Source organism: Streptomyces sp. NPDC051662 (genome assembly GCF_040681655.1).
In the GTDB taxonomy this organism is placed as follows: domain Bacteria; phylum Actinomycetota; class Actinomycetes; order Streptomycetales; family Streptomycetaceae; genus Streptomyces.
Map to the genome: position 1 here is coordinate 345,268 of NZ_JBFAZD010000006.1, position 56,562 is coordinate 401,829.

The following is a 56,562-nucleotide window of genomic DNA, read 5'->3' on the forward strand; positions in this document are numbered from 1 at the left end:
GGATGCCCGGCTGTCCGCCGTACGGCTGCGGGGTCTGCGGCCTCGGGGCGCCGATGAGAGCGGCCTTCAGGGCCGGGACGACCGGCGTGGCGACCGCGGCGCCCGCCATGATCAGCGCGGCGATGAAGCCGAGGATCAGACCGCCGCCCGCGCTGCCGTCACCGAGCAGGTACCAGAGGCCCGTCCACGCCGCGAAGACCGACAGGGCGACACCGAACTGACCGAGGTCGAGTCCCACGACCTTCCGCGGCTGGGGCAGCGCGCGGGCGGTGACGATCAGTGCCGCGGCGATGACTCCGGCCAGATGGATGCTCATCACGACGCCCAGCAAGTCCCAGGCATTCACGCCAGTGCTGAAGCTGGACTCGTAGAAATTGAGGAACGAGGCGATGAAGAGCAACACCGCTGCTCCGATCACCACGCCGTCGCCTCGTGTGAGGGAGCGGATGTTCACGTGAGAAGTCCTTCGTCTGTCGGCTGAGTCGGGGCGGTCGTCGTGGCCGCCGGTGAGGCGGTATACGGGGCGAAGCTCGGGGGCGGCTCCCTGTCGTACGGATGAATGTATCGTCTCCCCGTTCCGGGCGTCTGCCGGGTATCGGGGGCCGGTACACGCCCGTTACGCGGGTCCGCGGGCGGAGTTCACCACTCCCGCCCGCCCTTTACCGTGCCTGTTCGCCGCTCTCGCTCACCCCTTCTGTTCTCACTTCTCACGCTGTTCTCACTTCTTCAGGAATCCGCGGATCCCGTCCGCCAGCCCCTGTGCCGCCTTCTGCCGCCATTCCGCGTCGGTGAGCAGTTCGGCATCCGACGAATCGCGCATATTGCCGCATTCGATGAAGACTTTGGGCACGGTCGACAGATTCAGCCCACCGAGGTCCTCGCGTACGTCGAGCCCCGTGCCCTCGCCCAGATAGTTGGCGGGGGCGCTGCCGGTCTCCCGGACGAAATTGCCCACGATGTGTTCGCCGAGCTCGCGCGAGGGGCCGACGATGGCCGTGGTGTCCGCGCCGCCGCCCTTGACCAGGGCGGGGAGGATGACATGGAATCCGCGGTTGCCGGGAGCCGAGCCGTCGGCGTGGACGGAGATCGCGGCGTCGGCCTTCGCCTTGTTCCCGATACGGGCGCGCTCATCGACGCACGGACCGTAAGGGCGTTCGTCGTCATGGGTGAACGTGACCGTCGCCCCCTCTTTCCTGAGCAGATCGCGCAGGCGGTGGGAGACATCGAGGGTGAACTCGGCTTCGGGGTAACCGGCCTCGGTGGAGGTGCCGGTGGTGTCGCATTCCTTGCTGGTTGTCCCGATATCCACCGGCTCATTGATCTCGGCGGTGTGGTCGCGATTGCGTGGATTGTGACCGGGATCGATGACCACGACCTTCCCCGCGAGCGGTCCGGCCGGGGCGGTGCCACCGGGGACGTCGTCGTCCCGTCGGTCATCGGTGCGCGGCCGGGCGGTGGCGGCGGCGGACGGCGTGGTGGCCGGGGCGGCGGAGGGGATGACGCCGGCCGCTGACGCCGGTGTCGGACCGCCGTCCGGGCCGCTCATCCCCTGCCAGACGAGCCATCCGGCCGCGGCGGTCGGCACCAGTGCGGCGACCGCGACGGTGAGTTTGCTTCGGCCGAAACGGCCGCGGGCGGGCTGCTGACTCTCGTCGTACGACACCGTCGCGATGGTAGACCGTCGGGCGATCGGGACGCGGCAGAAGACACGGGACTGTGCGGACACGCCCTGGGGCGTGGCGGTCAGCCGCCCGGTGCCGTACGGCGCAGGACGCGCAGCGAGTCGGTCACCGACACCTCGGTGAAGGCGCCGGAGGCCAGGGCCCGGAGAAAGACGCGGTACGGGGCCTGCCCGCCGGCCGCCGGGTCGGGGAACACGTCGTGGATGACGAGCAGCCCGCCCTCGGCGAGATGCGGGACCCACCCCTCGTAGTCTCCGTTGGCGTGCTCGTCGGTGTGGCCGCCGTCGATGAAGACGAGGCCGAGCGGGCGGCCCCAGACGCTCGCGACCCGTGGCGAACGGCCGACGACCGCGATCACCGAGTCCTCCAGGTCCGCCGCCAGGAGCGTGCGGCGGAAGGCCGGGAGCGTGTCCATCAGCCCGGTGTCGGGATCGACCACGGACGGGTCGTGGTACTCCCAGCCGACCTGCTGCTCCTCGCTGCCGCGATGGTGGTCGACGGTGACGGCGACCGTACCGGCCTCGCGTGCGGCGGCGGCCAGCAGGAGCGTGGAGCGCCCGCAGTACGTCCCGATCTCCAGGAGCGGCAGCCCGAGCGCGCCCGCCTCGGTGGCCGCCGCGTACAGGGCGAGCCCCTCGTGGACGGGCATGAACCCCTTGGCGGCCTCGAAGGCGGCGAGGATCTTCGGCGCGGGTGCCGGGGGCATCGGCTCTCCTGGTGCTGGTGCGGTGAGCGGTGGGGGGTACGGACCGTGGTACGGGGCGTGATCGCCCATGCTGCCGTACGCCCCCGGCCCGGCGGTTTCGGGGGGTGAGGGCGGGTCAGGAGGCGACGGTGGTACGGCGCTCCCGCGTGCCCTGCGCGAGGACCAGATCGACATCGACCGGCACGCCGCCGCCGGGGTACTCCGCGGGGAGCGCGAGCGGCGCGTACCCCGTGGCCGTCCCGGCCAGTACGTACGGTCCGCCGGACGGCGGCAGCAGTGCGTAGCGGCCGTCCTCGTCGGCGGTGGTGCGGCCCGCCTGCCGGCCCCGGGGGTCGATGAGCGTGACGTTCGCCCGCGCGATCGGCGTACCGTCCGAGTCCACGACCCGCCCGCGGAACCCGCCGGACCCGGCGACCAGCGTCGGCCGGCTCACATCGGCGTCACCGGCCAGGGACTTCCGCCCCGGCGCGGAGCGCGGTGACGGCAGGAACGAGGCCAGCACCAGGCCGACGATCACCGCGCCTGTCGCGATGAGGAACGAGATACGGAATCCGTCCATGCTGGGCACCGCCACGCCCCCCGTCCGGATGGAGGTGTGCGCGAGCACCATGCCGATCACCGCGCTCGACACCGAGGTGCCGATGGAGCGCATCAGGGTGTTCAGACCGTTGGCCGCGCCGGTCTCCGACGGGTCGACGGCGCCGATGATCAGGGCGGGGAGCGAGGAGTACGCGAGTCCGATACCGGCGCCCACGACGACGGAGATGACGATGGTCTGCCAGGCCGCGTTCATCAGGCCGAGGCCCGCTCCGTACCCGATCCCGATGATCAGCATGCCGAGCATCAGGGAGACCTTGGGGCCGCGCCGGGCGGAGATCCGGGCGTAGACGGGCGCGGTGAACATCATCGTCAGCCCGAGCGGTGCCACGCACAGACCCGCCACCACCATCGACTGGCCCAGGCCGTATCCGGTCGCGGCGGGCAGCTGGAGCAGTTGGGGGAGGACGAGCGAGATCGCGTAGAAGGCGACACCGACCATGATCGAGGCGAGGTTGGTGAGCAGTACCTCACGCCGGGCGGTGGTGCGCAGATCGACCAGCGGGGCGGCGCTCCGCAGCTCCATCACGCCCCACAGCAGCAGGATGGCCACCGCCAGGCCGAACAGCCCGAGCGTGGTCGGGGAACCCCAGCCCCAGTCGCTGCCCTTGGTGATCGGCAGCAGGAGCGCGACGAGTCCGGCGGACAGCCCGATCGCGCCGAGCCAGTCGAAGGTGCCCTGGGCCCGTACCGAGGACTCCGGTACATACCGGACGGTCAGCAGCATCGACACCACGCCGAGCCCGGCCGCGCCGAAGAACAGCGCGTGCCAGTCGGCGTTCTGGGCGACCAGGGCCGCGGCGGGCAGCGCGAGCCCGCCGCCGACACCGATGGACGAGCTCATCAGCGCCATCGCCGAGCCGAGCTTCTCGCGCGGCAGCTCGTCGCGCATGATGCCGATGCCGAGGGGTATCGCGCCCATCGCGAAGCCCTGGAGCGCTCTGCCGACGATCATGATCACCAGGTCGTCGGTGAATCCGCAGATCAGCGAGCCGACCACCATGACGGCGAGGCTGGTGAGCAGCATCCGCCGCTTGCCGAAGAGATCACCGAGCCGCCCCATGATCGGGGTGGAGACGGCGCCCGCGAGCAGGGTCGCGGTCATGACCCAGGTGGCGTCGGCGGGCGACGTGCGGAGCAGGGCGGGCAGGTCCTTGATGACGGGAACGAGCAAGGTCTGCATCACCGCGACGGTGATGCCCGCGAAGGCGAGGACGGGAACGATCCCGCCAGCTTGACGGGTCGACGGATCCGGGAGCTCCCCGGCGTGCTGATCGGTCGTCGTCTGTGGCATACGTGCGTCCTCCGGGCAGGAAGTAAGGGCAGCTGAGGGTGCGCGAGGGCAGGTGGATGCAGTGTGCAACCTTCCAGTCGGCCGCGATATTCCGGCGAACGCGACGCGAACGGCATCGGAAGAGGACGCCGGTCCTTACCGCCATTTCTCTGACGCCCCGTCAGAGCTGGGACGCGCGCCCCCCCGGGGCCCCCGTGGCCGAGTCCGCCCCGGACCGTGCCGGTCCCCGGGCCTACGCCGAAATCCCGATGTACGGACCGCGTGACGCCTGCGACCATGACCGGCATGGTCCGAGCCCCCGTGGAAACCGACACCGTCCACCTGTCCGCGCCCTCGGGGTCACCCCGTACCTGGGCGGTGCTCCTCGCCGCCTGCGCCGGGCAGTTCCTCGTCGTCCTCGATGTCTCCGTGGTGAATGTCGCCCTGCCGTCGATGCGCGCGGACCTCGGACTCTCCGGCGCCGGTCTGCAGTGGGTGCTCAACGCCTACTCGATCGCGTTCGCCGGTTTCATGCTGCTCGGCGGGCGGGCCGCCGATCTCTTCGGCCGCAAGGCGATGTTCCTCACCGGGCTCGCCGTGTTCACCCTGGCGTCCCTCGCGGGCGGACTCGCCCAGGAGGGCTGGCAGCTGCTCGCCGCCCGCGCCGTCCAGGGGCTCGGCGCGGCCGTGCTCGCGCCCGCGACACTCACCATCCTGACGTCCGCCGTACCGGAAGGCGTCGCCAGGACCCGGGCCATAGGGACCTGGTCGGCGGTCGGCGCGGGCGGTGGCGCGGCCGGTGGGCTCGTCGGCGGTGCACTCACCGATCTGCTGTCCTGGCGCTGGGTCCTGTTGATCAATGTGCCGGTCGGGGTGCTGGTCCTGGCCGGCGCGGCGGTATGGCTGACCGAGTCCCGTACGGAGCGGGTACGGCGCCTCGATCTCCCCGGCGCGGTACTGGTCACGGCGGGTCTCGCCATGGTCGCGTACGGGATCGTGCAGACCGAGGAGCAGGGCTGGGGAGCGGCGGCGACGCTGCTGCCGCTGCTCGGCGGAGCCCTGCTGCTCGGCGCGTTCGTGGCGGTGGAGGCACGGGCGAAGGCACCGCTGATGCCGCTCGGGCTGTTCCGGGTACGGGCCGTGTCCGCGGCCAACGCGGCGATGTTCGTCTGTGGCGCGGCGTCGTTCGCGATGTGGTTCTTCATGACGGTCTACGCCCAGAACGTGCTGGGATACACACCGTTGGACGCCGGACTCGCGCTCATCCCCAGCTCGCTGTCCATCGTGCTCGGCTCGAAGTTGGCGCCCCGGCTGATGCCACGGGTCGGCGCCCGTAATCTGGCGGTGCTCGGGACGCTGATGGCGGTGGCCGGGTTCGGCTGGCAGTCCACGATGACCGCTGACGGAACGTATCTCTCGTCGATCCTCGGCCCCGGCCTCCTGATGATGACCGGCCTGGGTCTGGCCGCGACCCCGCTGGCGGCGCTGGCCACGGCGGGCGCCGCCGCCGATGACGCGGGTCTGGTCTCCGGCCTGATCAACACCTCACGGACGATGGGCGGCGCGCTCGGTCTGGCGGTCCTCTCCACGGTGGCCGCGTCCCGTACGGCGGGCGGCACGAGCCCCCAGGCGCTGACCGAGGGGTACGCGCTGGCGTTCAGGACGGGCGGCGGGGTGCTGCTCGCGGGGGTCGTCCTGATGCTGCTGTGGCTGCCGCGCGGCTCCTCGAACACGTAACGGCCCCCGGCCGGGCGGGCGGGACTTTCAGGACCCGCCCTACAGCCAGCCCTGCCCGCGGGCCGTGCGTACGGCCTCCATGCGATTGCGGGTGCCGGTCTTGCCGATGGCCGAGGAGAGGTAGTTGCGTACGGTCGACTCGGACAGCCGCAGCCGGTCCGCGATATCGGCGACCGTCGCCCCGTCCACGGCCGCGTTCAGCACATCACGCTCCCGCGCCGTGAGCGGGCTCGGCCCCGCGCTCAGCGCGGCGGCGGCGAGGGCGGGATCGACGACGGTCTCACCGGTCAGCACCCGCCGGATCGCGGCGGCCAGCTCCTCCACCGGATCGTCCTTGACGAGAAAGCCCGCGGCCCCCGCCTCCATCGCCCGCCGCAGATAGCCCGGCCTGCCGAAGGTGGTCAGGATCAGGACCCGGCAGTCGGGCACCTCGTCGCGCAGCTTCAAGGCCGCGTCGAGACCGCTGAGTCCGGGCAGTTCGATGTCCAGCAGCGCCACATCGGGCCGCGAGGCGAGCGCGGCGTCCACGATGGCGTCGCCGCGCCCCACCTGCGCGACCACTTCGAGGTCCGCCTCCATACCGAGCAGCAGGGCGAGGGCGCCGCGCATCATGCCCTGGTCCTCGGCGAGGAGGACCCGTACGCACCTGGCCGGTCTGTGGTCCCGCGGCATCTCCGTCACCAGCACAGCGTAGGGCGGCGAGGACGTCAGCTGCCGTGTCCGTCCGGCCCGGCCAGTGCGTTGAGTGCGGTGACGATCCGTTTCTCCTCGTAGGTGAAGTGCGACTCCAGCAGGGCCGACAGGCCGTCCAGCTCGCCCAGTACCCTGGGCGCGTTGTCCGTGCCGTCGGCGGCGGCGTCGGCCGCGCCCTGAAGGAGTTCCTCCACACTCCGCAGGATTCCGCTCACCACCTGGTGGTCCTGGTGCAACAGCTCAAGGACCGGGCGGAGTTCGGGATGGCGCGCGGCCAGCGCGGGGAACGTCACGTCGTCCTCGTCGGTGTGGTGCCGGCTCAGGGCCGAGCAGAAGGCCAGACAGTGGGCGCGCAGCTGCCGGGTGGTGCCCGGGCCCGGGGGCCTCGCGGCGGCGAGATCCGCGCGGATCCCGGCCAGCTCCTCACGGAGCCACATATGCGTTTCGATCAGCTGATTCCCGAGCGCCGTCAGACGGCCGTCCGGTTCGAGAGAGTTGAGGTGTTCGAGGTGTTCACGGGGTATGTCCATGGTTGTCCCATGATTCGGCGCCTCCATGCCCACGGCGGTCTCTTCGCCGGACGCACCGCGACGCTGAGCCGGGATTTCACCACCCCGGGTAGGCCGCGTCAAGCGGGTGGCCCGCGGCGGACGCGGCGTCGGCCGGGAGTACGGCGGTCACGCGGAAGCCCTGCCCCGGCGCGTCCGGCGTCGCCCCCGTCACCTGGCCCGCTTCGAGTGAGCCGCCGGCCGCCGCGAGCCGTTCCGTCAGCCCCTTCAGACCCGTACCGCCGTACGGTACGGAGCCCCCGGACCCTCCGGCAGGACCGGTCCGTACGGCCGCCCCCGCGCCGTCGTCCGTGACCGTCAGCCGTACCCGCTCCGGTGAGCCGTCGATCGTGATCAGGCACCGGGTCGCGGCGCTGTGCCGTACGACGTTCGTGACGGCCTCCCGTACGACCCAGCCGAGCAGCACCTCGGCCCGCGGCTCCAGCGGGGGCCCCGATTGCCGTACGACCGGCTCGATCCCGGCGGCGGCCAGCGCCGAGCGCGCCCGGTCCAGATCCGTGGCGAGGCTGCCCTCGCGATAGCCGGTGACGGCCTCCCTGACCTCGGTCAGCGCCTGCCGGCCGACGGACTCGATGTCGCAGACCTGCTCCAGGGCCGCGTCCAGATCGCGTGGTGCCACCCGACGCGCGGCCTCCGCCTTGACCACGATCACGGACAGGGTGTGGCCGAGCAGATCGTGCAGATCGCGCGAGAAGCGCAGCCGCTCCCGCTCCACCGCCGAACGGGCCAGTTCCTGGCGGGTGTCGCGCAGTTGGACGACGGTCTCGGAGAGGGTGAGGATCGCGGCCGTCACCATCATCGAGAGGAACGTCCCGTACGCGACGCCGATCGCGTCCCAGCCGTCGTGGTACGCGGCGACGCCCGCCGCCGCGACGGTCAGCGGGACCCCCACCAGAGCGAGGGCCCGGCCGCGCAGCACACTGCCGCAGGAGAGTCCGAACAGCGGCAGGAAGAGCAGCCAGCTGCCGCCGTACGCGGCGCCGAGACCGAAGGTCATCAGCCCCATCACCACGAGCGTCCAGCGGGTGGCGCGGCTGTCCCGCGCCTTCTGGTCGAAGGACCGGAACACCACCGAGACATAGAGGGAGTTGAAGACCAGCAGACCGATGCCGCCGAACCAGGGGTTGGGCGTCTCGCCCTGGACGAGATTGGAGAAGGAGCCCAGACCCAGCAGCAGCCACGGCAGCATCGCGTAGCCACTGGGTGGTCCTGGCCGCCCGCCCGTGGCCCGCGCCGACTTCACCGCGTCCTCGCACGCCTCACGTGGTCCCGCCCTCACGCGGTCCTCGCCGACCTGCGGTACGAGAACACCGCGTACGAGCCGAAGACGAGAAGCCAGCCCGCCAGCACCGCGATCGTCGTCACGCCCGGGGCCGCGCCCTGTGTGGTGGACCAGCCCAGGTCGGCGAAGCGGTTGGCCGGGGTGTACTCCGAGATCGTCCGCAGCCAGCCGGGGAACGCGTCGATCGGGAACCAGAGCCCGCCGACCACGGACAGGACCATCAGACAGCCCACGTTCACCACACCGGTCGTCTGCGCGGAGAGCCGGTAGCCGTTGCCTATGCCGAGCAGGGTGAAGGGGAGCGCGCCCGCCCACAACAGCACGATCAGGGCCGCCCACTGCCACAGCGCGAGCCGTACGCCGTTGACCAGACCGCCCGCGGCCAGTACGGAGAGCAGCGCGGGCAGGACGGTCACCGAACCGGCCATCGCCCGGCCCAGCACCACCTGGCGGGGCGGCATCGGAGTGATCCGCAACTGCCGCAGCCAGCCGAGCGACTTGTCCTCGGCGATCCCGGTGCCCGTACCGACGGCCGCGCCGAGTGCGCCGTACGCGGCCATGCCCACCATGGAGGCGATCTTCCACTCCATGTAGTCCGCGCCGGCGCCACCGCCGACATTGGTGAAGAGCAGATACATCAGCACCGGCATGCCGGTGCCGAAGATGAGGAAGCCGGGATCGCGCAGCGTACGGCGGACTTCGAGCTTGATGTACTCCAGCATGGCGGGCATTACCGGCCGTCCCTCGTGTCGTGCTTCACGGCGTACCTCGTGTCGTACTTCGTGGCGTCCCGGGGCTCGTTTCCGGGCTCGTCCTCGGGATCGCCCGTCGTGCGCGTCAGGGCGAGGAAGGCGTCTTCCAGCGTCGCCGGGGCGACTTCGAGACGGCGGATCGCGTCGAGTCCGGCGAGGGCGACGACGGTCGCGTCCGAGTCGTCCGTACGGAGCCGGGCGCGGCCCGCGCGTACCTCGGCCGAGACGACGCCGGGCAGCCGCGTCAGCTCCGCCGTGAAACCCTCCGGCAGGTCGAAGCAGACGAGATGGCCGCCGACCGAGCCCTTGATCAGTTCGCTGGTGCCGTCCGCGACGATCCGGCCGTGGTCGATCACGATGATCCGGTCGGCGTTGTCGTCGGCCTCCTCCAGATAGTGGGTGGAGAAGAGCACGGTGTTGCCGCGGTCCGCGTAGGCCCGCATCGACGCCCAGAAGGCGCGGCGGGCCTCCACATCGAGGGCGGCGGTGGGCTCGTCGAGTACGAGCAGTTCGGGGCCGCCGGCCAGGGCGACCGCGAATCTGACCCGTTGCAGCTGACCGCCGGAGAGCTTGTCGACGCGACGGCCGGCCAGTTCCGTGAGCCCGGCGAGACCGAGCGACTCCGCGAGGGGCAGCGGGCGCGGGTAGGTGCTGGCGACGAAGGTGAGCAGCTCCCGTACGGTCACCCGACGGATCGGCCGGCCGTCCTGGAGCATCGCCCCGACCCGCCCGGCCGTGACAGCGTGCGCGGGCGGCCCGCCGAAGAGCCGCACCGTCCCGGTGTCCGGCTCGTCGAGGCCGAGGAGCAGCCCGATGGCGGTCGACTTGCCGGCGCCGTTGCGGCCGAGCAGCGCGACGGCCTCACCTCGCGGAACACCGAGATCGATGCCGTCCACGGCCCGGACCGCGCCGAAGGTCTTGACGACACCGGTGAAGCTCACGGCGTCCGCCGGGGCACCGTCCGTCGGGGCATCGGGCCGGGTGCTCGCGGTGTGCGTGCTCGCGCTGTGCGCGCCCGTGTCCGGGGTGTCTGTCGCCGGCGTACCGGCTGTCTGCGTCATGCCCACGACGCTACGGAACCGACCCACCGTCCCGACAGACTCGTGTGTACGAACTCACGCGGTACAAATGTCCTGTCCGGATGCCCCGCCGCCCCGGGGCCGGCCACCCCGCCGTCGCATGGCGAGAGGCCGCCACGGACGTGCCGTGGCGGCCTCTCCTCAGATGTGCGGACGCGTTCGGACCATGCGGAGCGTCCGGATCGTCAGGCCGCGTAGCCGCTCTGCTCCGGGCGCCGGTGCCGGCCGTGGGCGGGGGACGCCGAGTCCTCCGTCGATGCCGCACCTCCCCGGTGCTTTCCGTGCGTTCCGATACCGCCGCTGTCGTCCCGGTCGGTGGCCGCCGCTCCCCGCGGGCGATCCTGGGTCGTGTCGGTTCGGGCTTCAGACATGTGGGAAGTCACCCCGTCGTGATCGCATCTTGTTGTGGCGCAGGGACTCCGGCCGCCCCGTACCGCCACGACAGCGTTACGGTCACGCGTCCGCATCACCGTCACCGACACAACCGGTCGGTACGGCCGCGAAGCCCCCGGCCGGAAGTCTATCCAGGTGCCACACGGCCGGTGAGGGGAGCCTGCTGGAGCGGCACCGGCCTGCACATCACAGGAGTACGGGGGCCGTTGGGCGGTTCCCCGACCGGCGATTCCGCTTGTGCCGGTTCTGTGATCGTTCCAGGATCCGGGTCCCGGTCGGAGAGCCGACCCGGGTCCTGAGGGCCGTCCGGCACCCGAAGCAGCACATCGGCGGGGGCGTCGAGACGTGCCACTCCACAGGGCACCGCCCTTGTGGCGTACGGCAGTTGCAGCACGGCATCCCTGGTCCACACGCCGGATCCGGCCAGCCACCCCTCGGGAGCCCGGCGTTGATGCAGCCGCCGGCCCGCCGGTCGCCACACACCGAGCCAGCTGCCCGCCGCGCCGTCGATCCGCAGCGCCACCGCGCAGCTCTCCGGCGTCAGCACCTGGCCCGGCTGTACGGCGAACGGTGTCACCGCGCAGTCCGGCAACCGCAGACACTCGGGGAAGCGCACCGGCCGGGGACTTCCCAGGACGCCCCACCCCAGCCGGTCGTGGCCCGCCGCGTCCGAGCGGATCAGCAGCAGTCCGCTGTCTGCGTCCGCCAGCAGCAGCCGGTCGTTGCTCTCCTCGGTGATCTGGAGCAGCGGTGTCACCTCGCCGCCCCGCCCCAGATCGACGGCGACGGCCTTCACCACGCCGTCCGTCTCCCGGTCGAGGGCCAGTATCCGGCCCGTACGGTCCAGCCAGACACCGCCCGAGCAGCGGCCGGGCACCTCGGCGACGGGCTCGGGGCCGAACGCGCCGCCCGTCACCAGCCAGACCGTGGTGGTGTCCGGGCCGGCCGACAGGGCGTACGCGCGGCGGCCGTCCGGCGACGGCGGCAGCAGCGTCAGTTCGGTGAGCTCGTCCGTACGGCCCACCGCGCCCACGGGCAGCTGGCCGGTGCCGGGGCCGGTGGGGTAGAGCAGCGAGAAGTCGTGCCGGTCCGCGACCAGCCGGCGGATGAGGACCCTGCCGTCGGCCAGCGGCAGGACTTCGGTGTCGGGCTCCTCCGGCTGGTCCAGGGGGAGGGACACGGCGTAGGGCTCGGGTCCGTCGAGCGTCCACCGCTCCGGGAACCACGCGTCGCCCCGGGCGGCCGGATCGCCCCCGCCGGGCGCGCCGAGTGTCAGCCGAGCCGCGTACGCGCCGTCCGCGGTGATCGCGAACTCCGGGTGCCGTACCGCCTGGCGCGGGCCCCCCGGGCCGCCGCCCCCTCCGCTCGGGCGACCCGGACCACCCGGGCCGCCCGGGCCGTACGGCCCCGTTCCGTCCGCCCCGTCGGCGCCGTCCGTTCCGTCCGCTCCGTCCGTTCCGCTCTCGTTCCCAGTAGCCGTCTCGATAGCACAGGCCGTCATCGGTCTGTCACCTCCGGCGATGAAGCTAGTTTTCGTACTTCCTGCCGAACAACACGAGACCTGGCACTTCACACATAAGGGTGGCCATCGCGCGATTCCGCTGAAAGCGCGGGGGCGGGTGTGCTGGCCGAGACGGTGGTGCTTAAAGTTAGGCACGCCTTACCAGGCACGCCTTACCCGGCATGCCGGATCCCACCCGTAACTCGACGAGTACCGCCTCTCAGGAGCATCAAGATGTCCATAAGACGCCGTGGCACAGCCGCCGCCGTCGCTCTCGCCGCCGCGCTCTCCCTCGCGGCCTGCGGCGGTGGCGACTCCTCCGACAGTGGCTCCGCCGCGTCGGACGGAGGCGACAAGAAGGCCGCCGTCGCCACGGGAGGCAAGGACTTCGCCGACGCGGCCAGGAAGACGGCCGCCTACGGGACCGACGCGGAGCCGGGCCGGTTCCCGCGCACGATCACCCACGCCATGGGGACGACGGAGCTGAAGAAGCGCCCCGAGCGGGTCGTCGTGCTGGACGTCGGCGAGTTCGACAACGTCGTCTCCCTCGGTATGAAGCCCGTCGGGTACGCGCCGACCGAGGGCGACGAGGGCATCCCCAGCTATCTGCGGAAGGGCGCGGGCAACCCCAAGAGCGTCGGCACGATCAACAACCTCAACCTGGAGGCGATCGCCGGACTCAAGCCCGACCTCATCCTCGGCAGTCAGCTGCGCGCGGCCGACAAGTACAAGGCGCTCCAGGCGATCGCCCCGACGGTCTTCGCCATCCGCCCCGGCTTCACCTGGAAGGAGAACTACCTCCTCAACGCCCAGGCGCTGGACCGCACCGCGGAGGCGAAGGCCGAACTCGCCGCGTACGACAAGAAGGCGGCGGCTCTCGGCACGGAGATCGGCCCCGACAAGCCGACCGTCTCGATGGTGCGCTACATGCCGGACCGGCTGCGGCTGTACGCGAAGGCGTCGTTCATCGGCACGATCCTCGACGACATCGGTCTGCCGCGGCCGAAGAACCAGCAGATCGACGATCTGGCCGTGGAGATCAGCCCGGAGAAGATCGACGACGCGGACGCGGACTGGATCTTCACGGGTGTGTACGGCGACCCGAAGAAGACCCAGCGGGACACCGCGCGCTCCAACCCGCTGTGGAAGAACCTGAAGGCGGTCAAGGCGGGGCAGGCGAAGGACGTCAAGGACGAGACCTGGTACCTCGGCCTCGGAGTGACGGCGGCGGACCTGGTCCTCGACGACCTGCGCGGCTACCTCGTCAAGTAGCGGGCGCCGGGCGCGAACGCTCCCGCCCCGCCGTGGAACGCCCGCGCCCACCATGGCCAAGGAGACCTCTGCGGCCATGGTGGGCGGGGCACGTGGGACAGGTAGCCTTTGCACCGTGCCCCCTGTCCCCTCGGCCGTCCCCGCCGACGCCCCCTCCGCGCCCCGTCTGGCGGATGTCCTCGCCGCGCTCGACGCCCTCTGGCCGCCCGAGCGGGCCGAGCAGTGGGACGCCGTCGGCACGGTCTGCGGTGACCCGGAGGCCACGGTCACCCGGGTCCTGTTCGCGGTCGACCCCGTCCAGGAGATCGCCGACGAGGCGGTACGGCTCGGCGCCGAGCTGATCGTCACCCACCACCCGCTCTATCTGCGGGGTACGACGACGGTCGCGGCCTCCACGTTCAAGGGGCGCGTCGTACACACCCTCATCAAGCACGACATCGCGCTGCATGTCGCGCACACCAACGCCGACACCGCCGACCCCGGTGTCTCCGACGCCCTCGCCGGGGCGCTGGACCTGCGGGTCGTACGGCCCCTCGTACCCGATCCCACGGACCCCGCCGGACGGCGCGGCCTCGGCAGGATCTGCGAGCTGGACCGCCCCGCGACTCTCCGCGACTTCGCCGCACGCGTCGCGCACCGGCTGCCCGGCACCGCCCAGGGCATCAGGATCGCGGGCGACCCGGACGCGCCCGTCCGTACGGTCGCCGTGAGCGGCGGCTCGGGCGACGGCCTCTTCGACCAGGTCAGAGCGGCGGGTGTGGACGCGTTCCTCACCGCCGACCTGCGCCACCACCCGGTCTCCGAGGCCACCCAGCACAGCGCGCTCGGGCTGGTCGACGCCGCGCACTGGGCCACCGAGTGGCCCTGGTGCGAGCAGGCCGCCGCCCAGCTCGACGAGATTTCCGACCGTCATGGCTGGGACCTGCGGGTCCATGTCTCGAAGACGGTCACCGACCCCTGGTCAGCCCATCACTCCTCCGACTTCTCAGGAGCCCCCAACTGAACGCCGCGCCCGCCGACCAGATCCGACTCCTCGACGTCCAGGCCCTCGACGTACGACTGTCGCAGCTCGCCCACAAGCGCACCGCGCTGCCCGAGCACGCCGAGATCGAGTCGCTCACCAAGGACCTCGCCCAGCTGCGCGACCTGCTTGTCGCGTCGACGACCGAGGAGAGCGACACCGCCCGCGAGCAGACCAAGGCGGAGCAGGACGTCGACCAGGTGCGCCAGCGCGCTGTACGCGACCAGCAGCGCCTGGACTCCGGCGCGGTCACCTCGCCCAAGGACCTGGAGAACCTTCAGCGTGAGATCGTCTCGCTCGCCAAGCGGCAGGGCGATCTGGAGGACGTCGTCCTCGAAGTCATGGAGCGCCGTGAGTCCGCGCAGGAGCGGGTCACCGAGCTGACGGAACGTGTCTCCTCCGTCCAGGCCAAGGCCGACGACGCCGCCGCGCGCCGGGACGCCGCCGTCGCGGAGTTCGACCGCGAGGCCACGACCGTCACCAAGGAGCGCGAGGTCGTCGCCGCCTCCGTACCGGCCGATCTGCTCAAGCTGTACGAGAAGCTGCGCGTCCAGCAGGGCGGGGTGGGCGCGGCGCGGCTGTTCCGGCGCCGCTGCGAGGGCTGCCAGCTGGAGCTGAACATCACCGAGGTCAACGAGGTCAAGGCGGCACCCGCCGATGCCGTGCTGAGGTGCGAGAACTGCCGCCGCATTCTGGTGCGCACCGCCGACTCGGGTCTGTAATGCGGCAGTTCATCGTCGAGGCGGACGGCGGCTCCCGGGGCAACCCGGGGCCCGCCGGGTACGGCGCGGTCGTCCTGGACGGCCGGACCGGCGAGCCGCTCGCCGAGGCGGCCGAGTACATCGGTGTCGCCACCAACAACGTCGCCGAGTACAAGGGCCTGATCGCGGGCCTGACCGCCGCCAAGGCGCTGGACCCGGCCGCCGAGGTCCGGGTCCGTATGGACTCCAAGCTGGTCGTCGAGCAGATGTCGGGGCGCTGGCAGATCAAGCACCCGGACATGAAGCCGCTGGCCGCCGAGGCGGCGCGGATCTTCCCCGCCGGACAGGTCACCTTCGAGTGGATCCCGCGCGAGCGGAACAAGCACGCGGACCGGCTGGCCAACGAGGCGATGGACGCGGGCAAGAACGGCGGGCAGTGGGATCCGTCGGCGTCCACGGCGGCGCTGGACGCGAGCGCGGCGCGCGCGGCGATGACGGAGGCGGAAGCGGGCGAGGCCGTGGGGCGGGCGGCGCGGACGGAGCGTGCGGCGCGGACGGAGCGGACGGCACAGACGGAGCGTGCGGCGCGGATGGGGCGTGCGGAGGCGGCGACGTCTTCTCCGCGTACCCCCTCCTCCACGCCTTCCGCTTCCGTGGGCTGGGGAGCCTCCGCCGACCTCGGCGCCCCCGTCACCTTCGTACTGCTGCGGCACGGCGAGACCGCGCTCACCCCGGAGAAGCGCTTCTCCGGCAGTGGCGGCAGCGACCCGGAGCTGTCGGCGGTGGGCCGCCGGCAGGCCGAGGCCGTCGCCGCGTCACTGGCCGCGCGCGGCACGGTGCAGGAGATCGTCTCCTCACCGCTCAGACGCTGCCGCGAGACGGCGGCGGCCGTGGCGTCCCGGCTCGGTCTGGACGTCACCGTCGAAGAGGGCCTGCGCGAGACGGACTTCGGCGCCTGGGAGGGGCTGACGTTCGCGGAGGTGCGGGAGCGGTACGCCGACGATCTGAGCGCCTGGCTCGCCTCGCCCGATGTCGCGCCGACCGGCGGCGGCGAGAGCTTCACGGCCGTGGGCCGGCGCGTCGCGGCCGTCCGTGACCGGCTGCTGGAGCGCTACCGGGGCAGGACGGTACTGGTGGTCACGCATGTCACCCCGGTGAAGACCCTGGTACGGCTGGCCCTCGGCGCACCGCCGGAGTCCCTGTTCCGGATGGAGCTGTCGGCGGCCTCGCTGTCGGCGGTGGCGTACTACGCGGACGGCAACGCGTCGGTGCGGCTCCTCAACGACACCTCGCATCTGCGCTGACGGCTGGCGGCTGGCGGCTGACGGCTGGCCGCGGGCGGCCGGCGGCTGATGTGCGCGCGCCGTCGGCGGTCCGGCGGCGCGCGGTGCTCCGGGGCCGCGCGGCCTCAGGAGCGGCGCGGCTCGCGCAGGGCCGACGCCTCGCGGGCCAGTGACTCGACCCGGTCCCAGTCCTTGGCCGCCAGCGCGTCCGCCGGGAGCATCCAGGTACCGCCGACACAGCCGACGTTCGGCAGGGCGAGATACGACGGTGCCTTCTCCGCCGTGATGCCGCCCGTGGGGCAGAACCTGGCCCCCGGCAGCGGACCGGCCAGGGACTTGAGATAGGCCGTGCCGCCCGCGGCCTCCGCCGGGAAGAACTTCATCTCCGTCACCCCGCGCTCCAGCAGCGCCACGACCTCCGAGGTGGTCGACACCCCCGGCAGGAACGGCACGCCCGAACCCCGCATCGCGGTCAGCAGCGTGTCCGTCCACCCCGGGCTGACCAGGAAGCGCGCGCCCGCCTCCACCGAGCCGGCCACGGCGTCGGCGGTGATGACCGTGCCCGCGCCGACCACCGCGTCCGGCACCTCGGCCGCGATCGCGCGGATCGCCGCCATCGCGGCCGGCGTCCGCAGCGTCACCTCGATCGCGGGCAGTCCGCCCGCGACGAGGGCGCGGGCGAGAGGTACGGCGTCGGCGGCATCGTCGAGGACGACGACAGGGATGACGGGGGCGAGGTCGAGCACGGAAGCCACGGGCGCGGAGGTCATGGCGACATCCTGCCGCGCCCATGCCACCCTGCGCAATGAGCGTTGCGAAGGATGCAACGCGAGGGGTCGGGGGTGCGGGGCGCGCGCGAGGCGCGGGGCTCAGTGGATCTCCGTGACCACCACATCCAGCGCCCAGGTACGCCCCGCCCTCTCCGGCGCGGTCGCCTCCACCACGTACCCCAACTCCCGCAGCGTCTCCACCAGTTCGGCGGGCCCCTTCGGCCGGGCGCCCGCGATCAGCAGATCCCGTACCAGCCGCCCCTTCGTCGCCTTGTTGAAGTGGCTGACCACGGACCGCTTCTCCGCCCCGGTCGCGGGATCGACCTGCGCGTGCAGCACCCGTACCGTCGCCGTACGCCCCGCCAGCTCACCCGTGGGCCTCCACGCGGCGGAATACGCCGACGACCGCAGATCGAGCACGGTCCCGCTGCCCGCCACCTCCGGCAGGACGGACTCCATCGGCCCGCGCCAGTACGCCCCCAGCGCGCCGAGCCCCGGCAGCTTGACCCCCATCGAGCAGCGGTACGAGGGGATACGGTCGCCCATCCGTACCGCGCCCCACAGCCCGGAGAAGACCAGCAGCGTCTTCGTCGCCCGCCGCCGCGCGGCGGTGTCGAGCGTGGCCAGATCCAGCGCGTCGTACAGCACACCGGTGTAGATCTCCCCGGCCGGCCGCGTGCCCGCCGTACGCAGCCGCACGTTCTTCGCGATCTCGCCGCGCAGCCCCTCGCTGAGACCGAGCACCTGACGTGCCTTCTCCTCGTCGGCGGCGCACAGCTCGACGAGTTCGTCCAGCACGGCGGCCCTGGCCGCGGTCAGCCCCGGCAGGGAGAGGGACTCCGGCCTCAGCGGAGCGCCACGCCCGGAAGCGGCCTTTCCTTCCGACGGCGGCAACAGCACGAGCACGGTGGTTCTCCTCGGAGGACGTACGGGAAAGGGGGCCCGCGGCCCCCGCGCCAGCCTAGACGAGTACGTCGGACGGGCGGCCCGCGCCGAGGGGTTCGGGCCCGGGGGCGCGGGGCCCGGCGGACGGGGGCGGGGGCGCGGAGCCCGGGGCCTGGGGCGCGGGGCCTGGGCGGCGCGGTGCCCGCGTTCACCGCGCCCCCCGCCTCCGTCCGCCATACGCTCGATGCATGCCCCGCCGTCATCTGCACACGACCGGCGCAGCCGAGGCTCCGCTGCGGGCAGCCCTGGGCGTGCTGCGTACGGTGCTCGATGTGCCCGGGGCCTTCCCGCCCGCCGTCCGCGCCGAGACGGAGCGGACCGCACGGGCCCCACGGCCGCCGGGCGACGGCTGGGCGCCGGATCGCGACGACACCGCCGTCGAGCTGTTCACCATCGACTCGCCCGGCGCCGCCGACCTCGACCGGGCGATGCGACTGGCCCGGCGCGCGGGCGGCGGTTTCCGGGTCCATTACGCGATCGCCGATGTCACCGCGTTCATCACCCCGGGCGGCGCGCTCGACGCCGAGGCCCATCGTCGCGTACAGACCCTCTACTTCCCCGACGGCAGCGTGCCGCTGTACCCCCCGCTCCTCTCCGAGGTCGCGGCCAGTCTGCGGCCCGACCGGACCAGGCCCGCCCTGCTCTGGCAGCTCGATCTGGACGCGGAGGGCAGGACCGTCTCGGCCGAGGTCCGCAGAACGCTCGTACGGAGCAGGACAAGGCTCGACCACGCGGGCGCGCAGCGGGAGATCGACGCGGGGACGGCCCCGGAGTCCCTCGCCCTGCTGAAGGAGATCGGGCTGCTGCGCGAACGGCTGGAACGGGAGCGCGGCGGCATCTCCCTCCGCGTCCCCGAGCTGGAGATCGTGGAGCACCGACCGGACTCCGGCGCCGGGCAAGCCGGCGGCGGCGGGTCCGAGGGCGGCAGGTCCCGCGGGTCACGCACCTCGTACGAGGCCGTGTACCACGCCCCGCTCCCCGTCGAGGGCTGGAGCGCCCAGATCTCCCTGCTCATCGGCATGGCCGCCGCGCAGCTGATGCTGACGGCCGGCACCGGCATCCTCCGGACGCCGCCCGGCGCCCCGGACGGCACGGTCGGCCGGCTCCGCCGCTCGGCGAAGGCGCTGGGCATCGACTGGCCGCACCATGTCGCGTACGACGAGATCGTGCGTTCCCTCGACCCCCGCGACGCCCGCCACGCCGCCTTCCTCCAGGAGTGCACGGAGCTGCTGCGCGGCGCGGGCTACACCGCGTTCACCGGCGGCCGTCTCCCGAAGCCCGCCGTCCACGCCGCGGTCGCCGCCCCGTACACCCACTGCACGGCCCCGCTGCGGCGGCTCGTCGACCGGTACGCGGGGGAGATCTGTCTGAGCGCGGTGGCGGGCCAGGACCCGCCGGAGTGGGTGCTCGAAGCCCTGGACGGGCTGCCGAAGGAGCTGGCCGAGGGGGCGGAACGAGCCCACGCCGTGGAGCACGAGTGCGTCGACCTCGTGGCGGCGGCGCTGCTCAGCGACAGGGGCGGGGAGATCTTCGACGGGTACGTGATCGATGTGCGGGAGCATGATCCGTCCGTCGGCACGATCCATCTGGAGGACCCTGCCGTGATCGCCCCCATCGCGGGCGGCGGGACGCCACTCCCGCTGGGGGAGCGGCTGCGGGTACGGCTCACACGGTCGGATCCGGGATCGGGACCGGCGAAGGTGCTGTTCGCGCCCGCGTGAGCGCCTGGGCGAGCGCCTTGACCAACTCGGCGGGACCGTCCGCGTGAAACCGGACCACCCGGGCCCGCTCGCGCCGGCCGAGGGGCCGTACGAACATGACGGGCTCGGTCAGCTCGACCCGTACGGTCGTCTGGCCGCCCACCGCGAGATCGAGGACCCCGCCGTCCGCCGGGTCGAAGGTGATCAGCCCACCGCTCCGCGGGTAGCGCCGGTCGACATGTACGGAGGCGATCCGTGCCTCCTCGACGGAGAAGTCGAGGAGCGAGCCGTACCGGATCCTCAACGACCCGTCCGCGCCCACCACATGGGGCCGTGTCACACAGCCCGCGTGCAACGCGAGCACCGTCAGCAACGTATAGACGTCCACCACCAGCATGATCAGATGCACCACCGGCCAGGGGATCAGCACGGCCAGCGCCACCGTCTCGACGACGGCGACGAAGAGCAGGCCGTAGATCATCGCCGTCTGCGGGCCGGTGTACGACGCGGCGTGATCACCCTCCCGTACCCCGTGCGTACGGCGCGCGACCCACCGCCCGAGGCTGCTCAGGCCCCGTATCTCATGGGTCAGCAACCGCCGTACGGGCTCGGGCACGACGGTACGGACCGCCGAGGCGACCGCGTCCCGGCGGCCGGCCCCGGTCCGCCTGGCCCGCGCGTAGTGCCGGTGCAGGACCGCGGCCTCCAGCGCGAGGAGCGCGAGGACGACGGCCTCGGCGCCGAGGAGCACGGGGGCGGGGATCGCCACGCCCGCCGGCAGACAGCTGACGAGCGCGACCTCACCCGCGATGACGAGCCGTACGACCCACTTCACGCCGATCCTCCTTCTCTTTGCGCCACTTTCGCGGCCAGCGCCGCCATGACCAGACGGGCGACCTCGGCCTGGGCAGGGGCGAGGTCGTCGAGCAGGGCTTCCCCGAACCCGGCGGCGAGCGGCTGCCCCGGTGCCTTCGAGATCAGCGCCGACAGCTCGTCCGGGACGGAGGCGACGAGCGCGTCGGCGAGAGGCGCGATCCGACGATCGCCGGGCGCCGCGTCGGCGAGTTCGTCCATCCGCCGATAGAGATCAAGGAGATCCGGGCTCTCCGCGAGCGGTCGCAACGCCTCGTAGAACTCCTCGCGGCCCGCCGCGGTGTCGAACAGGATCAGCAGTTCACGGTCCATGGCGCCGACGGGCGAGTCGATCACCGGGGCCGTGCCCAGCAGCCGCGCCAGCGCGGGGGACACCGGCCCTTCGGTGGGCGGTGGATTCTCCATCAGCTCGGCGAGCCTGCCGCGGCGGGCCCGGATCTCGGCCTCCTGCCGCGCCAGATCGGCGTCCAACTCGCCCAGCACCTCGGTGAGTTCGCGTCCGGCGTCATCGGCGATCACATCCCGCACCTCGTCCAGGGCGAGCCCCAGCTCGGTCAGCCGCCTGATCCGGGCCAGGAGGACGGCGTCCCGTACCGAGTAGTCGCGGTAGCCATTGGCCCGCCGGGCGGGTTCGGGCAGCAGGCCCAGGTGGTGATAGTGGCGTACCGCCCGTGTGGTGACCCCGACGAGGGCGGCGATCTCTGCGATCCGCATGGACCCAGTGGAAACCCTGACGTAGCGACAAGGTCAAGCCCACCCACCGCCCCGCCCCCCACCGGCGCCGATGCGTTCCGCCCCGCTCCCGCCGGGTACCATGGTCGACACGGCAGACGAGCCGGGCGGACGGCCGCGTCAAGATCTTCGATCTTGCCGAGGAACGTCCGGACTCCACACGGCAGGGTGGTGGCTAACGGCCACCCGGGGTGACCCGCGGGACAGTGCCACAGAAAACAAACCGCCGGGGACCGTATCCGTACGGGCCTCGGTAAGGGTGAAACGGTGGTGTAAGAGACCACCAGTGCCCAGGGTGACCTGGGCAGCTAGGTAAACCCCACCCGGAGCAAGGTCAAGAGGGAGCACCCAGGTGCTCCTGCGCGGACGATCGAGGGCTGCCCGCCCGAGTCCGCGGGTAGACCGCACGAGACCGGCGGCAACGCCGGTCCTAGATGGATGGCCGTCTCCCGGACGGCCGCGAGGCCGCCCGGTGACAAAATCCGGCGTACAGCCCGACTCGTCTGCCCCTTAGACCTCTGACCAGTTGAAACACAGGTCAGAGGTCTTTTCCGTGGAGCGGGCGTCTCGTTTCCGCGAGATCCGCCACTTATCGTCCATTCCTCGCAGGGCAGTGATTCAGGAGAGCTGGTGTTCCCAGCGCAGCGCGGGGTTCCGGTCGATCCAGTACAGATGAGATGTGGTCGTCACGTGGAGCCGAACGGCGTCGATGTCCGGCGCCCCGGCGTCCTGCCAGGCGACAAGGGAGCGTTCGATGTCGTCCCAAAGAGCCAAGGGGCCGCCCTGGCGGACGGTCCAGTTCTCGCCGTCGGCGATGAACTCGGCGAACGACTCCCGCTCCGGATCGAACAGGTACCGCACGGGCGAGCCGTCGCTGCGGGTGGCGCGGACGAACTGCGCACCGGGCGCCGTGAGTTGCGCGACAAAGGCGGGCATCCACTCTTCCAGGGTGAGAGGGGACACCAGCGCGGCCCGCTCACTGTCTGCATAGGCGGTCCGGGCGGAGAGGTCACCTGCCACCGGGGTCACCGCCTGGGCCCGCGCCTGCATGAAGGAGGAGCGTCCGGTGATCGCGCCCTCGGCGGTGCCGTTATCGCCAACGGTGACCTTTGCGAGACCGGTTCCCCAGGGCCAGGAGCCGACCGTGCTGAGGACGATGCCACCGGGCTTCGTCTGCCGGACCCATGTGTACGGGATGCGACGCACCGCGCAGGTGGCGATGACCCGGTCGTACGGTGCCCGGTGCGGATGGCCGAGAAGCCCGTCGCCCGTCACCGTCCACGTCGAGGGCGACAGCGCACTGTCCACCCGCCACTGGGTCGCCGCCGTCCAGGCCCAGGTGTGCGCGGCCATGGGCGACATCGACGGCTGCGCCCGGGCCCTCGACGAAGCGGAGAAGGTGCACTCCCTCGACGGCCACTCCCACAACGGCGGCTGGCTCCGCTTCGACGGTTCCCGCCTCCCCGAGGAGCGAGGGGCCTGCTACCTCCAGCTCGGCCGTCCCGACTTCGCGGAAGATGCCCTCACCGCAGCCCTCGCCCAACCACTGTCCCTGCGCCGTCGGGCCGCCGTACTGAGCGACCTTGCCGTCCTCGGGGCCCACCGGGGTGACGTCGATCAGGTCGTGCAGTACGCGGAGGCAGTGCTTGGCCTGGCCGACCGGTCGAACTCGGGATTCATCGGCAAGAAGCTGGACGGACTTCGAGGGCGTCTTGCCCCGCTCATGTCCGATGGTCGAGTCTCGAATCTGGATCACCGAATCGCGGCGCTTTCGCGCACCGCATGACGAGAGGGACACGTGCATGAGTGACGGTCGGATCTTCCGCGAGGCGTGGATTGCCGGTGTGAACAAGCACTACCCCGGTGAGCCGAAGCCCGGCTACGTCACTCCGTGGGACGAGACGCCCGAGTGGGAGCGCGAGGCTGCCGCGGCTGTGTACGGACAGGTGCGCGACTTCATCAGGATCAGCGAAGGGCACACCACACGGCTCACCCGCGGGCAGAAGGGCCGCTTTGTCGCGATCTGCTGGACCGCCCAGATGTTCAAGCATTTCGAGGACCCGAAGCCCGGATACGTCGCCGACTGGGCCGACCTGCCGACCTGGCAGCAGGAGACGGACTCGGACATCTTCGAGTGCATCGAGCAGACCGTCTGAACCCTGAGAACGACGAAGCCCCCGTCCGGGCCGCTCCGGGGCGGGGGCGTCTCCTCGCGTAGCCATCAAGGTAGCCACAGAAGTGCCCTCCCTGCGCGTTTGCTCTGGTCATAGCCTTGCGGTAGCTCTTTCCGGCGTACAGCCCGACTCGTCTGCCGTCATCGCTTTGGCCCCGGTCGGGCCTTGGCGTCACCCGCGCCCGCGATCGGCGCGGATGGGTGGGCCGTTGGCCCGTGCCGCCGGGGCCGTTGCACGGTGGCGGGGCCTCGTTGGGGCCGTCCCCCGGATGGTCCCCGGGCCGGTCCCCAGGAGCAGCTATGTCCTCTCCGGCAGGAACTGCTTCACGACTTTCACGAAGGTCTCCCGCAGCTCGGTGGGTACCCCCATTCTCCGTGCCGCTTCCTCGGGTGTGAGGCGTTGTGGTCCGCTCTCCTCCTCCCGGCGGCGGTGGCCGGTCACCGGGAGGTCGTCCTCGGACAGCCTGCCCGACCTGATCAGCATGTCCCGCAGGGGGACGGACAGTACGGCGGCCAGCCTGCGCATGGTCTCCAGATCGGGCATGCTCTGCCGCTGGAGCAGCCTGCTGACGGCCGCGCGGTGCACTCCGGCGTCATCGGCGAGCTTCGACTTGCCGCCGCCGCGCGGATTGTCGATGTCGTACCCCCGCCCGCGCATCAGATCCTCGATCCACGCCGCGAACTCCTCGTACCCCTCAGTGCGACCACGCGGCTGCTCCCCGCGAAATCCCTGGTCGTTGTGGGCACTGGCCCACGATCTGGAACCCATGTTCTCGCTCTCTCCTCGTCGCGGGGACAGGGTACCGAGCGCGTGCGCACCCAAAGGAGTGCGCACGCGCGCGTATCCAGGGTCGGTCTCAGGGGGCGTAGGTGAACGGCCCCAGGTGAGGGGCGTGTTGACGACCTTGCGTGTTCCTCGCCTCCGGAACGTAGTCACTTGCGCACGCGCTCGCACCATGTAAGTCTGATGTCGCGTTCGCAACTGTCGAACACAAGTTCGCACACCCAGGGAGGGGTTGCCGTGCGTACCCGATCCAGATCCTTTGAATCTCCCCTAACCAGGCAATTTGAAGCCGATCCCGAGGGGCTCGACTGGCGCAGGGCCGCCGCCTGCGCCGAGCTTCCCCAGCGTTCCGTCTTCACTCGTAACCCGGCTGAAGCGGCGCCAGCATTGCGAGCCTGCAATTACTGCCCCATCAGGCAGCAGTGCAAAACCATCGTGGACCCCGAGCGCACCTGGTTCGACGGGGTGAGCGGCGGACGTCTGTGGCGCAACGGCCGAGTCGTCGCGACCGCCCCCGAGGAGGCCGCCGTATGAACACCGCACTCTGGCTCGACGCCCTCGCCCGCCGTTTCCCCGAACTCCTCGACGAACTCGCCCCCAGCCCCGGCCGCGCCCCCGCGGGCCCGCGCGGCCCCCGCCCCACCGGCGGCTCCACGCCCGTCAGGCTGTTCGTCTCCGACACCCTGCGCGACATCACCGACGGGGTGATGGAGCTGGAGGAAGCGGTGCGCGAGCGCCTCGCCCTGCGCCCCGTGCGGCCCGCGTCCGTTCCCGTACGGCTGCGCCGGATCGCCGGAGTGCTGGACCGGATCGCCGCCGACACCGATCTCGCCACCCATGTCGAGGACGAGGCCCGGCGGATGGCCAGGCGCTGCGCCCGCGCCCTCGGTGACCCCGAGCAGTTGATCCGGCTGCCCGGCCGCTGCTCGGCCTGCTCCTCGGTCTCGTTGCGGGCCTTCCCGGAACGGGACGAGGTGCGCTGTGTGAACCCGGCGTGCGACCGCCCGGCCGTCCAGGACACCCGCCCGGCCGTCCAGGAGGTCGCGTGATGGCCACCACCGCCCTCGGCGCCCCGCTGATCACCGGAGACCTCGCCGCCTCCGAGGCCGGGGTGTCCCCCGCGACCATCCGCAAGTGGGTGCAGCGCGGCCATCTGGCCACAGCGGGCCGGCAGGGCAGGCGCAGCCTGTACCGGCTGGAGGATGTCTTCGCGGCGGAACGCAACGCCCAGGACATCGCCCAGGACATCGCCCCGGCTTCACCGCCCGGCTGACCGACCGTATGTGTGTGAAGGGCCCAGCCGGATGCTCCGGCTGGGCCCTTCCAGCATTCTGACGCACCGTCAGTTGCGGGATCGGGCACCCCGGGTCACACTTGATGCAGCGGCAGAGCTGCGCCCGAAGGCCACCAGGCAAGGGCGGCGGACCTGCCGTTTCGCGTTACCCCTCGCGTTACCCCTCGCGCCGTCCGAACTGGTGGGTCCGACCCGCTGGGCCGGTCCCGTCAGCCGCCCCCGCTGCCTTCCGAGCAGCCCGAGAAGGGAGCGTCCATGTGGCAGTACTGACCTTCCCCGACGCCGAACGACTCGTCGTCGACTTCCTGAAGAACCGCCCCGAACTGACCGGCGCGGTGGTCGACAACCGCCCGCCGGCCGTGTTCGACGGCACCCAGAAGGCCGTCCTCGTCTCCCGCGTCGGTGGCGCCTGGGTCGACGACCTGAACCTCGACCGGCCGCTGCTGGACCTTGAGGTCTACGGGCCCGACAAGACCGCGGCCCACACCCTCGCGCTGGCCGCCCGGGCCTGCGTACTGGAGCTGACCGGTACCTCGTACGGCACCGCGTTCGTCAGCGATGTCGCCGAGGAGGACGGGCCGCGCTGGCTGCCCGACTACAACCGGCCCGCCGGAAACCGCTACCTCTCCACGGTCCGGCTCTCCGTACGCCCCGCGTAGCCGCACCACCCCCACATACGGGCCTCGCCTTTCCCGGCGGGGCCTTTGCCATATCCGCGTCACACCGCACCACAACACACCGCATCTCACCGTCACAACGCATCACCCACCCCACTGATCAACCCAACTGATCAGAATGAACTGAGGAGTTCGCATGGCTGGAAGCAACAACGGCAAGGAAATCCGCGTCGCCGGATCGGGCAAGGTCCTCTTCGCCGCCGCCGGTACCGCCGCCCCCGCCGATGCCACCATCGCCTGGGACGCGGCGAAGTGGACCGAGCTGGGTTACACCACCACCGACGGCATCAAGTTCAACAAGAAGGACAAGATCGACCCGGTCGACACCTGGCAGTCGGTGAGCCCGGCGCGGTTCATCTACTCCGACCGCGATCTGACCGTGAAGTTCCAGCTGCTCCAGCTGAACAAGCACACCCTGCCCTTCTTCCTGGGCGGTGGCGCGGTCGTGGCCGGCGGGGTCGCCGGTGAGTTCATGTACGACCTCGCCAACACCCCGGGTCCGGACGAGCGGGCGATCGGCGTCGAGTTCGTGGACGGCGCCGCGAAGTACCGCTTCGTGGTCCCGCGGGGCCAGGTCACCGAGACCGAGGAGATCTCCCTGACCCGTACGGGCGCCGTCCGGCTCGGCATCACCTTCACGGCCCTGGCCGTGGACGACACCGCGCCGCTGGCGAGCTTCCGGATCAAGGACGAGACCACCTCCTACGCCTGACCGGTCGCCCGGTCGGTCGCTGACCGGGCGCCCATCCGACGGTGACCTGACGGGCATCGTTCGCCGATCCCGGCCCGGTCACTCCACCGGTCGCATCGGATCGCTCACCGATCGACCCTCGGGGCGGCCCCGGACACCCTCCCTCTTCCCTTGTCCGGGGCCGCCCCGGCCCTTTCCTCGCCCTTCTTCCTGCCGATCCCTTCCGAACCTTTCCGATCCCTTTCGAACGGAGACACCCATGGCCGGATTCAACGTCAACGCCGCCCGTGCCCAGCGCCTCGAAGCGCTCGGCCGCGCCTGGACCTTCGAGCTCGACGACGACAGCTTCGAGCTGCCGACCGAGCTGAACCGCACCACCGCGCGCAAGCTGCGTGACCTCGACGACAACGACGTCGACGGACTGCTGCGACTCCTCCTCGGCGACCGGCAGTTCACCCGCTTCGAGCGCCATGACGTCACCATGCAGGACATCGCCGCCATCCTGGAGGCATACGGCAAGGAGACCGGGCTCGGCCTGGGGGAAGGCTGAGCCTCGGCGTGTTCGTGGACGAACACGCCGAGGCCCTTGAGGCTGATCTGCTCCGCCACTACGGCCTCGACCTGCTGGACTGGCACCGGGGCCGGCTCTCCTCCCGCCGGCTCGCGGTGCTGCTCCAGCACCTTCCGCGCGACAGCGCGGTCGCGCGCGAGTTGCACGGCGAGGCCGCCGAGTGGACACCGACCGACTATCTGCTGGCCCAGGTGATCGACCAACTCGCCGAGTCCAACTGGATGTTCGCGACGGTCAACCGCGACGAGGACAGCGATCCGCTGGACTTCCCGAAGCCGGTGCCCAGGCCGGGACAGGGCTCCTCACCGTCGTCGGCACAGGATCCTTCACCGGACTCCACACCGGACTCCACGCCGGACTCCACACCGGACGCCCCGCCGGATTCTTCCCACGGCGCGGGCGGGCCCGGCGGCGACGGCCGTACCGAGCCCGGCGCCGGGGCGGCCGTACCGAGCCCGGCCCAGCTCGCCGCCTTCTTCTCGTAGCGCGCTTCTTCTCGTAGCCCGCTCTATCCCGGGCCCGCGCGAGCCTTCCAGCTCACGTGGACCACCCACGCCACCCCCGGGCAGCGCCAGAAAAGGACATACGCACATGACCATGTGGATCGGACGCCCGGGGAACCTCCGGGCGTTCAAGGAAGCCGCCACCACCTTCGAACGTTCCCCCGAGTCCGGCACCACCGAATTCCGCTCCCTGGCCGGGGGCATCACCACCTGGACCCCCCAGATCCGCCCCCGCCGTCTGAAGCTCGCCTGGCAGAACATGCTCCCCGACGACCTCGCCCACCTCGACCGGCTGGCCCGCCGGGTGGACGGGCCGGGCCCGGTCGCGGTGGTCGACCCGGCCTCGGCGAACTGGCTGCTGCCGAGCCAGGCGCTGGGTGTCATGGGGACCCATGGGGCGAGCGCCTGGTCCGGGAATATGGTCTCCACCGGAGGCGCCCAGAACCCGAACGCCGCGGTATCCCCGTACACCCAGCTGTCCGTGGTACTCAACGCCCCCTCGACCACGTCGGATCTGACCTACAACGCGCCCGGTGCCACCGGTTACCCCGTCATGGCCGGCATGACCGTGAGCTGGTGGGCCCCTTCTCTGGCCGCGATCGCCTCGGAGCTGCGGCTCGCCTGGTACCGGACCGACGGGTCCGCCGTGCCCGGCACCTCCTACACCGTTCATGTCGACCGGCCGATCCAGCGGGCCGTACCCGCGGAGGCCGCCTACGTCCGGCCGGTGGTGAGGCTCAAGCAGAGCATCACCACCACGATGCCGATCGGCCCGGCCGTTCTCAGACTCGCCGCCCCGCGCGACTCCGAGCTGCGGATCGGCTCCCGCCAGACGCTCAGCGTCACGGCGCAGCAGGGCAGAGCGCCGCTGAACCAGTACAGGCCCATTTCGGGAACCACCGTCACCGACATCGGCGGGGTCGCCCACATCACGGTCCCGGGCACGGGCACGGGCACGGCCGGCGGACTCGAATGGAAGCCCGGCGACGGCAGCAGCGGGTTCCCGGTGGTCCCCGGGCAGCTGGTCTGCTTCACCAACTCCCTGCCCGGGGCGGAATTCGTGGGATTCGCCTTCTACGACGCGGCGGGTGACTACAGGGGCACTGTCCTGGAGACCAACACCGCGATCGTGCCGGCCGACGCCGTCTACGTCGTCCCCTTCGCGTACTGCGGCCCGATCCCCACCCCGACACCGATCGGCGCGTCCTCGCTCATGGCCTGGGACCCGGCCCCCGCCATCCCGGCCGGTGAGGGCGGCGCGTTCTACAGCGTCACGAACTATGGCCAGACCGTCCGCCCCGGACAGCTCCACTCCCGGGACGCGTCGCTGGAGCTGGTGGAGGTGACTCATGCAAACGGCTGACCCCTATCTCGTCAGAGCCCTTCAGAACGGCGAACGCTCCGCCGACCAGCGGATCCGGCTGGGCGGCAGGGACCTGGACGAACAGATCAGCTCCTGGTCCCTGGACCAGAGCTATGCCACCGATCTCCCCGACGCCATGCGCGCCTTCGCCGGCTCCGCCAGCGCGCAGCTGGAGGTCACCCTCGGAGGCGCGGGCGGGGCGTCCGCGCCCGCTCTCTACGGACCGTGGGCGCCGCGCGCCACCGGCGATGTGGTCCGGCCTCGCCAGTCCGTCACCATGAACTGGGGGCTGGCCGGCTCCACCCTTCCGCAGTTCCGCGGCACGGTACGGTCCCGCTCCGCCCAGCTGGGCGGCGATACGGTCACCCTCTCCGCACTCGACGGCGCGGAACGGCTACGGATGCCCGCCCGGCTGCCCCGGCCGTCGGGCGGCATCGACGCGGACGCGCCGTACGGCCCGAGCCTGGCGAACAACTGGACGGCCAGCCCGACGTGGTGCGTGGACCACCTGCTGCGCAACGCGGGCATCCACACCTGCCCGCCGCCCCGCCCCACCAGCATCCTCTACGCCTCCCTGCACGGCGGGGCCGCCGCCGACATCGGCTATCTGACCGCGCTGTCCGGCGACTGGACCAAGTGGACCAAGACCAACGCGCCCTGGGAGTCGGCCGTTCAGGGCCCCGCGACGGGCCTCGCCTCCGCCGAGTACGCCCCCGCCGTACGGACCGTGAACCACCGCGGTGACGGGCTGTGGGCCGAGGCGTGGTTCGACAACACCGGCTCCACCAGCGGCACCCGCCAGCTCGATCTGACCCTGTCCTGGCTGGCGTCGAACCACACGTCGTACTACACCACCGTCCGCGTCGACTTCGCCGAGGGCGAGCTCCAGACGTTCAGCGGCAGGGACAAGGTGCCCACCGGCAACGCGAGCATCTACTGGACGATCCCGGCCCTGACCAACCAGTCCGGCCGGTGGCACATCGGCTTCTGGCTGAAGTTCTCCGGCGGTGGAGTGCCCACCTTCGAGGCCCGGGTGAGCTATCCGGACGGCGGTGCGATGCACTGCACCCCGGGCACGGTGCCCGCCGGGGTGGTACCGGCCGCGCATCTGGGCGAAGTCATCCTGCGGCTCGGCAATCTGCGGGTGGAGGGCCTCCAGGTGTCGCCGCTGGCCTCCGTACCGACGACTCCGGCCGACATCCTCCAGGAGGGACGCTGGACGAAAACGGCGGCCCTCGACGCGCCGGACACCGGGCTGCGGGTCATCCCAGCTGTCACCGGCACGGCGTGGGAAGCCATTACCGCCATCGCCCGCGCCACGCTGTCCACCGCGGACTTCGACGGCAACGGCATCTTCCGCTGGCGCAACCGCAGCCGTTGGGCCACCGCGCCCACGACCTCGCAGCTCACCGTGACCTCGGACCGCGAACTCGCCTCGCTCACCGTCACCGAGGAGATCGATGCCTGTCGCAACCACTGCGCGGTGAAGTGGGACAACTGGACCAAGGTCAAGGTCAACAAATCGACCTACAAGTCCAGCAGGTCGAAGGTGAGCATCGCGGCGGGCGCCACCGCCACCCTCACCTTCAGCATGGGCGACGACGAGTACGACTGCCCCCCGCCCCATACCTACGCCGACGGCCTGCCCGGCTGCATCCGCTTCACCAACGGCGACAGCGACACGGCGGCCACCGTCCACGGGGTGGTCGAAGTCGGTACGGTCCGCTCGGACGGCATCGTGACGGTGACCATGCGGAACCGCGGCACGACGCCGGTCTGGCTGCGTTCCGCCGGCGGCACCACGCTCTCCATCGACATGCTCGTCCCCTCCGTGGAGAACTCCGAACCCACCAACCACTGGTACGCCGCCTGGAACACCGTCAGCCAGGGCTACTACGGCGTCCAGCTCTATGAACACGACCCGGAGGGCTGGGTCCAGGACAGCACGGCCGCGTCCGGCATCGCCATCGCGCTGCGCACCGCCGGGGTGTACCCGGTGCCACTGCTCCAGGACGTGGAGATCCTGGCCGACCCCCGGATCCAGCTCGGCGACGTCGTCCGGGTCAGGGACAACACCGGCGCGGTCCTCGACTCCCTCGCCTGGGTCGTCGGCATCAAGACCGAGGCCGAGGGCCAGGCCATCAAGCAGACCCTGACCCTGCGCGGCGCCGCCTACAACGGCGTACCGGCCGACACCGGCCTCAACCCGGACCCGCCCGTGTCCGGTTCCGTCACCTGAACCCACCCTTCACCAGGAGCATCAGCATGACCGACGAAGAGATCGAGACCCTGGCCCGCCGCCTGGCCGAGCTGCTGCCCGGCTACCTCCTGCTGCGTGACCCGCCTCAGGTGCCGGTCGGGGCGCCGGAAGGGACGATCGGGGACGGGGAGACGCCGTACGAGCGGGTGGAGCCCATGAGTTGAGCCGGCGGGGAATCGCGGGCCGGCCGCGGGGAGCGGTGAGATCCTCTGGCGAGACTCCGGGGCTTTCCCGGCTTGCGAGAGGAGCACCATGACAGACACCGGACCGGGCGTTTGGTCGGGCTGGAGGAGCAAGGAGATCAGGATTACCGGTGCGGGGGAACGGAAGCCGGTGCCGCTGGAGATACGCGGCGGATTCACCTCGACGTTCCTGGTCCAGCCCGTCAGATCGGGGACGGAAGGACGGGACACCGGCTTGTTCATCCTGACGACCAGCGGTGGCGGTCCTCATCGTGTGGTCCTTCCCCCACAGTTCGACTCCCTGCTGATCAGCCGCCAACGTGTTGGTTCGGAGGGCGCGAGCGGCTTCCATCGCTGGAAGGTACGAGTCGTCTCCGGGGCCGCCCTTCCGACGCTGTCGTCGGAGACCGTCGAGGGACAGAGAACGGAGTCCTTCACATACAGTCCGCCCACTGGCCGGACGGGACCTGCCCTGCTGCACTACGAATTCCAGGGGCGCGGGGAAATCATCTACTGCCCTGGTACCGGTGAACCGCCCAAGACTGTTCGCACCAGTACGTACGAGGAGAGGGCAGGGACACTGCCACTGCCTCACCAGGGCTATGTGACCGTCCTCACTTCCGAGAAGTGGAAGGTCTCGATCACACCCTGAAACATCGCACATCCACACAGGGGCGCCTCGGCGGAGACGCCCCATTGCCATGCGGAACGGCAGGCGAGAACCATGCCGTAAGGCGCCGACGGTTTCGAAATGGATGTCCTTGAGAAGAGCCATTGTCGGGCTGAAGGCCGACGCCGGGGTCAGCCCGACGGGGTCCAGCGGAGCGTCCAGGGTGTCATCGGACCCCAGTCGCCGCTCTTGACCTGCACCGTGAGGAAACTGCTGGCGGGTACCGCCACCGTGTGTGTCAACGGGCCGTAGTGTCCGGCCAGTTGCTCGCTACCCCTCCATGGTTTCTTGATTCGATGCAGTTCGCCTCCGGCCTGGCTGAACTTGACGCTGACCGAGCCGGGCCGGTCCGGGGTCCGCAGGATCCGGCTTCCCCAGCCGTTGCATTCGGCCGTTACCAACTCGGCGTCCTCGACGTTGCTGAGCGTCAGTTTCCGACGGCCGACCCAACTGCCCTGAGTGGCCACCGTACGGATCTTCCCGACCGTCGACAGGTCGAGCAGAGCCTGCGTCCGACTCTTCCGCACGGGCACGCCACCGAGCATGGCGAGCTTCTCCTCTCGGACCCCTTGATCCGATGCGATCTCCGCGGCGAGCCAGAAGTGTGGGTTGATCAGCCCTCCCGTGGCTTCGATCACACAGACACGGTCCAGCCACTCCGGGGGAATTCGCACCTGTTGTGCGCCTCGTACGGTTATTTCCATCAATACCTCCTATAGCCGCCCGGAGTCTTTCATGCCGGGATCACCCGCCGCAAGAAGCAGAGGTGAGCGTCCATGTCGGAATTCAGTAAAGAGATACGTGATTACACTGGCTCCCGGGAATTCATCGATAAGCTCAGGGCAGACCTCGTCCTGAACTCGGAGGCCGGAAAAAACCAGGAGAACCAGGATTTCATCGGCTCCCTCAGGGCCAGTATGGGAATCGAGTGGCTGACCTCCAAGGTAGCCACCCTGGAGAAGGCGGCGAACAAGCCGGAGGATAAATTTCCTGTCGAGGAATTCGATAGGAAGGCAGAATATGGTGAGGGAAAGTACGAAGCCGTCGGGAACGTCGGTGCCGCCTATGGCGCCACGGGGACGGCGAACGGTGTCACCGCAGAACTGACCGGAGCCTCCGCCTCCGTGAAGTTGTGGAGCTACGACAAGAGCATCATCAACGACCTCGTGGACGAGGCGAAACTCCAGACCCCCGAGCACCTCCGCAAGGGCCTCGACATCGTGGAACGGGACCTCGGTGTCGCGCGCCGGGATATCACCCGTGGCCGTGAGGTGACCGATCGGGCTCATGTCCGCATCACCGACCTGGTCAGGGACATGAACAGGAAACTCGGTCTCAAGGCCGACAAGACCGCGATGCGGAACACCGATGCCCAGCGGACGCCTCAGATCCAGAACGCCCGAAGGACCGCGGACGAGGCTTCAGCTTCGATCGACCTCCTCACACGCCGACTCCGTGATTTGGGGATCGCCATCTGAAGCGGACCACACCACCCCCTATTTCCAGGAGTGATCCATGGCTCTCAACCAGAAACTCGGCTCGCTGGTCTCCCATCTCGGCCGCCTCCGCACCAACGCCTCCCAGGCCGGGTCCGGCCTCGGCAACCTCCAGCGCAACGCCGGCTCCGCCGCCGGTGCCGTCGGCAGGGTCCAGAGTTCCGCCAATCAGGCCAACACCTCCATCGGCCGCCTCCGTACCTCCGCCTCCCAGGCCGGGACCGGTCTCGGCAGCCTCCAGCGCAACTCCGGGACCGCGTCCGGCGCCGTCAACCGGGTCAGGACATCCGCCAATCAGGCCAACACCTCCATCGGCCGCCTCCGTACCTCCGCCAACAACGCCGGTACCTCCATCGGCAGGATCCGCTCGGCATCGACCAACACCGCCGGCGCCGTCGGCCGGCTCAACACCGGTGTACGCGGCGCCAATACATCCCTGGGCCAGGCCCGGACCGGATCCGACCGGTTCCGTTCCTCGCTGGACCGGCTGCGCGGTTCCGCCAACCGGGCGAGGACCGCCCTGCAAGGGGTCAAGACCCAGGCCGACGCGGTCGAGAGGTCCGTCGGCAACGCGGGCAGGAACGCCGACCGCGGCGACAAGGCGATGGGCAACTTCAGCAGGGGCGCACGGGGCGCCGCCGTCGCTCAGCGTGGCCTCAACCTCGTCATGGCGGCCAATCCCATCGGTCTGATCATGGCCCTGCTGGCTCCGCTGATCCTCAAGTTCGTCGATCTGGATAAGATCGGCAAGGTCGTGATGCGCGGCCTCAGATCCGCCTTCAGCGGCATCAGGGACGCCGCCTCCGCGGCCGGCAGGTTCCTTGGCCCGCTGCTCAAGGACATCGGCAACATGATGCTCTTCCCCACCCGGATGGTGGTGACGGGCCTCAATGTCCTCATCGGCGCGATGAACAAGATCAAGTTCTCCGTCCCCGACTGGGTTCCGGTCATCGGCGGTAAGCGGTTCGGCTTCAACATCCCGCAGATCCCCGTCCCCAGGCTCGCCGAGGGCGGTATCGTCCAGCCCCGCTCCGGCGGGACCCTCGCCCTGGTCGCCGAGGCGGGCGAGCCCGAGGCCGTCATTCCGCTGAGCAAGCTCGGCGGAATGGTGGGCTCCGGGCCCGAGTTGCGCAGGCTCGCCGCGGCCGTGGAGAAGCTCGCGGACCGACCCGTGCTGGTCAAGGTGGACAGCCAGACCATCGCCCGCGCGGTCTTCATGGGCCAGCGGCAGCTCGCCCGTCGCTAGGTCCTGACAGGACCCGCCGCCACGCACTGACAGGACCCGCCGCCAGGCACTGACAGGACCCAGCCACCCGAGCCACACCACACACCCCCCCCGAGAGCCGGCCGCATGCCCCGCGGCCGGCTCTCGCCATGAGCTGACGAAGACATGAAACGAGGTGAGACCCATGGGCAACCTCTGGATCGGTACGCCCGGCGCCCTGCACGAGATCGACCGGGCGGCCAAGACCTTCGACCGCTCCGCCGAACTGGGCGTCAACGAGTTCAGATCGCTGAGCGGCCGGGTCACCCTGACCCGTAACCCCTCGCCCGTACGGAGGATCAAACTCGGCTGGGAGCTACTGGCACCCCGCCACGCCCGGCTGCTGGACCGGCTGGCCCGGCGGCTCGACGGGCCGGGACCGCTGGTGCTGGTGGACCCCGCGTCGGGAAACGCGCTGGACCCGCGCCAGGCGGCCGGGAAGGGCGACCCCGGCCAGGCCGGGCTGAACCAGTGGTTCAAGGTGTCGGTCAACGGCACCGTGGTGGAGTCGGCGACCGCGCCCGGCACCTTCTCCTTCGCCGCCGTCGACGCCACCAGCAAGCTCGCCTGGCGGGCCCGTACGTGGTCGAACTTCCCTGTGGCGCCCGGTATGCGGGTGTCCTTCCACGCTCCGGCGGCCTTCGCGACACTGCCCACGGTCGCGGTCCAGGTCGACTTCAAGAAGGCGGACGGCAGCTATCTGTCGACCGTCGCCGTCAACGGGCCGCTGGTCATGGCCACCGTCCCGGCCGAGGCCGCGCTCGTCACCCCCTGCGCGGCCCCCGGCGCGGCCGGCACGTACTCGCTCGCCGGAGCCTGTCTGACCTACGGCGGCCCGGCCGAGCAGGACGTGCCGGGCGACGGGATGCCGCCGATGGCCGTCACCGGCTACAGCGACACCCCGGCCCGCCCGCAGCCCTACCGTTCCATCGGTCTCGATCTGGTGGAGGTGTCCAGTGCAGCCGGCTGACGACACCACCAAGGCCGCGCTCGCCGCCGGGGAACGCACGGTCACCCACACCACCCGGCTCGGCGGCCGGGATGTCTCCGCGCAGGTGCAGTCCTGGCAGCTGGATCGCTCCTACGCGACCGATCTGCCGGAGGCGATGCGTGCCTTCGCGGGCAGCTCCGCCGCCCAGTTCCAGCTTCAGCTGTCGGGTACGGGCGGCAAGCCCTCGCCCGAGCTGTACTCGCCCTGGGCGCCGCGCCCCAGCGGCGATGTGGCGCGACCCGGCCAGTCGGTGGTCCATGAGGCCGGGGTCGGCAGCGGCGGCGCGCTGCCGTCCTTCCGCGGCACGCTGCGCAGCAGGTCGGCGGCGTCCGGCTCCGACACCGTGGAGCTGACCGCGCTGGACGGCGCGGAACGGCTGCGCGGGCCGGCGCAGCTTCCCCGCCCGTACACCGGGCTGAACTGGCGGCGGCCGGTGGCCACCGCCACCTGGTGCGTGGACGAGCTGCTGCGCCAGGCGGGCCTCCACAGCTCGCCGCCGCCGCGCGCCCCGGAGTTCGAGCCGAACCAGCCGCTGTCGCTGGTCCACGCCACCCTGCACGGCGGCTTCGCCACCCCGTACGGGATGCCGGAGGAGCTGCCCGATCCGCGTCACTACACCTGGACCAGGACCGGGGCGCCGCATGAGATGGCACTGCTGCCCAGGGGTACGCCGCCGGGCGGCAAGGGCGTGTCGATGTCGTGGTTCCCGCGCAGCAGGGTGACCTGTCCCGGCAGCTCGCTGTTCGCCGAGGTGTGGGTGAACACCGCGCTCGGGACGGGGGACACGGCACGGATAGAGCTGGCGCTGAACCGTTCCGGGACCGCCACCGGCACGCTGTTCGTCGAGGTGGACTTCGCCAGGGGAACGATCGCCATGGGCTCCGAGAACTCCAGCACCCAGGGGCAGACCTGGATATGGGGCAACTGGGACGCCACGATGAAGGCCCAGCGGGGTGTGTGGCATATCGGCGCCTACGTCGATCTGACCGGCACGGGCAGCACCGTGCAGCCGGTGGTCCAGCCCCGGCTGACCGCCCCCGACGGTTCCCATTTCGTGGGCGCGGCAACCCCGATGAGCCCCGGTGTCGGCCAGCAGATCTCGTCCGAGCTGCGGCTGGTCCGGCTGGTGACCACCATGGCGGCCGAGGGCCTCCAGGTCACCGCGGGGCTGCCCGCCATCCCCACCGCGGCGGAGTTCGCGCACACCGGCGCCTGGACCAAGACGGCCGAGCTCGACGAGGCGATCCTGCCGCTGATCACGATTCCCAAGGTGTCGGGTTCCCAGTGGGAGGCGATCACCCAGATCGCCAAGGCCAGTCTGTCGACGGCCGAGCTCGATGAGCGCGGCATGTTCCGCTGGCGCAACTTCACCCGCTTCGCCACCACGCCGACCTCGGCGGACCTGACGCTGACGACCGTACGGGACATCGCCGCGCTGACCCTCACCGAGGAGATCGACGCCTGCCGCAACTACTGTGTGCAGCCCGCCAAGGACTGGTCGGCCGCTGGTCTCGTCACCGGTTCCGTGGTCAATGACACCGAGATCCGCGAGATCCCGGCGTACGGCTCGCTCACCGTCTCGTACACCTTCGACGAGGAGGAGCTGGACATCGGGCCGCCGGACACGGACGACGACTCGGTCGACACCTCCGGGTCGTGTTTCCGGGTCGCGGCCCGGCTCGCGTCGGGGGCACCGGCCGTCAAGGGAGCCGTGGACGCGCTGATCCGCCGTGAGGAGGGGTACATCGTCCTGCGGCTCACCAACCGCACCTCGCAGCGGCTCTACACCGTTACCAAGGACGGCAAGCCGTCGGTCCGTATCGTCACCCTCAAGCCGGGCCGCGAGCCGGTGGAGAGGCAGTTGGTCTCCTATCGGCCGGGCGGCGCCAGTGAACGCTTCTACGGACGGCAGGAGTTCTACGCCGAGGCCGACGACTGGGTGCAGGACTCCCGCGCCGCGCAGCAGCTCGCCGACGCGATGCGCGTGGCCGGCGAGTATCCGGTGCCGGTGCTCGGCGATGTCCAGGTGCTCTACGACCCCCGGGTGCAACTCGGCGATGTGGTGCGGGTCCAGGACTCCAGCGGGGCGGTCCTCGACACCCTCGCCTGGGTCGTCGGCATCACCACGGCGGCGGGTGCCGACGGCGGTATACAGCAGACCCTCAGCCTGCGCGGCACCCGTTCCAACGGAGTGCCCGCCGACACCGGTCTGACCCCGGACGCGCCGGTGGTCCCGCCCCCGCCGGACCTCTTCGCGACCTACGCGTCGGTGGGGACGGCGTATCCGACGCTGGCGGCGCTGCGGGCGGCCAGGGGGACTTGGCGCGAGGTGAAGGAGAACACCGGTGTCTGAGCATGAGGAGCGTGGGGAGCACGGGGAGACGGGAGTGATGGCGGACGGGGCGGCCGAGCCGGTTCATCCGCGGACGCCCGCCCCGGACGGGGAGCAAGCTCCCGCCCCGGCGCGCAGGCCGTTCGCCTTCGGCTTCGGGGTCGCGACCGCGGCTTCCACGGGAGCCGGTCCCGATACCGATCCTGAGCCAGGCCAGGGCCAGGGCCAGGACCAGGGCCGGATCCATGGCCGCTCGGCCCCGGCGTACGGGGACGAGCCCGGCGCCCCCGGACCGCGGACGCTGTCCGAACAGCCGGCCCCGTCCGATCACTCCAGCCACTCCACACCGATGACGGCGGTGGTGGATCCGGGAACCCCGCCCCCGCCCCTGCCACCCGCCCCGCCCCAGCCCGACGCCGTCGCACCCACCGCGTCGACGGTCACCCCGCCGAACGGCACCGCGATTCCCGAGGAGGACGAACCCGTATGACCATCCAGTACACGCCCCTGAGCGCGCTGCCCTACCCCCAGCCCACGGACCCCGCCGATCTGCCCGCCCACCTCAAGGGCCTCGCGGAGGCCGCCGACGGCCGGACCGTGCTCCGGTTCGCCGACGCCGCCGCGCGTGACGCCAAGGTGACCGCCCCGGTCGCCGGGATGATCGCCTGGATCGGCACCCCGGGCCGGATGATGTACTACACCGGATCGGCGTGGGTGCCGGTCGCGCCCGTGCCGGTCTTCAAGGTGAACCTGGACGGCGGCGAGACCAATTCCACCGCCTGGTCGGAGACGCTGACCAACGCCGTCGGCGATCCCATGGTCGCCAGTTTCACCGCTCCCGCGTCCGGCCAGGTCATCGTGTCGGTCGGCGGGTACATCTTCTCCTCGGCCACCTACGGCTCCTATATGTCGGCGGTCGTCCGCACCGCCACCGGAGCGGTCCATCTCGCCGCGAGCGATGACCGCGCGGCGCTCGTCAACACCCCCAGCCGGGCATCGGTTTCCACCCAGTTCCTGGTGACCGGTCTGGCGCCGGGCACCGTCTGCTCGGCCACTCCGGTCTACCGCTCGGCCATCGCCACCAATACCGCCACCTTCGACACCCGCTACATCCGGGTCGACCCCATCCCGTAGATCCAGCCGTCCCGACCCGACCCGCACCACTACCCAGGAGGCCGCCGCCCATGGCCGTACCCCTGACCGCCGACGCCTTCGTCCGCGCCCTGCGCGCCGAAGGCGTCCGCGTTCGTGAACACCCCGACTGGAAGACCCGCAACCGCAACCACAAGGGCCGCTGGGGCCCGGTGCACGGTGTGATGCTGCATCACACCGCGGGCCGTGACAGCCTCGCCCTGTGCCGCGACGGCACCCAGAGCCTCCCCGGGCCGCTGTGCATCGGCCTGATCGGCAAGGACGGCACGGTCCAGCTGCTCGGACACGGGCGCACCAACCACGCGGGTAACGGCTCCGCCGCCCTGCTCGCCGCCGTCCGCGCCGACGCGGACGTGCCCACCGGGCCGGGGCCCGACGCCGTCGACGGCAACGCCCACTTCTACGGCTTCGAGATCGAGAACCTGGGCGACGGCCGCGACCCCTACCCCGCCGCCCAACTCGACGCCGCCGAACGGGTCTCGGCCGCCGTCTGCCGGGCGCACGGCTGGCCCGCCGGCAGCGTCGTCGCCCACAAGGAGTGGACCAGACGCAAGATCGACCCGTCCTTCTCGATGGCGGAGATGCGGGGCCGGGTCGCCACCCGGCTGCGCACCGCCCCGACGACCCCGACGCGTCCCCCGCAGAAACCGCCCCAGGAACCGGTGTACGAGCCGTTCCCCGGCGCCGCGTTCTTCGCCCCGGGCCGCCACAGCCCGCTGATCACCCAGGTCGGCCGGCGACTGGTGGCCGAGGGCTGCGGCCGGTACACGATCGGTCCCGGCCCCCGCTGGACCGACGCCGACCGGGCCTCGTACGCCGCCTGGCAGCGCAAGCTCGGCTACTCCGGCTCCGATGCCGACGGGGTGCCCGGCCGCGCCAGCTGGGACCGGCTGCGGATCCCCCGTACGTCCTGAGCCCCGTACGTCCTGAACCCCGTACCGGAAGGACGAGGACGCCCATGAATCACAGTGACGCCGAGGGCGTCGCCATTGAACTCGAACGGCTGCGCCGTGCCGTGGACGTCGGCTTCGCCACCACCCGTGGCGATCTGGCGCTGCTCCTCCAGCGTGCCGACCAGACCGACAAGACCCTCGGTGACCACGAGGACCGGCTCGACGCACTGGAGCGGTCCCGCTGGCCGCTGCCGTCACTGGCCGCGCTCACCTCGTGCGCGGCCCTGACCGTCACGCTCTGGCAGTCCGGCGGGCGCTGACCGGCCGGCCCGTCCGCCGGTGCCCCGGGAGAAGGGCACCGGCGGACGGCACCCGGGCCGACCGCGGCGGAGGCTTCGGCCCCGGGCGGACCGGACCTCGGACCTACTCGTCCGGGGTGGGGGCCGGGGTTGATACCGGCGTGCACTCTCCCGAGTTCCGCAGTTCGGAGCAGAGGCCATGGCCGTAGTCGCGCAGGATGTCCCTGCCGCTCTGCTGGGTGAGGAAGGTCAGGAAGGCCGCGGCGACCGAGCCCGGGGGTGCCTCGCCGTACGTGTAGGCGAACTCGGTCTGCCAGTACGGGTAGTCGGCCGTCCCGACGCTCTCCGCCGTCGGCCTCTTGCCGTCGATCTTCAGCTTGACGAGGCTGTCGCCGGTTTCGTGTTCGTCCACTCTGCTCGCCTCGCTGTAGCCGAGGCCACCGGTCGTCTTGGCAGTCCTGTCCAGCAGCGTGCCGGTGCTGTCGACCTCGCAGCGGCCGTACTCGTCGTCCTTCAGGGCCGCGCAGTCGGTGACCGTGAACTGCGGATGCTGACGGCCGTCCAGAACGCGCTCGACACCCGCCGGAGGTACGGAGAGCCGCCTCACGTCGCGTTCAGCGCCACCGTCGGGTGGAGGCGGGAGGCGCGGATCGCCGGATAGAGGCCCGCGACCACGCCGATCAGCAAGGTGGCGGCCAGGCCGCCCGCCAGGGACCAGGGCGGGACCACCGCCGTCCACCCCTGGACCCGCGCGAAGCCGTACGTCGCCGCCGCGCCGAGCAGCGCGCCCGTCACCCCGCCCAGCGCCGACAGCAGCAGCGACTCGGTCAGGAACTGGAGGCGGATCGCGTTGCGGGTCGCGCCCAGCGAGCGGCGCAGACCGATCTCCTGGCGGCGCTCCAGAACGGAGATGACCATGGTGTTGGCGACGCCCACACCGCCGACCAGGAGGGCCACCGCGCCCAGACCGAGCATCAGGGTCGTCAGGCCCTTGTCGGTGGCGGCCTTGGCGGCCAGCGCGTCCGAGGGGCGCGAGACCTTGATGCCCCCCTCGTCGCCGGGGCTGATGCTGCGGGCCAGGACCGCCCGTACGTCCTCCACCGAGGCGTCCGTGGAGCGCTCGAAGATGGTGGAGGGGTGGCCGTCGAAGCCGAAGTAGCGTTCGGCGGCCGGGAATCCGACCATGGCCGTCCGGTCCAGGGTGGGGACGAGTTCGATCGGTTCGAGGATGCCGACGACGACCACGCGCGTGTCGTTCATCATGATCGTCTCGCCGGTGCGGGTGATACCGAGACGCTCCGCCGCCACCGCGCCGAGGACCGTCGTCGGAAGACGCTCGCCGACCGGATTCAGCCAGGTGCCCTGGTCGACCTCGCCCCCGAGCGTGGACAGCAGGTCGATACGGGCTGCCTGGGTGGTGACACCGGCGGTGCGCTCCTCGGGGACCACGTCGCTGCGGCGGATACGGGCGTCGACGTCGGCGGTGGCCGTGGCGTGCCGCACCGGGCCGATGCGCTCGACCATCGCGACCGCGTTCTTGGGGAGCGTGATCGGCTCCCCGAGGGGATCCTCGCCCGCCTCGGCCGTGAGGAGATTGGTGCCGAGACGGTCGAGCTGGGCCATCAGGTCCGCGCGGCTCGACTCGGACAGGCCGACGACCGCGACCATCGTCGCGATACCGATGGCGATACCGAGCGCCGAGAGCACCACGCGCGCGCGTCGGGCGCGGAGGCCGACCGCGCCGACGCGGAGGATGTCGCGGGGGGAGAGGCGGGAGGGTTTGAGATCGTTCCTCGGGCCGTTCCCCCCGTCGTTCCCCGGGCCGTTCCCCGGTTCGTTCCTCATGAGCCCGCCTCTTCCACGCGGGAGGCGGCGCGGCGCGTATCCGACCGCGAGTCCGAGACGATCTCGCCGTCCTTGAAGCGCACCCGGCGCGGCAGCGAGTCCGCGATCCCGCTGTCGTGCGTGATGACGCAGATGGTGGTGCCCGACGCGTTCAGCTCGTGCAGCAACTCCATGACGATCTCGCCGGACGCGGTGTCCAGCGCCCCGGTCGGTTCGTCCGCCAGCAGCAGCCGGGGGTTCCCCACCAGGGCGCGGGCGATGGCCACGCGCTGCTTCTCGCCGCCGGACAGCTCGTTGGGCGTGTGCGAGTGGCGGTGGTCCAGTCGTACCTTGGCGAGCGCTTCCCGCGCACGCGCACGCCGAACCCTCAGTGGTACGCCCGCGTACAGCAGCCCGTCGGCGACGTTGTCCACCGCGTCGCGCCCCGCCGCCAGATGGAAGTGCTGGAACACGAAGCCGATGTGGCGGGCGCGCAGTGCGGAGAGCCGGGAGTCGGAGAGCTTCGACACGTCGTACCCGGCGATCCGGACGGTGCCCGTGGTGGGCCTGTCGAGGGTGCCCATGACATTGAGCATCGTGGACTTGCCGGAGCCGGACGGGCCGACGACGGCGACCAGTTCGCCCTCCTCGACGGTGAGGTCCACTCCGCGCAGGGCGTGCACACCGCCCGGGTACGACTTGCCGGCGTTCCGCAGTTCGATCACGGGAGCCGGTTCGATCACCGGTGGCGGTCCGATCACCGGAGGCGGTCCGAACATCGAAGAGCGCGTCATGACTTCGCCATTCCGACCGTCAGGCCCTCGCGCACTTCCGGGCCGCTGACCTCGATCTGCCCGTCGGCCGTCATGCCCGCCTCCACCCGCACCATCCTTGAGGTGGTGCCCCGGACGATCTGGAGGCCGTAGCCGCCGTTCTCGCCGCGCAGGGCGACGATCGCCTCGACGGGCACCGCGAGGACGCCCCTGCGCGCCTCGCTGACGAACTTCACGCTCGCCGTCGCCCTGGCGTCCTCGGCGGACGCGGCGCCCACCCCGCCGTCCAGCACGACCTCGACGGTGATGCCGTCCTGGGAGGCCGCGTCGCCTCCGGGGGCCGCCTCCTCGGGGCGCACCGTCCCCTCGACCTTTCCGGCCACGGTCCTCCCGCTCGCCAGGGTGACCTCGACCTTGGTGTTCCTGGAGACGAGCGCGCCGTCGGTCTGGTCCAGTTCCGCCCGTACGACCGGCTTGGTGGAGGCGATCGTCAGGACCGGGGTGTCCGGCCCGACCTGGTCGGCGAGGGCCGCGTCCGCGGTGACCACCTTGACCCGGCCGGGCTGGAAGACGACATCGCCCCTGCCGACCGCGCCGGTGGGGGTGCGGTTCAGATACCTCTGCCACCGTTTGACGGCGGCTTCGGTGTTCTCGTCGTACCGGATGTCGACATAGAGATTCGATCCGTACCCCAGGTCGCGCAGATTGCGCTCCAGTTGGAGTACATCGCTTCCGCGGTCGCCCTTCTTCATCTCGCGGAACATCGGGACGGGCCCGTAGAGGAGCGTGACGGGTTTGTCGTTCAGCTCGTACAGCGCCTGTCCCATGCTCACCGTCTTCCCTTCGGGAGCGGCCACGGTGATGGTGCCGTCCACCGCGGACTTGACGGGGCGGCGCTGGGCGAAGTCGAGCTTGCCGTCGACCGTCTTGGACTGTACGAGGTCGGTGCGTACGACGGTCGCGGTGGCGGGCGGCGGATCGTCGCCCCGCCCCGAGCCGTCCGTGCCGCCGCCGTCACCGAGGAACAGGGCGCCCCCGGTGACACCGACGGCGGCGATGACGGTCACCGCGCCGAGTGTGCGGAAGCCGGTGCGTCGCTTCACTGCATGCCGTCCAGACCGTCGAGCAGCTTCGTCCCGCATGCCTCGCGGGCCTGCTTGTACGCCGGTGACTCCGTGTCGAGTGCGGGCGACGCCGGGCTCGGGTCGCCGCCCGGCACGGCGACACCGCCGCTCATGGTCGGGTTGGTGAACCGGGAGACGCCGTTGTCCCGCATGCACGTGGCGTGCGCGAGCATCGACTCGTAGGCCTTCTGCTGGTCACGCTTGGGCTCGGCGCTCATGGCCTGCTCCATCTCGGGGAAGCAGACGCCGTTCTTGCCCCCCTTGGACGCCTCCATCTGACCGGGCCTGGACGAGATCTCGCCGACCTTCCCCCAGTCGAGATAGCCGCTGAGCTTCGGGTCGGGGAAGTCCTTGTAGCCGCCCTTGACCCGCATGCACTGGACGTACTTCAGCTGGGCGTCGTAGAAGGCGCTCTTGCCCTCGGCCCGGGTGCTCGGGCCGCTGTCGCTCTTCGCGGGACGCGAGGCCGACGGGGTGTCAGGCACCGAGGCGATCGCGTCGTTCCGCTTCGCGCCGTCGGTGCCGTCGGCGCTGTCGTCACCGCCGCCGCAGGCCGCCGAGAAGGCGAGGACGGGGACCATGACAAGCGCGCGGAGGCGCCGCCGGGCGGTGACACGTGAGGTGGTCTTCAGGCTCATGCACGCCACCCTCGCCATGCCACATGATGGCCGCTCCATGGCCACATGATGAGCCTGTAACAGCATCCCCGACCTGCGCATCGCCTCCCCACCGGGGCAGCGGACCGGCGCTCGTGACGCCCATAATCGACCCCATGCCGCATGTACTGCTCATCGAGGACGACGCGTCCGTACGGGACGGAATGGAGCTGGTGCTCCGCCGGCACGGCTACGACATCGACACGGCGGCCACCGGCGAGGAAGCCCTCGCCCTGCTGGACGGCCCGGACGGCGGGAAGATCGAGCTCGCCGTGCTCGATCTGATGCTGCCGGGGCTGGACGGCTTCGAGGTGTGCCGCCGTATCCGCGCACGGACCACCACCATGCCGGTCATCATGCTGACCGCGCGCGGCGACGACCAGGACATCGTGACGGGACTGGAGGCGGGCGCCGACGACTACGTGGTCAAGCCGGTCACCGCGCCCGTACTGGAGGCCCGTATCCGGGCCGCGCTGCGGCGCGCGGAACCGTCCGCGCAGGCGCGGAAGGCGGACGGCGACTTCGCCGGGCTGGTGATCGACCGCGCCGGGCTGACCGTCACCAAACGCGGCGTCCCGATCGCGCTGCCGCCCAGCGAGCTGCGGCTGCTGCTGGAGCTGTCGGCCTCTCCCGGCCGGGTCTTCAGCCGTGAGCAGCTTCTCGAATCCATCTGGGACCACACCTTCCTGGGCGACTCCCGGCTGGTGGACGCGGCGGTCGGACGGCTGCGGGCCAAGCTGGAGGACGTACCGGCCAAGCCGCGCTACGTCCAGACGGTGCGAGGCTTCGGCTACCGCTTCGGGCCGCTGTGAACCGTACGGGCGGAGCAGCCGGAACGGCCGGAACAGCCGGAACGGGCGGATCCGGGCGCGGCGCCGCGCCGAGGCGACGCCCCCGGCGGCTCATCGGCGGGCTGCGCGGCCGGCTCGTCGCCGCCTTCGTCGTCGTCGCCCTCATCAGCGCGGTGACCGCGACCGCCCTCGCCTACCGGGACGCCCGCACCGCCGTCCTCCAGCGCACCCAGAACACCGCCGTGGACGATCTCCGGGAGCGGGTCACCGCGGTCGCCGCCGATGTTCAGATACCGCCCGACCAGCGGTCGCTGTCCCAGTTCGCGGCGAAGGTCGCGGACGGCGTCGGCATCGGTGACCGCACGGTGGTCGCCCGCTACCAGGACCTCGTCGCGGTCTCCGACTCGTACGCCGACACGGAGGACCGGATCACCACCGAGCTGCGCGCCGCCGTGCGCGCCGGGGACGGGGCCCGGTTCCAGCGGGTGATGTGGCGCGGCGAGCCCTATCTGGTCGTGGGTATGCCCGTGATGTACGCCGACGGGGACCGTCGCGCCTCCGGTCTGGAGATCTTCGCGATCACCCCGCTACGGGCGGAGCGCGACGACACCGCCGCCCTGCTTGACTCCGTACGGACGGGCACGGTGCCGGTGGTGGTGCTGGCCGTCGTCCTGGCGCTGCTGGCGGCGGGGACCGTCCTTCGTCCGGTACGGAAGCTGGGCCGGGCCACCCGCGAGCTGGCGGCCGGCGACCTCGGCAGCCGGGTCGCCGTCTCCGGCCGCGACGAACTCGCCGAGCTGGCACGGACGTTCAATGAGACCGCCGACGCGCTCCAGGCCTCCGACGCGGAGCTGCGCGAGCAGGAGGCGAAGGCGCGCCGCTTCGTGGCGGACGTGTCCCACGAACTGCGCACACCCCTCGCGGCCATGACGATGGTGGCGACGGTCCTGGAGGAGGACGCCGACCAACTGCCGCCGGACACGGCACGGGCGGCCCGTACCGTCGGCGCGGAGACGGCCCGACTGGCCCGGCTGGTCGAGGACTTGATGGAGATCTCCCGCTTCGACGCCAAGGCGGTACGGCTGAACGCGGCCGAGACGGACCTCGCCGGGACCGTACGGGCGTCGCTGGCGCTGCGCGGCTGGACGGACCGGGTGCGGACACATCTCGACGAGGACGTACGGGCGGTGGTCGACCGGCGCCGTGTCGATGTGATCGTCGCGAACCTCGTGGGCAACGCGCTGCGGCACGGGGCCCCGCCGGTCACCGTGACCCTGGGGACGACCGCCGGAGGGGCCCTCGCGGCGGACGGGGCGTGGGTGACGCTTGAGGTCGCCGACCACGGTCCCGGGCTGCCGCCGGGGGCCCGGGAACGGGTCTTCGACCGGTTCTACAAGGCGGATACGGCCCGTACGCGCGGCACGGCCGACGACAGCGGACAGGGAAGCGGCCTCGGCATGGCGATCGCGCTGGAGAACGCGCGGCTGCACGGCGGCACGATCGAGGTGGCCGGCGTGACCGACCTGCCCGGCATGACGGGCGTGGCCCATGGACCACGGCGCGGCGCGGTGTTCACGCTGCGGCTGCCCCTGCGGCGCACGGGAGAGGACACGGAGTGAAGGTCAGGCGGACGGGCGCGGTCGCCGCGCTGGGAATCGTGGGAATCGCGCTGATGGGCTGCGGCGTCCAGCCGACCGGGGTGATAGGCGCGGGCGAGCCCGCGTCCGGGCTGACGCGCGGGGTGCGGTTGTACTTCGCGTCCGACAGCGGGCTGCGCGGGGTGTCCCGGCCCGATACGGAGATCAAGAACCTCGGCGCGGTGGTGAAAATGCTCGCCGCGGGGCCCGGGCCCGCCGAGCTGCGCGACGGGCTCACCTCTCTCCTCCAGCAGCTGGGCGGCTACACGGTGACGGGGACGGGCACGCAGGTCACGGTGCAGCTCGACGGCCCGTACCCGGAGTCGGGGCGCGACCAGGGCACGGGGCAGCTGGTGTGCACGCTGGCGCGCGCGCAGTCCGTACTCGACCCGGAGGTCAGGACCGACGACGTCGAGGTCACGCTGCGGCCGTCCGACGGAGCCGCGCTTGGCCCCTACCGGTGTGCGGAGTTCCTCAACGGGTGAGACGGGCGAAGCGTGGCACCCACGGAAACGGCCCGCCGGTATGTCCGGCGGGCCGTCCACGGTGGGCGTGAGCCTACGGTGCGAGAGTTTCGATCAGGACCTCGGAGGCGCCGGCGTCGAGCAGGGACCGCCGGACCCGCTCCAGGTCCGCCGTCGCCTCCACGCCCGAGTCGTCGTCCCCGACGCTGTCACACAGCAGCACCCAGGACGAGGCGATCTCGCCGTCGGGACCCGACTCCACGTCGTCCTCCACCTCGTCGGGGAGGACGACCTCGATCTCCCATCGCTCGTTGCTGAGGAACTGCGGGGTCGAGTTGAAGATTCCCAACGCGTCCGCGGTCCGCTGGGCGACGACGTCTCCGCTCATCCGCCCCAGCACTCTCACAGTGAACTGCACGACTGCCTCACTCTCGGTCCGCCGAAACCGACGGTCTCATTGTTGTCACTGCCGGGTTGTCACCGCCGGGTTGTCACCGCCGGCCCGGCTGTCAGCTTCGCGAATGCTGGTTCATCGCGTTGCGCTGGATGTTGGAGCAGGCTTTGCAGTGTGGCAGCAGGAGCTGGCGCGCCTTGCCGAGCAGCTGCAGCTTCTTGAGCACGGCGTTGGCCGGCCAGTGGTCGGGGATCCAGTTGCCGAGCGTCCGGTTCTTGAACATCCGCTGGGCGTTGGTGACGCTGGTTCCGGGGTCCTTCACACCGCAGCGGTGGCAGCCGAACCGGTCGCCGATGGCGTTGACGGCCTTTCGGACAGCCTTGCCGAAGCGCTGAGAGGTGCTGGGGGCCAGGACCGCCTTGCGGGCGAAGGGTCCCGGGCTGAAGATGCCGTCCCCGCCGCGGAGACTCTTGGGGATCTTGATCTCGGGGAGATCATCGCCGCAGCCGTTGTGGACGAGGAGCTGGCCGTCACCGGCGAGGACGTAGTAGTCGTGGACGCCTTCGACGGTGAGGTTGTGCACCCGCTCCTTACGGGTGGTGCGGTCGACCGCGGTGACCTGGATCCAGGTGCCGGAGGAGGCGCGCAGCCACATGCCCGGCTCAAGAGTCGTGGCCTGTACCCACCGTCCGGCGTCCGGCAGCCAGTACTCGTGGCCCGCCGTCGAGGTGATGGTGCCGCTCTTCGCCCCGTCCCGGCCGTCGGTGTCGACCGTGAGCGTCACGAGGTCCTTGCGGCCCTCGTGGCTCCGGGTGTCGGTCACCGCGCGGGCGCGGGTGTCACCGCCCTCCACGTCCGTGGCGAGGACGAGGTCACCCACCTTCAGCCGGTCGATGGCCCGGGTGGAACCGTCGGCCATGAGCACCGCGGTCCCGGGGACAAAGCTGTTGATCCTGCAGGCGGGAGCCGCCGGCGCGTCCGGCGCGTCCTGCTTGGGTGCCGGAGCGGGGGAGGGGTCCTTGGGCGTGGGAGCGGCCTTCGCCGCGTCGCCGACATTGTCGGCCGCGCGCACGGTGTCGCTCGCGGTGTCGAGAGCGTCCAGGCCCTTGTCGACGTAGCGGCCGGCCTTCACGGCCGTTGCCCCGTAACCGGCGAACGGAATCGCCGAGGCCATGGAGAGCGCGGCGTCGGTGTAGTTGCCTTCGGCCGCGTACCAGACGCCGTTGGCGACGTCCGCGACCTCACCGACGACCGGTACCAGGCCGACGACGTCCAGCGTCGCGTGGCCGATGTCGGACAGGGAGAGCCCGAAGAGATGTCCGTCGATTTCGACGAAGCTGATCGGATTGCCGCCGGCGAAGGCGTAGCGGTTGCCGGTGAACGGGTCCGCCGCCAGCCGCATGTCGGCGAGCGCGCCGCCGTACATGTCGCGCGTCAGGAAGCGGTTGAGGCCCGGGTCATAGCTCCGGAAGCCCATGTCGTACGTCCCCGAACCACCGTCCCAGCGCGCCGCGTTGTAGCGGAACGCGTTGTACGGCTCCTCGCCCTCGGGGGCGGTGGCGTCGGGCTTGTCCGCGCCGGTGAACTGCGCGTCGTCGTTCGAGCCGTAGGCGGTGTAGCCGTAGGTGGCCCGGGTGGTGCCGTTGTCCTTGGTGATCGCCTCCACGTCACCGCGCGGGCTGTAGGTGAACTGCGAGTACTCCTTGGAGCCGGTGTCCAGGTGCTTGATCTGGGTGAGTTTCTGCCCCCAGGGCGACAGCTGGTAGGACTTGTCCGCCTTTCCGCTCAGCTCCTCGCGCAGGACCTGGTCCTCCATGCCCAGGTAGGTGAACGTTCTGGTTTTGCTCTCGGCCCCTGAGGTGGTCTCGCTCACCGTGCGGTCGAAGGGGTCGTAGACGTAGTCGGTGGTCACGGCGGACGCACCGGCTCCCGACCGGCTCCGCTTCGTCCGGTCGAAGCCGTCGTAGGTGTTCTTCTGGATGGTCTGGCCGCCGGCGGAGATGGTGTCCAGGCGCCCCAGCGGGTCGTAGTTGAAGGTGGAGCTGATACCTCCGGCGGAGGAGGACAGCAGCCGGTTGCGGTCGTAGCGGTGGGTCGTGTCGACCCCGCCGGCCGACTGCTCGATGACGTTGCTGTTCGCGTCGTAGGTGTAGGTCTCGGTCGCCGAGGAGTCACCGCTCTTGGTGACCTTCGCGACGCGGTCCTGCGGGTCGTAGTCGAAGAGGTACGTGTTGTCGATGGACGCCGCCGGGTCATCGGCGTTCATCAGCTTCAGGGTGTCCTTGGAGCGGTGGCCGTTGGCCGAGTACTCCAGGTCGTGCTGGGCCACCACCGCGCCCGCGGCTGTCTTCTCCTGGGACCGTTTGACCGAACCGTCGAGGTAGTAGCTCAGGTCGAGCGTGTTGCCGTTCGGCTTGGTCTGTCGCAGCGACTGGCCCAGGGGGGTGTAGGTGAACGTGGAGATCTGCTGGTCGCCGGCCGTCGCCGAGTCCGCGTTGGTGACCTTGGTGACCAGGTCACGCGCGTCGTACTCGGTCTTCGACCAGGTGACGTCGTGCGTCGAGGTGACGGGGTTGCCGTTGGCGTTGTACGTGAGCGCGGTGGTGTTCTTCACCGTGCTCCCGGCGAACTCCTCGACCTTGGAGATGCGGTTGAGTCCGTCGTAGCCGACGCGGTACGTGTCGATGGCGGCGCCCGGCGAGTTGTCCTTGACCTCGACGAGGTTGCCGTTGACGTCGTAGCGGTAGCCGAAGTCCTTCTTCTCGGTGTCGCTCTCGCCGCCGTTGTCGCGGACCAGCTTCACCGCGTCGGCGAGAACCGTGCCGTTCGCCTTGTCCGAGACGCTGATCTTCTGCGGGCCGTCCTCGACGAAGGCGTAGCTGCCCAGGGAGATCCACTCGCCGGCGCGGGTGCTCTGGTCGACACTCCTCGTGGCGCTGCCGCCGTCGTGGTCGATGGTGAACGTGGCGTCGGTGGCGGCGCCGGTGACCTGGGGGTGGCGGACGAAGACCTCGTAGCCGCCCTTCTGCGGGATGTTCAGCTGCCACACGAACTGCCCCGTGCCGGTTCCGGCCGGGTGCGAGTAGGTGTCGTAGCCGTAGTTCCCCGGCGCGGTGGTCCGGTTCCAGGTCCCCTGCGAGGTGGTGTTGTGGAAGTCGGAGCTGTCCACGAGGGTGACGGCCCGGCCCACCGGGACTCCGTCGTCGGAGCGGCCCCTCTCATTGCCGGACGGGTAGAAGTCCCAGGTCATGGTGCGGGACTGGGAGCCGCCCGCGGCGGTCAGGGTGTTCTTGGTCTGCTGGCCGAGCTCGTTGTAGTCGTAGGAGGTGGTGATGTCCCACGGATCCTTGGAGCTCTTCGTCCAGCCGTTGTCGTAGTAGGCGTACTCGGTGACGTTCCGGACGGACTGGCCCTCGGACGGCGGGGTGGAGACCTGGAAGAGGTTGCCGACCTCGTCGTAGTTGTAGAAGGTCGTGTCCGGGGTCCGGTAACGCGCGTCGTCCTTGTCGAAGGGCGAGCGCTCCTCCTTGACGCGGTTCAGCTGGTCGTAGACCGTCTCGGCGACGAAGTCCGTCGTGTCGTCGGTGGTTTCGACACCGCGCGGGGTGACCGTCCTGGTGGGGTTGCCGACCTGGTCGTACTCGTACTGGGTGGTGCGGTGGAGCGGGTTGCCCGAAGAGTCCTTGTTCCAGGGCTGCTTGGCCTCGATCAGGGCGTTGCGGGCGTCGTAGGCGGCGAGCGCCTCGTTGCCCTCGGCGTCGGTCGTGCCGATGGTGTTGCCGTCGAGGTCGAAGCGGTCGGTGGTGGTGGCTCCGATGGCGTCGGTCGTGGTGACGACCCGGTGGTTGAGGTCGTAGGTGAACTTCGTGGTGAAGGCGTCCGGGTCGGTGCCGGCGTTCTTCAGCGGGTCGACGACCTTGAGCACGTTGCCGGCGTTGTCGTACGTGGCGGTGGCCTTCTCGCCCCGCGAGTTCACCGTCTCGACGGCCTGGTAGATCTCGTCGTACCGGTTCGTCGTGGTGAAGTCACCGGCCTCCGCCGTGACGTTGCCCTGCGGCTCGGTCTCGGTGAGGACATTGCCGGCCTTGTCGTAGGTGAAGGTCGACCTGCGCTCCGGGTCGCCGGCCTCGTCCCGCGGGAGTACCCGCTCGATGAGCTGGTCGCCCTTGTCGTACGCGGAGGTGGAGACGGCCCCGTTCGGCGCGGTCACCCGCGTGATGTTGTCGTTCGCGTCGTAGACGGGGGCGGGCGTGGTGATGAAGAGGTTCGCGCCCTGGTCCTTGGGTTCCTTCTTGACCAGCGGGCGACCGAAGTCGTCGTAGGTCTGCGTGACCTTGGCGCCCTTGGCGTTGACGGCCTCCAGCACATTGCCGCGTACGTCGTAGACGAAGGTGGCGGACTCGCCCAGCGGGTCGGTGATCGTCGCCGGGTAACCGGTCGGACCGAAACCGCTGTTGGTGGTGGAGTTGCCGTTGGCGTCCGTCTCCTTGGTCAGCTGCCCCATGGCGTCGTACTCGTAGCGGGTGGTGTAGTCACCCACCGTCGCGGAGGCGACTCCCTTGGGGTCGGTGACCGCGGTCAGGTTGCCCGAGCCGTCGTAGCCGAACTCCCAGGTGCGGCCCTCCGGTGAGGTCTTGCGCCACAGGTCGGCGATATGGCCGTTCAGACCGGTCTGGTACTGGAAGGTCTGGGCCGGGGTGCCGTTCTTGTTGGCCTCGGGGTCCTTCTGCTCCAGTGGGTATCCGGTCTTCGGGTCGTACACCCAGGTGGTGAAAGCGCCGTTGGGCTCCTCCAGCCTGGTCACGTTGTTGTCCGCGTCCCAGGACACGTCGGTGACCTGGGACTTGGCGTTGGTGATCCGGGTCGGGCGGCCGAAGCCGTCATGGACGTAGTCGGTGTGGTGTCCCTCGGCGTCGGTGACCTGTGTGCTGATCACCGAGCCGGCGCTGCCGTCCGGGTCGGTGTAGACGAATTCGGTGGTGCCGCCGAGCCGGTCGGTGATGCTCTGCGAGGCCCAGTGGAACTTCGGGTCGTCGCCCTCGTTCGGGGAGTAGTAGTCGAAGGAGGTCGCGTTGCCGCGCGGGTCGGTGACCTTGACCAGTTTGACGTTCTTGTTGCCCTGCGTGGCGTCGTAGACGAACCGGAACACCTTCGGCTGGGCGGAGCCCGCGCCGTCGGTCAGCTCACCGAGCAGCCCCTTGTCGCTGTAGACGAAGGTGAGCTCGCGGTCGTCGACGTCCCTGATCGACTTCACATGGTCCACGATCTTCGGGTTGGTGAGGTTGTCGCCCGTCACCTTGGCGCCCGCGTCGTCGAGGTAGCTGTACGCCTCGCCCTTGGCGTAGTAGTCGACGGTCAGCGTCTGCCGGCCCGCCGGGTCGGTGATGTACCGGAGGAACTTGACGGGCTTGTTGTTGGACTTGCGCTCCTCGTAGGTGAACGACTGCGTGTTGCCGTTCTTGTCCACCGTCGAGGTGATGAAGCCGTCGCAGTCGAAGAAGAACACCGTCCGGTCGGGCCGCGTCAGCGACCAGGCCTCCGGGTCGCCGTCCGAGGACGGCTTGCAGTCGACGCCCGGCTTCTCCTTCAGCAGATAGTGGACGCCCGCCGGAGCCTTCCATGTGCCGTCGTCCTGCTTGCGGAAGATATGCGCGGTGCCGTCGCCGTCGGGCAGTGTCACCTCACGCGGGGTGGGGTTGGGGTGGAAGTCCAGCCCCATGCCCAGCCGCAGAGGCGAGGCCAGCTGGGCGGACCAGCCGTGGCCGAGGACGGTGTCGGAGGTGTCGAGGGAGTTGTAGGTGAAGCGGGCGAAGGTGGAGATCCCGCGGCCGGGGTTGGTGAAGGCGTTGTACGACCAGACGTTGTTGCCCGCGAACAGGTTGTTCATCACGGACGCGCCGGCGCCGGTGTTCTTCCCGGTGTACGAGTAGAACTTCTCCATACCGAGCTGGTTCGACGTCGGGTCCTCGACGGCGACGTTCTGGCGCAGCCCGGCGATGCTGTCGGTGGCCGACATCCAGGTGCCGGCCGTCTTGTTCCGGACGTCCCAGGTGAGCACGTGGTCCGTGCGCTTGTTGCCGGAGCCGGAGTTGACCGGCGCCTTGACCTGGGCCTGCACCGTGACGGTGTCGCCGGGCAGCAGATCGCGCGGCAGCGCTGTCCCGACCTGGTTTCCGCCGGTGGTCGCGTCGGTGCCGTCCGGCAGCGACCAGGTGTAGGTCAGCTCCTCGTTCGCGGCGCTCAGCACACGGCCGGTGGTGTTGGTGAGGGTGACCTCGACGGTGTGCGTGTCACCGGGGATCATCCGGGCCGGGGTCTGCGCCGCGTAGTACGTCGACGCGGTGGTGGAGTCGATGTACGTGACGACGAGCTGCGGGCGCAGCTCCTGCTCCGGCGCCTCGGACGACAGGAAGAGGGTCCGCTCCTGCGGGCCGGCCTCGTCCGCCAGCTTGACCATCAGGCCCTTGGCCGAGGCCGGGTCCCTCACCCATCCCTGGGTGAGGGAGGTGGCGTCCCAGTTGTGCCGGGCCGGGTCGTTGGTCAGCTGGGAGACGGTGTCGGAGACCGCGGCCGCGTGGTCGCCGCCCGGCGTCGTCCAGGCGGTGGCGGCGTCGGCCTTGTTCCAGGTCGCGGTCGCCTCGTCGAACGACCGGGTGAGGGGCCGCAGTTCATACACCGCGCCGCTGCCGCCGGTGTTGGTGAGCGAGCCCCACAGGACCAGCTCGGACTGCATCACGCGGGCACTCGCCGGGATGTTCAGCGAGGGGAAGCCGAGGACGGCGCGGGTCTTGCCGAAGGTCGCCGAGTTGTTGCCGACCGAGAGCCAGTTCTGCTGGACGCCGGTGTCGCTGATGGTGTCGTGCGGTGTCGTGGGTTCGTTCGAGGAGAGCGTGGTGTCCGACTGGCCGCTCTGGAAGATCTTGGTGGTGCGTCCGGCCTTCGGGAGCCGTACGAGCTGGGTGGTGGCGGGGACGATCTGGCCGTCCGCGGTCTTCACCGCGACCATGTAGTAGTACGCGCGGCCGAACGGCTCCGGGTCCGTGGCCGCCGTCGGAGCGGCGGTGGTGTCGGTGAAGGCCCGGGCGTCCTTGCCGACGGGGGCGATCAACGTCGAGGCCGAGGGGGTGAACCGCTGGAAGACGCTGCGGTGGACCTGGTACTCGACGATGTCGTCGGCCGTGCCGGTGGACGGGTCCTGGTAGGCGCCCCAGGCCAGTTCGGCGCCGGTGTCGTGGATCGTCGTCGGGGCCTTGAGGTCCGCGCCGGGGCGGCCGTAGGTGAGGGTGAGCTTGGGGTACGTCGCCGTCTCGCCGCCGTAGCCGTACCGGGAGGCGTGGTAGCGGGGGCCTCCGACGGCGGCGGTGGCCTCGTTCTCCGCCTTGACGACGAAGCCGTGGTTCGTCTGTGTGCCGTCGAGCCAGGACTGCACGGTGTCGCGGACGGAGAAGCTGTGCCACTTGTTGTACGTGTTGGGCAGCATCACGTCGGTGGCGGGCTTGACGAACCGTGCCGCGTCCGCGACGACCGCGGTCGACGTGGAGGCCGGGCCGTCACCGAGGACGAGCTTGCCCGTGGTGCCGGCCGCGAAGTCCTTGGTGCCCAGTGCCTTCCAGACGCCGCCGGTGCCGGCGGACTGGTCGACGGTGTACGCCGTGGTGCCGCCGTTGTGCGTCAGGGTGTACGGCGCGTTGGTGGCACGGTCCGTGGCCGGGACGGAGTGCACATCGACCCGGTACGCACCCG

52 protein-coding genes, 1 other RNA gene and 3 pseudogenes (2 of these 56 cut by a window edge) are annotated in these 56,562 nt (G+C 70.9%); 31 read left to right on the forward strand and 25 right to left on the reverse strand.

All coding sequences use genetic code 11. From position 1 onward, the window contains the following. The 4 genes from AB0M67_RS13495 to AB0M67_RS13510 all read right to left on the reverse strand — a co-directional run. Positions 1-454, reverse strand: partial view of a DUF5336 domain-containing protein gene (locus tag AB0M67_RS13495; protein WP_365745477.1) — the 5' portion only. The gene continues 338 nt to the left of window position 1, outside the view; only the first 454 of its 792 coding nucleotides appear in the window; its start codon is at positions 452-454; the stop codon falls past the left edge of the window. A gap of 264 nt (positions 455-718) precedes the next feature. Next, positions 719-1,663, reverse strand: a complete 945-nt coding sequence (locus AB0M67_RS13500; protein ID WP_365745478.1) for an N-acetylmuramoyl-L-alanine amidase — start codon at positions 1,661-1,663, stop codon at positions 719-721. A gap of 80 nt (positions 1,664-1,743) precedes the next feature. Beyond that, complete coding sequence (locus tag AB0M67_RS13505; RefSeq protein ID WP_365745479.1) at positions 1,744-2,388, reverse strand: class I SAM-dependent methyltransferase; 645 nt, start codon at positions 2,386-2,388, stop codon at positions 1,744-1,746. A 115-nt stretch (positions 2,389-2,503) separates the two neighbouring features. Next, positions 2,504-4,279 (reverse strand): MFS transporter, encoded by a 1,776-nt coding sequence (locus AB0M67_RS13510; protein ID WP_365745480.1) that lies wholly within the window; start codon positions 4,277-4,279, stop codon positions 2,504-2,506. Positions 4,280-4,564: 285 nt separating this feature from the next. On the opposite strand from AB0M67_RS13510, the gene AB0M67_RS13515 reads away from it, so the two are divergent. Continuing rightward, the gene (locus tag AB0M67_RS13515; protein WP_365745481.1) at positions 4,565-5,995 is read left to right on the forward strand and encodes an MFS transporter; all 1,431 of its coding nucleotides are present in this window, start codon (positions 4,565-4,567) and stop codon (positions 5,993-5,995) included. 39 nt (positions 5,996-6,034) lie between these two features. On the opposite strand, the gene AB0M67_RS13520 is transcribed toward AB0M67_RS13515, so the two are convergent. The 7 genes from AB0M67_RS13520 to AB0M67_RS13550 all read right to left on the reverse strand — a co-directional run bounded on the left by AB0M67_RS13520 (position 6,035) and on the right by AB0M67_RS13550 (position 12,264). Then, positions 6,035-6,667 (reverse strand): response regulator transcription factor, encoded by a 633-nt coding sequence (locus tag AB0M67_RS13520; protein WP_365745550.1) that lies wholly within the window; start codon positions 6,665-6,667, stop codon positions 6,035-6,037. Between the two features lie 35 nt (positions 6,668-6,702). Beyond that, positions 6,703-7,218, reverse strand: coding sequence for a hemerythrin domain-containing protein (locus AB0M67_RS13525; protein WP_365745482.1), 516 nt, complete (start codon positions 7,216-7,218; stop codon positions 6,703-6,705). Between the two features lie 76 nt (positions 7,219-7,294). Continuing rightward, positions 7,295-8,500: a sensor histidine kinase gene (locus AB0M67_RS13530; protein WP_365745551.1), complete on the reverse strand. Its 1,206-nt coding sequence runs from the start codon at positions 8,498-8,500 to the stop codon at positions 7,295-7,297. A gap of 32 nt (positions 8,501-8,532) precedes the next feature. After that, positions 8,533-9,261: an ABC transporter permease gene (locus tag AB0M67_RS13535; RefSeq protein WP_365745552.1), complete on the reverse strand. Its 729-nt coding sequence runs from the start codon at positions 9,259-9,261 to the stop codon at positions 8,533-8,535. Positions 9,262-9,269: 8 nt separating this feature from the next. Then, entirely contained in the window at positions 9,270-10,232 is a 963-nt protein-coding gene (locus AB0M67_RS13540) for an ABC transporter ATP-binding protein (protein ID WP_365745553.1), read from the reverse strand. Between the two features lie 323 nt (positions 10,233-10,555). Beyond that, positions 10,556-10,741, reverse strand: a complete 186-nt coding sequence (locus AB0M67_RS13545) for a hypothetical protein (RefSeq protein ID WP_365745483.1) — start codon at positions 10,739-10,741, stop codon at positions 10,556-10,558. Between the two features lie 149 nt (positions 10,742-10,890). Beyond that, positions 10,891-12,264 carry a hypothetical protein gene (locus AB0M67_RS13550; protein WP_365745484.1) on the reverse strand — a complete coding sequence of 458 codons (1,374 nt, stop codon included), beginning with the start codon at positions 12,262-12,264 and terminating at the stop codon, positions 10,891-10,893. Positions 12,265-12,498: 234 nt separating this feature from the next. On the opposite strand from AB0M67_RS13550, the gene AB0M67_RS13555 reads away from it, so the two are divergent. The 4 genes from AB0M67_RS13555 to AB0M67_RS13570 all read left to right on the forward strand — a co-directional run bounded on the left by AB0M67_RS13555 (position 12,499) and on the right by AB0M67_RS13570 (position 16,562). After that, complete coding sequence (locus tag AB0M67_RS13555) at positions 12,499-13,536, forward strand: iron-siderophore ABC transporter substrate-binding protein (protein ID WP_365745485.1); 1,038 nt, start codon at positions 12,499-12,501, stop codon at positions 13,534-13,536. Between the two features lie 115 nt (positions 13,537-13,651). Continuing rightward, positions 13,652-14,539, forward strand: coding sequence for a Nif3-like dinuclear metal center hexameric protein (locus AB0M67_RS13560; protein WP_365745486.1), 888 nt, complete (start codon positions 13,652-13,654; stop codon positions 14,537-14,539). Further along, positions 14,536-15,279 carry a C4-type zinc ribbon domain-containing protein gene (locus AB0M67_RS13565; RefSeq protein ID WP_365745554.1) on the forward strand — a complete coding sequence of 248 codons (744 nt, stop codon included), beginning with the start codon at positions 14,536-14,538 and terminating at the stop codon, positions 15,277-15,279. The genes AB0M67_RS13560 and AB0M67_RS13565 overlap by 4 nt, the downstream gene beginning before the upstream one ends. Further along, positions 15,279-16,562: a bifunctional RNase H/acid phosphatase gene (locus AB0M67_RS13570; protein WP_365745487.1), complete on the forward strand. Its 1,284-nt coding sequence runs from the start codon at positions 15,279-15,281 to the stop codon at positions 16,560-16,562. Before AB0M67_RS13565 ends, AB0M67_RS13570 begins: the two co-directional genes overlap by 1 nt. 104 nt (positions 16,563-16,666) lie before the next feature. Here AB0M67_RS13570 and eda read toward each other — a convergent pair whose 3' ends face one another. Both eda and yaaA read right to left on the reverse strand, forming a co-directional pair. Continuing rightward, positions 16,667-17,311 (reverse strand): bifunctional 4-hydroxy-2-oxoglutarate aldolase/2-dehydro-3-deoxy-phosphogluconate aldolase, encoded by a 645-nt coding sequence (gene eda / locus AB0M67_RS13575; protein ID WP_365745489.1) that lies wholly within the window; start codon positions 17,309-17,311, stop codon positions 16,667-16,669. 99 nt (positions 17,312-17,410) lie between these two features. Continuing rightward, on the reverse strand, positions 17,411-18,217 hold the full coding sequence (gene yaaA / locus AB0M67_RS13580) for a peroxide stress protein YaaA (protein ID WP_365745490.1): 807 nt from the start codon (positions 18,215-18,217) through the stop codon (positions 17,411-17,413). 227 nt (positions 18,218-18,444) lie between these two features. On the opposite strand from yaaA, the gene AB0M67_RS13585 reads away from it, so the two are divergent. Next, positions 18,445-19,977, forward strand: coding sequence for an RNB domain-containing ribonuclease (locus AB0M67_RS13585; RefSeq protein ID WP_365745491.1), 1,533 nt, complete (start codon positions 18,445-18,447; stop codon positions 19,975-19,977). Here the strand turns inward: AB0M67_RS13585 and AB0M67_RS13590 are convergent. After that, positions 19,922-20,791, reverse strand: a complete 870-nt coding sequence (locus tag AB0M67_RS13590; protein WP_365745492.1) for a hypothetical protein — start codon at positions 20,789-20,791, stop codon at positions 19,922-19,924. The genes AB0M67_RS13585 and AB0M67_RS13590 overlap by 56 nt on opposite strands. Further along, positions 20,788-21,543, reverse strand: a complete 756-nt coding sequence (locus AB0M67_RS13595) for a MerR family transcriptional regulator (RefSeq protein WP_365745493.1) — start codon at positions 21,541-21,543, stop codon at positions 20,788-20,790. The genes AB0M67_RS13590 and AB0M67_RS13595 overlap by 4 nt, the downstream gene beginning before the upstream one ends. Before the next feature lie 117 nt (positions 21,544-21,660). On the opposite strand from AB0M67_RS13595, the gene rnpB reads away from it, so the two are divergent. Continuing rightward, positions 21,661-22,067, forward strand: an RNA gene (gene rnpB / locus AB0M67_RS13600) — RNase P RNA component class A. Positions 22,068-22,179: 112 nt separating this feature from the next. On the opposite strand, the pseudogene AB0M67_RS13605 reads toward rnpB, so the two are convergent. Further along, a pseudogene (locus tag AB0M67_RS13605) lies at positions 22,180-22,848 on the reverse strand (methyltransferase); the annotation flags it as partial. Between the two features lie 64 nt (positions 22,849-22,912). Between AB0M67_RS13605 and AB0M67_RS13610 the strand changes: the two are divergent. Beyond that, complete coding sequence (locus AB0M67_RS13610) at positions 22,913-23,347, forward strand: hypothetical protein (RefSeq protein ID WP_365745494.1); 435 nt, start codon at positions 22,913-22,915, stop codon at positions 23,345-23,347. A gap of 16 nt (positions 23,348-23,363) precedes the next feature. Next, positions 23,364-23,717, forward strand: a complete 354-nt coding sequence (locus AB0M67_RS13615) for a hypothetical protein (RefSeq protein WP_365745495.1) — start codon at positions 23,364-23,366, stop codon at positions 23,715-23,717. A 315-nt stretch (positions 23,718-24,032) separates the two neighbouring features. On the opposite strand, the gene AB0M67_RS13620 is transcribed toward AB0M67_RS13615, so the two are convergent. After that, positions 24,033-24,392, reverse strand: a complete 360-nt coding sequence (locus AB0M67_RS13620) for a helix-turn-helix domain-containing protein (RefSeq protein ID WP_365745555.1) — start codon at positions 24,390-24,392, stop codon at positions 24,033-24,035. A gap of 309 nt (positions 24,393-24,701) precedes the next feature. Here AB0M67_RS13620 and AB0M67_RS13625 point away from each other — a divergent pair. The 11 genes and pseudogenes from AB0M67_RS13625 to AB0M67_RS13675 form a co-directional block, all read left to right on the forward strand. Next, positions 24,702-24,938, forward strand: a pseudogene (locus AB0M67_RS13625) (hypothetical protein); the annotation flags it as partial. Between the two features lie 110 nt (positions 24,939-25,048). Then, a complete protein-coding gene (locus tag AB0M67_RS13630) occupies positions 25,049-25,567 on the forward strand; it encodes a hypothetical protein (protein WP_365745496.1) in 519 nt (172 codons plus the stop codon). Further along, positions 25,567-25,791, forward strand: coding sequence for a helix-turn-helix domain-containing protein (locus AB0M67_RS13635; RefSeq protein WP_365745497.1), 225 nt, complete (start codon positions 25,567-25,569; stop codon positions 25,789-25,791). Before AB0M67_RS13630 ends, AB0M67_RS13635 begins: the two co-directional genes overlap by 1 nt. Positions 25,792-26,069: 278 nt before the next feature. After that, complete coding sequence (locus AB0M67_RS13640; protein ID WP_365745498.1) at positions 26,070-26,471, forward strand: hypothetical protein; 402 nt, start codon at positions 26,070-26,072, stop codon at positions 26,469-26,471. A 154-nt stretch (positions 26,472-26,625) separates the two neighbouring features. Next, on the forward strand, positions 26,626-27,201 hold the full coding sequence (locus AB0M67_RS13645; RefSeq protein ID WP_365745499.1) for a phage tail protein: 576 nt from the start codon (positions 26,626-26,628) through the stop codon (positions 27,199-27,201). A 238-nt stretch (positions 27,202-27,439) separates the two neighbouring features. After that, positions 27,440-27,730: a hypothetical protein gene (locus AB0M67_RS13650; RefSeq protein WP_365745500.1), complete on the forward strand. Its 291-nt coding sequence runs from the start codon at positions 27,440-27,442 to the stop codon at positions 27,728-27,730. Between the two features lie 47 nt (positions 27,731-27,777). Next, a pseudogene (locus tag AB0M67_RS13655) lies at positions 27,778-28,065 on the forward strand (hypothetical protein); the annotation flags it as partial. A gap of 277 nt (positions 28,066-28,342) precedes the next feature. Beyond that, positions 28,343-29,617: a hypothetical protein gene (locus tag AB0M67_RS13660; RefSeq protein WP_365745501.1), complete on the forward strand. Its 1,275-nt coding sequence runs from the start codon at positions 28,343-28,345 to the stop codon at positions 29,615-29,617. Then, on the forward strand, positions 29,604-31,856 hold the full coding sequence (locus tag AB0M67_RS13665) for a hypothetical protein (RefSeq protein WP_365745502.1): 2,253 nt from the start codon (positions 29,604-29,606) through the stop codon (positions 31,854-31,856). Before AB0M67_RS13660 ends, AB0M67_RS13665 begins: the two co-directional genes overlap by 14 nt. Positions 31,857-31,882: 26 nt before the next feature. Continuing rightward, positions 31,883-32,041 (forward strand): hypothetical protein, encoded by a 159-nt coding sequence (locus AB0M67_RS13670; RefSeq protein ID WP_365745503.1) that lies wholly within the window; start codon positions 31,883-31,885, stop codon positions 32,039-32,041. A gap of 88 nt (positions 32,042-32,129) precedes the next feature. Continuing rightward, positions 32,130-32,711, forward strand: a complete 582-nt coding sequence (locus AB0M67_RS13675; RefSeq protein ID WP_365745504.1) for a hypothetical protein — start codon at positions 32,130-32,132, stop codon at positions 32,709-32,711. A gap of 149 nt (positions 32,712-32,860) precedes the next feature. Here the strand turns inward: AB0M67_RS13675 and AB0M67_RS13680 are convergent, their stop codons facing one another. Beyond that, positions 32,861-33,367 carry a hypothetical protein gene (locus AB0M67_RS13680; protein ID WP_365745505.1) on the reverse strand — a complete coding sequence of 169 codons (507 nt, stop codon included), beginning with the start codon at positions 33,365-33,367 and terminating at the stop codon, positions 32,861-32,863. A 138-nt stretch (positions 33,368-33,505) separates the two neighbouring features. On the opposite strand from AB0M67_RS13680, the gene AB0M67_RS13685 reads away from it, so the two are divergent. The 8 genes from AB0M67_RS13685 to AB0M67_RS13720 all read left to right on the forward strand — a co-directional run bounded on the left by AB0M67_RS13685 (position 33,506) and on the right by AB0M67_RS13720 (position 41,177). After that, the gene (locus tag AB0M67_RS13685; RefSeq protein ID WP_365745506.1) at positions 33,506-34,207 is read left to right on the forward strand and encodes a hypothetical protein; all 702 of its coding nucleotides are present in this window, start codon (positions 33,506-33,508) and stop codon (positions 34,205-34,207) included. A gap of 37 nt (positions 34,208-34,244) precedes the next feature. Then, on the forward strand, positions 34,245-35,471 hold the full coding sequence (locus AB0M67_RS13690; protein WP_365745507.1) for a hypothetical protein: 1,227 nt from the start codon (positions 34,245-34,247) through the stop codon (positions 35,469-35,471). A 163-nt stretch (positions 35,472-35,634) separates the two neighbouring features. Then, positions 35,635-36,459, forward strand: coding sequence for a hypothetical protein (locus tag AB0M67_RS13695; protein WP_365745508.1), 825 nt, complete (start codon positions 35,635-35,637; stop codon positions 36,457-36,459). Beyond that, positions 36,446-38,833, forward strand: coding sequence for a hypothetical protein (locus AB0M67_RS13700; protein WP_365745509.1), 2,388 nt, complete (start codon positions 36,446-36,448; stop codon positions 38,831-38,833). The genes AB0M67_RS13695 and AB0M67_RS13700 overlap by 14 nt, the downstream gene beginning before the upstream one ends. Further along, positions 38,826-39,302, forward strand: a complete 477-nt coding sequence (locus tag AB0M67_RS13705) for a hypothetical protein (RefSeq protein WP_365745510.1) — start codon at positions 38,826-38,828, stop codon at positions 39,300-39,302. The genes AB0M67_RS13700 and AB0M67_RS13705 overlap by 8 nt, the downstream gene beginning before the upstream one ends. After that, on the forward strand, positions 39,299-39,946 hold the full coding sequence (locus AB0M67_RS13710) for a hypothetical protein (RefSeq protein WP_365745511.1): 648 nt from the start codon (positions 39,299-39,301) through the stop codon (positions 39,944-39,946). Before AB0M67_RS13705 ends, AB0M67_RS13710 begins: the two co-directional genes overlap by 4 nt. Before the next feature lie 50 nt (positions 39,947-39,996). After that, on the forward strand, positions 39,997-40,878 hold the full coding sequence (locus AB0M67_RS13715) for a peptidoglycan-binding protein (RefSeq protein ID WP_365745512.1): 882 nt from the start codon (positions 39,997-39,999) through the stop codon (positions 40,876-40,878). Between the two features lie 44 nt (positions 40,879-40,922). Further along, positions 40,923-41,177: a hypothetical protein gene (locus tag AB0M67_RS13720; RefSeq protein ID WP_365745513.1), complete on the forward strand. Its 255-nt coding sequence runs from the start codon at positions 40,923-40,925 to the stop codon at positions 41,175-41,177. A gap of 103 nt (positions 41,178-41,280) precedes the next feature. Here AB0M67_RS13720 and AB0M67_RS13725 read toward each other — a convergent pair whose 3' ends face one another. The 5 genes from AB0M67_RS13725 to AB0M67_RS13745 are packed head-to-tail and all read right to left on the reverse strand — an operon-like array spanning position 41,281 to position 45,515. Continuing rightward, a complete protein-coding gene (locus tag AB0M67_RS13725; protein WP_365745514.1) occupies positions 41,281-41,763 on the reverse strand; it encodes a hypothetical protein in 483 nt (160 codons plus the stop codon). Then, entirely contained in the window at positions 41,760-43,001 is a 1,242-nt protein-coding gene (locus AB0M67_RS13730; protein ID WP_365745515.1) for an ABC transporter permease, read from the reverse strand. Before AB0M67_RS13730 ends, AB0M67_RS13725 begins: the two co-directional genes overlap by 4 nt. Then, a complete protein-coding gene (locus tag AB0M67_RS13735) occupies positions 42,998-43,759 on the reverse strand; it encodes an ABC transporter ATP-binding protein (protein WP_365745556.1) in 762 nt (253 codons plus the stop codon). Before AB0M67_RS13735 ends, AB0M67_RS13730 begins: the two co-directional genes overlap by 4 nt. Positions 43,760-43,770: 11 nt before the next feature. Next, the gene (locus tag AB0M67_RS13740; protein ID WP_365745516.1) at positions 43,771-44,856 is read right to left on the reverse strand and encodes a peptidoglycan-binding domain-containing protein; all 1,086 of its coding nucleotides are present in this window, start codon (positions 44,854-44,856) and stop codon (positions 43,771-43,773) included. Next, complete coding sequence (locus AB0M67_RS13745) at positions 44,853-45,515, reverse strand: hypothetical protein (RefSeq protein ID WP_365745517.1); 663 nt, start codon at positions 45,513-45,515, stop codon at positions 44,853-44,855. Before AB0M67_RS13745 ends, AB0M67_RS13740 begins: the two co-directional genes overlap by 4 nt. A 134-nt stretch (positions 45,516-45,649) precedes the next feature. Here AB0M67_RS13745 and AB0M67_RS13750 point away from each other — a divergent pair, with 134 nt between their 5' ends. The 3 genes from AB0M67_RS13750 (at position 45,650) to AB0M67_RS13760 (ending at position 48,446) form a co-directional block, all read left to right on the forward strand. Beyond that, complete coding sequence (locus AB0M67_RS13750; RefSeq protein ID WP_365745518.1) at positions 45,650-46,345, forward strand: response regulator transcription factor; 696 nt, start codon at positions 45,650-45,652, stop codon at positions 46,343-46,345. Positions 46,346-46,437: 92 nt separating this feature from the next. Then, positions 46,438-47,943, forward strand: a complete 1,506-nt coding sequence (locus tag AB0M67_RS13755) for a HAMP domain-containing sensor histidine kinase (protein WP_365745557.1) — start codon at positions 46,438-46,440, stop codon at positions 47,941-47,943. Then, entirely contained in the window at positions 47,940-48,446 is a 507-nt protein-coding gene (locus tag AB0M67_RS13760; protein ID WP_365745519.1) for a hypothetical protein, read from the forward strand. The genes AB0M67_RS13755 and AB0M67_RS13760 overlap by 4 nt, the downstream gene beginning before the upstream one ends. Positions 48,447-48,519: 73 nt before the next feature. Here the strand turns inward: AB0M67_RS13760 and AB0M67_RS13765 are convergent, their stop codons facing one another. Then, positions 48,520-48,843 carry a hypothetical protein gene (locus tag AB0M67_RS13765; protein WP_365745520.1) on the reverse strand — a complete coding sequence of 108 codons (324 nt, stop codon included), beginning with the start codon at positions 48,841-48,843 and terminating at the stop codon, positions 48,520-48,522. Between the two features lie 91 nt (positions 48,844-48,934). Further along, a protein-coding gene (locus tag AB0M67_RS13770; protein ID WP_365745521.1) for a DNRLRE domain-containing protein crosses the window boundary here: on the reverse strand, positions 48,935-56,562 show its 3' portion. Its footprint extends 1,360 nt past the window's final position; the window shows 7,628 of its 8,988 coding nt (coding positions 1,361-8,988); its start codon lies off the right edge, out of view — the gene reads right to left on this strand; it ends in the stop codon at positions 48,935-48,937.

What these genes read in the sequence shown, in the direction of transcription:
- AB0M67_RS13505 (WP_365745479.1), bottom strand. Translation starts at nt 2,388, where the DNA reads ATGCCCCCGGCACCCGCGCCGAAGATCCTCGCCGCCTTCGAGGCCGCC.
- AB0M67_RS13510 (WP_365745480.1), bottom strand. Translation starts at nt 4,279, where the DNA reads ATGCCACAGACGACGACCGATCAGCACGCCGGGGAGCTCCCGGATCCG.
- AB0M67_RS13515 (WP_365745481.1), top strand. Translation starts at nt 4,565, where the DNA reads ATGGTCCGAGCCCCCGTGGAAACCGACACCGTCCACCTGTCCGCGCCC.
- AB0M67_RS13520 (WP_365745550.1), bottom strand. Translation starts at nt 6,667, where the DNA reads ATGCCGCGGGACCACAGACCGGCCAGGTGCGTACGGGTCCTCCTCGCC.
- AB0M67_RS13525 (WP_365745482.1), bottom strand. Translation starts at nt 7,218, where the DNA reads ATGGACATACCCCGTGAACACCTCGAACACCTCAACTCTCTCGAACCG.
- AB0M67_RS13535 (WP_365745552.1), bottom strand. Translation starts at nt 9,261, where the DNA reads ATGCTGGAGTACATCAAGCTCGAAGTCCGCCGTACGCTGCGCGATCCC.
- AB0M67_RS13545 (WP_365745483.1), bottom strand. Translation starts at nt 10,741, where the DNA reads ATGTCTGAAGCCCGAACCGACACGACCCAGGATCGCCCGCGGGGAGCG.
- AB0M67_RS13550 (WP_365745484.1), bottom strand. Translation starts at nt 12,264, where the DNA reads ATGACGGCCTGTGCTATCGAGACGGCTACTGGGAACGAGAGCGGAACG.
- AB0M67_RS13555 (WP_365745485.1), top strand. Translation starts at nt 12,499, where the DNA reads ATGTCCATAAGACGCCGTGGCACAGCCGCCGCCGTCGCTCTCGCCGCC.
- AB0M67_RS13570 (WP_365745487.1), top strand. Translation starts at nt 15,279, where the DNA reads ATGCGGCAGTTCATCGTCGAGGCGGACGGCGGCTCCCGGGGCAACCCG.
- eda (WP_365745489.1), bottom strand. Translation starts at nt 17,311, where the DNA reads ATGACCTCCGCGCCCGTGGCTTCCGTGCTCGACCTCGCCCCCGTCATC.
- AB0M67_RS13585 (WP_365745491.1), top strand. Translation starts at nt 18,445, where the DNA reads ATGCCCCGCCGTCATCTGCACACGACCGGCGCAGCCGAGGCTCCGCTG.
- AB0M67_RS13595 (WP_365745493.1), bottom strand. Translation starts at nt 21,543, where the DNA reads ATGCGGATCGCAGAGATCGCCGCCCTCGTCGGGGTCACCACACGGGCG.
- AB0M67_RS13610 (WP_365745494.1), top strand. Translation starts at nt 22,913, where the DNA reads ATGGGCGACATCGACGGCTGCGCCCGGGCCCTCGACGAAGCGGAGAAG.
- AB0M67_RS13615 (WP_365745495.1), top strand. Translation starts at nt 23,364, where the DNA reads ATGAGTGACGGTCGGATCTTCCGCGAGGCGTGGATTGCCGGTGTGAAC.
- AB0M67_RS13620 (WP_365745555.1), bottom strand. Translation starts at nt 24,392, where the DNA reads ATGCGCGGGCGGGGGTACGACATCGACAATCCGCGCGGCGGCGGCAAG.
- AB0M67_RS13630 (WP_365745496.1), top strand. Translation starts at nt 25,049, where the DNA reads ATGAACACCGCACTCTGGCTCGACGCCCTCGCCCGCCGTTTCCCCGAA.
- AB0M67_RS13635 (WP_365745497.1), top strand. Translation starts at nt 25,567, where the DNA reads ATGGCCACCACCGCCCTCGGCGCCCCGCTGATCACCGGAGACCTCGCC.
- AB0M67_RS13645 (WP_365745499.1), top strand. Translation starts at nt 26,626, where the DNA reads ATGGCTGGAAGCAACAACGGCAAGGAAATCCGCGTCGCCGGATCGGGC.
- AB0M67_RS13650 (WP_365745500.1), top strand. Translation starts at nt 27,440, where the DNA reads ATGGCCGGATTCAACGTCAACGCCGCCCGTGCCCAGCGCCTCGAAGCG.
- AB0M67_RS13660 (WP_365745501.1), top strand. Translation starts at nt 28,343, where the DNA reads ATGACCATGTGGATCGGACGCCCGGGGAACCTCCGGGCGTTCAAGGAA.
- AB0M67_RS13665 (WP_365745502.1), top strand. Translation starts at nt 29,604, where the DNA reads ATGCAAACGGCTGACCCCTATCTCGTCAGAGCCCTTCAGAACGGCGAA.
- AB0M67_RS13670 (WP_365745503.1), top strand. Translation starts at nt 31,883, where the DNA reads ATGACCGACGAAGAGATCGAGACCCTGGCCCGCCGCCTGGCCGAGCTG.
- AB0M67_RS13675 (WP_365745504.1), top strand. Translation starts at nt 32,130, where the DNA reads ATGACAGACACCGGACCGGGCGTTTGGTCGGGCTGGAGGAGCAAGGAG.
- AB0M67_RS13685 (WP_365745506.1), top strand. Translation starts at nt 33,506, where the DNA reads ATGTCGGAATTCAGTAAAGAGATACGTGATTACACTGGCTCCCGGGAA.
- AB0M67_RS13690 (WP_365745507.1), top strand. Translation starts at nt 34,245, where the DNA reads ATGGCTCTCAACCAGAAACTCGGCTCGCTGGTCTCCCATCTCGGCCGC.
- AB0M67_RS13695 (WP_365745508.1), top strand. Translation starts at nt 35,635, where the DNA reads ATGGGCAACCTCTGGATCGGTACGCCCGGCGCCCTGCACGAGATCGAC.
- AB0M67_RS13710 (WP_365745511.1), top strand. Translation starts at nt 39,299, where the DNA reads ATGACCATCCAGTACACGCCCCTGAGCGCGCTGCCCTACCCCCAGCCC.
- AB0M67_RS13715 (WP_365745512.1), top strand. Translation starts at nt 39,997, where the DNA reads ATGGCCGTACCCCTGACCGCCGACGCCTTCGTCCGCGCCCTGCGCGCC.
- AB0M67_RS13720 (WP_365745513.1), top strand. Translation starts at nt 40,923, where the DNA reads ATGAATCACAGTGACGCCGAGGGCGTCGCCATTGAACTCGAACGGCTG.
- AB0M67_RS13730 (WP_365745515.1), bottom strand. Translation starts at nt 43,001, where the DNA reads ATGAGGAACGAACCGGGGAACGGCCCGGGGAACGACGGGGGGAACGGC.
- AB0M67_RS13735 (WP_365745556.1), bottom strand. Translation starts at nt 43,759, where the DNA reads ATGTTCGGACCGCCTCCGGTGATCGGACCGCCACCGGTGATCGAACCG.
- AB0M67_RS13745 (WP_365745517.1), bottom strand. Translation starts at nt 45,515, where the DNA reads ATGAGCCTGAAGACCACCTCACGTGTCACCGCCCGGCGGCGCCTCCGC.
- AB0M67_RS13750 (WP_365745518.1), top strand. Translation starts at nt 45,650, where the DNA reads ATGCCGCATGTACTGCTCATCGAGGACGACGCGTCCGTACGGGACGGA.